This is a genomic window from Stenotrophomonas sp. STEN046 (genome assembly GCF_056759755.1).
Genome location: NZ_JBRRDR010000001.1, coordinates 229,888 through 282,747, shown reverse-complemented (window position 1 = coordinate 282,747; position 52,860 = coordinate 229,888). Strand labels below are relative to the sequence as shown.

General features: G+C 66.7%; 49 protein-coding genes. 13 read left to right on the top strand and 36 right to left on the bottom strand.

Translation table 11 applies throughout. The features are described 5' to 3' along the window. Nucleotides 1-201: 201 nt before the first annotated feature. From ACVOLJ_RS01280 to pip, 4 genes are all read right to left on the bottom strand, one after another. Nucleotides 202-939, bottom strand: a complete 738-nt coding sequence (locus tag ACVOLJ_RS01280; RefSeq protein WP_475278896.1) for an MgtC/SapB family protein — start codon at nucleotides 937-939, stop codon at nucleotides 202-204. Between the two features lie 24 nt (nucleotides 940-963). Then, nucleotides 964-3,723, bottom strand: coding sequence for a magnesium-translocating P-type ATPase (mgtA, locus tag ACVOLJ_RS01275; RefSeq protein ID WP_481563249.1), 2,760 nt, complete (start codon nucleotides 3,721-3,723; stop codon nucleotides 964-966). A gap of 62 nt (nucleotides 3,724-3,785) precedes the next feature. Then, on the bottom strand, nucleotides 3,786-4,085 hold the full coding sequence (locus tag ACVOLJ_RS01270; RefSeq protein ID WP_481563248.1) for a hypothetical protein: 300 nt from the start codon (nucleotides 4,083-4,085) through the stop codon (nucleotides 3,786-3,788). A 364-nt stretch (nucleotides 4,086-4,449) separates the two neighbouring features. Beyond that, nucleotides 4,450-5,397 carry a prolyl aminopeptidase gene (gene pip, locus ACVOLJ_RS01265; RefSeq protein WP_481563247.1) on the bottom strand — a complete coding sequence of 316 codons (948 nt, stop codon included), beginning with the start codon at nucleotides 5,395-5,397 and terminating at the stop codon, nucleotides 4,450-4,452. A gap of 179 nt (nucleotides 5,398-5,576) precedes the next feature. Here pip and ACVOLJ_RS01260 point away from each other — a divergent pair, with 179 nt between their 5' ends. Continuing rightward, complete coding sequence (locus ACVOLJ_RS01260; protein WP_481563257.1) at nucleotides 5,577-6,242, top strand: TraX family protein; 666 nt, start codon at nucleotides 5,577-5,579, stop codon at nucleotides 6,240-6,242. 10 nt (nucleotides 6,243-6,252) lie between these two features. On the opposite strand, the gene ACVOLJ_RS01255 is transcribed toward ACVOLJ_RS01260, so the two are convergent. The 6 genes from ACVOLJ_RS01255 to ACVOLJ_RS01230 are packed head-to-tail and all read right to left on the bottom strand — an operon-like array spanning nucleotide 6,253 to nucleotide 13,507. Beyond that, on the bottom strand, nucleotides 6,253-7,608 hold the full coding sequence (locus ACVOLJ_RS01255; RefSeq protein WP_481563246.1) for an AMP-binding protein: 1,356 nt from the start codon (nucleotides 7,606-7,608) through the stop codon (nucleotides 6,253-6,255). Further along, complete coding sequence (locus tag ACVOLJ_RS01250; RefSeq protein ID WP_481563245.1) at nucleotides 7,605-8,186, bottom strand: hypothetical protein; 582 nt, start codon at nucleotides 8,184-8,186, stop codon at nucleotides 7,605-7,607. The genes ACVOLJ_RS01255 and ACVOLJ_RS01250 overlap by 4 nt, the downstream gene beginning before the upstream one ends. A 2-nt stretch (nucleotides 8,187-8,188) precedes the next feature. Then, complete coding sequence (locus tag ACVOLJ_RS01245) at nucleotides 8,189-9,151, bottom strand: radical SAM protein (protein ID WP_481563244.1); 963 nt, start codon at nucleotides 9,149-9,151, stop codon at nucleotides 8,189-8,191. After that, on the bottom strand, nucleotides 9,148-10,947 hold the full coding sequence (locus ACVOLJ_RS01240; protein WP_481563243.1) for a hypothetical protein: 1,800 nt from the start codon (nucleotides 10,945-10,947) through the stop codon (nucleotides 9,148-9,150). The genes ACVOLJ_RS01245 and ACVOLJ_RS01240 overlap by 4 nt, the downstream gene beginning before the upstream one ends. Next, nucleotides 10,944-11,924 carry a hypothetical protein gene (locus ACVOLJ_RS01235; RefSeq protein WP_481563242.1) on the bottom strand — a complete coding sequence of 327 codons (981 nt, stop codon included), beginning with the start codon at nucleotides 11,922-11,924 and terminating at the stop codon, nucleotides 10,944-10,946. Before ACVOLJ_RS01235 ends, ACVOLJ_RS01240 begins: the two co-directional genes overlap by 4 nt. Before the next feature lie 2 nt (nucleotides 11,925-11,926). Next, nucleotides 11,927-13,507 carry an AAA family ATPase gene (locus ACVOLJ_RS01230; protein WP_481563241.1) on the bottom strand — a complete coding sequence of 527 codons (1,581 nt, stop codon included), beginning with the start codon at nucleotides 13,505-13,507 and terminating at the stop codon, nucleotides 11,927-11,929. 115 nt (nucleotides 13,508-13,622) lie between these two features. Between ACVOLJ_RS01230 and ACVOLJ_RS01225 the strand changes: the two genes are divergently transcribed. Then, nucleotides 13,623-14,744, top strand: coding sequence for a DNA glycosylase AlkZ-like family protein (locus ACVOLJ_RS01225; RefSeq protein WP_481563240.1), 1,122 nt, complete (start codon nucleotides 13,623-13,625; stop codon nucleotides 14,742-14,744). Here the strand turns inward: ACVOLJ_RS01225 and ACVOLJ_RS01220 are convergent. From ACVOLJ_RS01220 to ACVOLJ_RS01180, 9 genes are all read right to left on the bottom strand, one after another. Further along, nucleotides 14,741-16,468: a sensor domain-containing diguanylate cyclase gene (locus tag ACVOLJ_RS01220; RefSeq protein ID WP_481563239.1), complete on the bottom strand. Its 1,728-nt coding sequence runs from the start codon at nucleotides 16,466-16,468 to the stop codon at nucleotides 14,741-14,743. The genes ACVOLJ_RS01225 and ACVOLJ_RS01220 overlap by 4 nt on opposite strands. 116 nt (nucleotides 16,469-16,584) lie before the next feature. Further along, nucleotides 16,585-17,244, bottom strand: a complete 660-nt coding sequence (locus ACVOLJ_RS01215; protein WP_475278884.1) for a DNA-3-methyladenine glycosylase — start codon at nucleotides 17,242-17,244, stop codon at nucleotides 16,585-16,587. A 47-nt stretch (nucleotides 17,245-17,291) separates the two neighbouring features. Continuing rightward, nucleotides 17,292-18,239 (bottom strand): cation diffusion facilitator family transporter, encoded by a 948-nt coding sequence (locus ACVOLJ_RS01210; protein ID WP_475278883.1) that lies wholly within the window; start codon nucleotides 18,237-18,239, stop codon nucleotides 17,292-17,294. 96 nt (nucleotides 18,240-18,335) lie between these two features. Then, nucleotides 18,336-19,562 (bottom strand): hypothetical protein, encoded by a 1,227-nt coding sequence (locus ACVOLJ_RS01205; RefSeq protein WP_481563238.1) that lies wholly within the window; start codon nucleotides 19,560-19,562, stop codon nucleotides 18,336-18,338. 129 nt (nucleotides 19,563-19,691) lie between these two features. Further along, on the bottom strand, nucleotides 19,692-20,351 hold the full coding sequence (locus ACVOLJ_RS01200) for an AprI/Inh family metalloprotease inhibitor (protein WP_481563237.1): 660 nt from the start codon (nucleotides 20,349-20,351) through the stop codon (nucleotides 19,692-19,694). Between the two features lie 174 nt (nucleotides 20,352-20,525). Continuing rightward, a complete protein-coding gene (locus ACVOLJ_RS01195; protein WP_481563236.1) occupies nucleotides 20,526-22,190 on the bottom strand; it encodes a tyrosinase family protein in 1,665 nt (554 codons plus the stop codon). A gap of 220 nt (nucleotides 22,191-22,410) precedes the next feature. Further along, a complete protein-coding gene (locus ACVOLJ_RS01190) occupies nucleotides 22,411-22,671 on the bottom strand; it encodes a hypothetical protein (RefSeq protein WP_191078008.1) in 261 nt (86 codons plus the stop codon). Continuing rightward, nucleotides 22,668-24,020: a TFIIB-type zinc ribbon-containing protein gene (locus tag ACVOLJ_RS01185; protein ID WP_481563235.1), complete on the bottom strand. Its 1,353-nt coding sequence runs from the start codon at nucleotides 24,018-24,020 to the stop codon at nucleotides 22,668-22,670. The genes ACVOLJ_RS01190 and ACVOLJ_RS01185 overlap by 4 nt, the downstream gene beginning before the upstream one ends. 24 nt (nucleotides 24,021-24,044) lie before the next feature. Then, on the bottom strand, nucleotides 24,045-25,184 hold the full coding sequence (locus tag ACVOLJ_RS01180) for an SPFH domain-containing protein (protein ID WP_475278878.1): 1,140 nt from the start codon (nucleotides 25,182-25,184) through the stop codon (nucleotides 24,045-24,047). Nucleotides 25,185-25,370: 186 nt separating this feature from the next. Here ACVOLJ_RS01180 and ACVOLJ_RS01175 point away from each other — a divergent pair, with 186 nt between their 5' ends. Then, on the top strand, nucleotides 25,371-26,303 hold the full coding sequence (locus tag ACVOLJ_RS01175) for a hypothetical protein (RefSeq protein ID WP_481563234.1): 933 nt from the start codon (nucleotides 25,371-25,373) through the stop codon (nucleotides 26,301-26,303). A gap of 46 nt (nucleotides 26,304-26,349) precedes the next feature. Here ACVOLJ_RS01175 and ACVOLJ_RS01170 read toward each other — a convergent pair whose 3' ends face one another. The 9 genes from ACVOLJ_RS01170 to ACVOLJ_RS01130 all read right to left on the bottom strand — a co-directional run bounded on the left by ACVOLJ_RS01170 (nucleotide 26,350) and on the right by ACVOLJ_RS01130 (nucleotide 34,404). Next, a complete protein-coding gene (locus tag ACVOLJ_RS01170) occupies nucleotides 26,350-26,883 on the bottom strand; it encodes a lipocalin family protein (protein WP_481563233.1) in 534 nt (177 codons plus the stop codon). A 14-nt stretch (nucleotides 26,884-26,897) separates the two neighbouring features. After that, nucleotides 26,898-27,971: a cyclopropane-fatty-acyl-phospholipid synthase family protein gene (locus ACVOLJ_RS01165; RefSeq protein WP_481563232.1), complete on the bottom strand. Its 1,074-nt coding sequence runs from the start codon at nucleotides 27,969-27,971 to the stop codon at nucleotides 26,898-26,900. After that, on the bottom strand, nucleotides 27,968-28,753 hold the full coding sequence (locus tag ACVOLJ_RS01160) for a DUF1295 domain-containing protein (RefSeq protein ID WP_481563231.1): 786 nt from the start codon (nucleotides 28,751-28,753) through the stop codon (nucleotides 27,968-27,970). The genes ACVOLJ_RS01165 and ACVOLJ_RS01160 overlap by 4 nt, the downstream gene beginning before the upstream one ends. Then, the gene (locus ACVOLJ_RS01155) at nucleotides 28,753-29,295 is read right to left on the bottom strand and encodes a DUF2878 domain-containing protein (protein ID WP_475278873.1); all 543 of its coding nucleotides are present in this window, start codon (nucleotides 29,293-29,295) and stop codon (nucleotides 28,753-28,755) included. Before ACVOLJ_RS01155 ends, ACVOLJ_RS01160 begins: the two co-directional genes overlap by 1 nt. 1 nt (nucleotide 29,296) lies before the next feature. Then, nucleotides 29,297-30,556: a class I SAM-dependent methyltransferase gene (locus tag ACVOLJ_RS01150; RefSeq protein ID WP_475278872.1), complete on the bottom strand. Its 1,260-nt coding sequence runs from the start codon at nucleotides 30,554-30,556 to the stop codon at nucleotides 29,297-29,299. Next, on the bottom strand, nucleotides 30,553-31,320 hold the full coding sequence (locus tag ACVOLJ_RS01145) for a DUF1365 domain-containing protein (protein WP_481563230.1): 768 nt from the start codon (nucleotides 31,318-31,320) through the stop codon (nucleotides 30,553-30,555). The genes ACVOLJ_RS01150 and ACVOLJ_RS01145 overlap by 4 nt, the downstream gene beginning before the upstream one ends. Beyond that, entirely contained in the window at nucleotides 31,317-32,594 is a 1,278-nt protein-coding gene (locus ACVOLJ_RS01140; protein WP_475278870.1) for an NAD(P)/FAD-dependent oxidoreductase, read from the bottom strand. The genes ACVOLJ_RS01145 and ACVOLJ_RS01140 overlap by 4 nt, the downstream gene beginning before the upstream one ends. A 1-nt stretch (nucleotide 32,595) precedes the next feature. Beyond that, on the bottom strand, nucleotides 32,596-33,552 hold the full coding sequence (locus ACVOLJ_RS01135) for an acyl-CoA desaturase (RefSeq protein WP_481563229.1): 957 nt from the start codon (nucleotides 33,550-33,552) through the stop codon (nucleotides 32,596-32,598). Nucleotides 33,553-33,636: 84 nt separating this feature from the next. Further along, nucleotides 33,637-34,404 (bottom strand): hypothetical protein, encoded by a 768-nt coding sequence (locus ACVOLJ_RS01130; protein WP_481563228.1) that lies wholly within the window; start codon nucleotides 34,402-34,404, stop codon nucleotides 33,637-33,639. 144 nt (nucleotides 34,405-34,548) lie between these two features. On the opposite strand from ACVOLJ_RS01130, the gene ACVOLJ_RS01125 reads away from it, so the two are divergent. From ACVOLJ_RS01125 to ACVOLJ_RS01110, 4 genes are all read left to right on the top strand, one after another. Beyond that, on the top strand, nucleotides 34,549-35,172 hold the full coding sequence (locus tag ACVOLJ_RS01125; RefSeq protein WP_481563227.1) for a sigma-70 family RNA polymerase sigma factor: 624 nt from the start codon (nucleotides 34,549-34,551) through the stop codon (nucleotides 35,170-35,172). Continuing rightward, complete coding sequence (locus ACVOLJ_RS01120) at nucleotides 35,169-35,843, top strand: ChrR family anti-sigma-E factor (protein ID WP_481563226.1); 675 nt, start codon at nucleotides 35,169-35,171, stop codon at nucleotides 35,841-35,843. The genes ACVOLJ_RS01125 and ACVOLJ_RS01120 overlap by 4 nt, the downstream gene beginning before the upstream one ends. 19 nt (nucleotides 35,844-35,862) lie before the next feature. Continuing rightward, the gene (locus tag ACVOLJ_RS01115) at nucleotides 35,863-36,546 is read left to right on the top strand and encodes a Rossmann-fold NAD(P)-binding domain-containing protein (protein WP_481563225.1); all 684 of its coding nucleotides are present in this window, start codon (nucleotides 35,863-35,865) and stop codon (nucleotides 36,544-36,546) included. Nucleotides 36,547-36,617: 71 nt separating this feature from the next. Next, nucleotides 36,618-36,914, top strand: coding sequence for a hypothetical protein (locus ACVOLJ_RS01110; RefSeq protein ID WP_475278864.1), 297 nt, complete (start codon nucleotides 36,618-36,620; stop codon nucleotides 36,912-36,914). A 31-nt stretch (nucleotides 36,915-36,945) separates the two neighbouring features. On the opposite strand, the gene ACVOLJ_RS01105 is transcribed toward ACVOLJ_RS01110, so the two are convergent. Then, nucleotides 36,946-37,431 carry a TspO/MBR family protein gene (locus tag ACVOLJ_RS01105; RefSeq protein WP_481563224.1) on the bottom strand — a complete coding sequence of 162 codons (486 nt, stop codon included), beginning with the start codon at nucleotides 37,429-37,431 and terminating at the stop codon, nucleotides 36,946-36,948. Between the two features lie 79 nt (nucleotides 37,432-37,510). Beyond that, nucleotides 37,511-39,706, bottom strand: coding sequence for an AsmA family protein (locus tag ACVOLJ_RS01100; RefSeq protein WP_481563223.1), 2,196 nt, complete (start codon nucleotides 39,704-39,706; stop codon nucleotides 37,511-37,513). A gap of 119 nt (nucleotides 39,707-39,825) precedes the next feature. Between ACVOLJ_RS01100 and ACVOLJ_RS01095 the strand changes: the two genes are divergently transcribed. Continuing rightward, the gene (locus ACVOLJ_RS01095) at nucleotides 39,826-41,691 is read left to right on the top strand and encodes an XVIPCD domain-containing protein (RefSeq protein WP_481563222.1); all 1,866 of its coding nucleotides are present in this window, start codon (nucleotides 39,826-39,828) and stop codon (nucleotides 41,689-41,691) included. Between the two features lie 57 nt (nucleotides 41,692-41,748). Here the strand turns inward: ACVOLJ_RS01095 and ACVOLJ_RS01090 are convergent, their stop codons facing one another. Further along, nucleotides 41,749-42,771, bottom strand: coding sequence for a hypothetical protein (locus ACVOLJ_RS01090; protein WP_475278860.1), 1,023 nt, complete (start codon nucleotides 42,769-42,771; stop codon nucleotides 41,749-41,751). A 378-nt stretch (nucleotides 42,772-43,149) separates the two neighbouring features. On the opposite strand from ACVOLJ_RS01090, the gene ACVOLJ_RS01085 reads away from it, so the two are divergent. The 4 genes from ACVOLJ_RS01085 (at nucleotide 43,150) to ACVOLJ_RS01070 (ending at nucleotide 45,967) form a co-directional block, all read left to right on the top strand. Then, the gene (locus ACVOLJ_RS01085) at nucleotides 43,150-43,611 is read left to right on the top strand and encodes a helix-turn-helix domain-containing protein (RefSeq protein ID WP_481563221.1); all 462 of its coding nucleotides are present in this window, start codon (nucleotides 43,150-43,152) and stop codon (nucleotides 43,609-43,611) included. 11 nt (nucleotides 43,612-43,622) lie between these two features. Further along, nucleotides 43,623-44,054: a VOC family protein gene (locus ACVOLJ_RS01080; RefSeq protein WP_481563220.1), complete on the top strand. Its 432-nt coding sequence runs from the start codon at nucleotides 43,623-43,625 to the stop codon at nucleotides 44,052-44,054. Beyond that, a complete protein-coding gene (locus ACVOLJ_RS01075) occupies nucleotides 44,051-44,284 on the top strand; it encodes a hypothetical protein (protein WP_481563219.1) in 234 nt (77 codons plus the stop codon). Before ACVOLJ_RS01080 ends, ACVOLJ_RS01075 begins: the two co-directional genes overlap by 4 nt. A 108-nt stretch (nucleotides 44,285-44,392) precedes the next feature. Beyond that, nucleotides 44,393-45,967, top strand: a complete 1,575-nt coding sequence (locus tag ACVOLJ_RS01070; protein ID WP_481563218.1) for an alpha/beta fold hydrolase — start codon at nucleotides 44,393-44,395, stop codon at nucleotides 45,965-45,967. Between the two features lie 66 nt (nucleotides 45,968-46,033). Here the strand turns inward: ACVOLJ_RS01070 and ACVOLJ_RS01065 are convergent, their stop codons facing one another. Continuing rightward, complete coding sequence (locus ACVOLJ_RS01065) at nucleotides 46,034-46,774, bottom strand: DNA/RNA non-specific endonuclease (protein WP_481563217.1); 741 nt, start codon at nucleotides 46,772-46,774, stop codon at nucleotides 46,034-46,036. Between the two features lie 398 nt (nucleotides 46,775-47,172). Here ACVOLJ_RS01065 and ACVOLJ_RS01060 point away from each other — a divergent pair, with 398 nt between their 5' ends. After that, nucleotides 47,173-47,595 (top strand): GFA family protein, encoded by a 423-nt coding sequence (locus ACVOLJ_RS01060; RefSeq protein WP_475278854.1) that lies wholly within the window; start codon nucleotides 47,173-47,175, stop codon nucleotides 47,593-47,595. A gap of 93 nt (nucleotides 47,596-47,688) precedes the next feature. Here the strand turns inward: ACVOLJ_RS01060 and ACVOLJ_RS01055 are convergent, their stop codons facing one another. The 4 genes from ACVOLJ_RS01055 to ACVOLJ_RS01040 form a co-directional block, all read right to left on the bottom strand. After that, nucleotides 47,689-48,954, bottom strand: a complete 1,266-nt coding sequence (locus ACVOLJ_RS01055; protein ID WP_481563216.1) for a carbohydrate porin — start codon at nucleotides 48,952-48,954, stop codon at nucleotides 47,689-47,691. Then, nucleotides 48,951-50,339 carry a c-type cytochrome gene (locus ACVOLJ_RS01050; RefSeq protein ID WP_481563215.1) on the bottom strand — a complete coding sequence of 463 codons (1,389 nt, stop codon included), beginning with the start codon at nucleotides 50,337-50,339 and terminating at the stop codon, nucleotides 48,951-48,953. The genes ACVOLJ_RS01055 and ACVOLJ_RS01050 overlap by 4 nt, the downstream gene beginning before the upstream one ends. Further along, nucleotides 50,336-51,976: a GMC family oxidoreductase gene (locus ACVOLJ_RS01045; RefSeq protein ID WP_481563214.1), complete on the bottom strand. Its 1,641-nt coding sequence runs from the start codon at nucleotides 51,974-51,976 to the stop codon at nucleotides 50,336-50,338. The genes ACVOLJ_RS01050 and ACVOLJ_RS01045 overlap by 4 nt, the downstream gene beginning before the upstream one ends. 67 nt (nucleotides 51,977-52,043) lie before the next feature. Continuing rightward, entirely contained in the window at nucleotides 52,044-52,637 is a 594-nt protein-coding gene (locus tag ACVOLJ_RS01040) for a sugar dehydrogenase complex small subunit (protein WP_481563213.1), read from the bottom strand. Nucleotides 52,638-52,860: the final 223 nt, after the last annotated feature.

Sequence of the window (52,860 nt, the reverse complement as noted above, 5' to 3'; positions counted from 1 at the left end):
GCGGGGGTGTTGTTCTTTGGGTGTTGTGTTTTTCTGGGTTTGGTTTTGTTAATTTATGTGGGGGGGTTTTTTTTGTGTTTTTTCTGCTCATATTGGTGCGCCACCCACCAGAGCAATGCACGGGTTTAGCGGCGCACCTGCCGAAGTACAGGGTGCAGGCTCGTGGTAGGTGCCGACCGTTGGTCGGCACGGTGTCGGCCGCTACTCCTCCAGGCTGGCGTTCCAGAAGCCCTGCAGCACGCCCGGCGTCGCACTCACTGCGGCGAGCACGGCATCCAGTTCGACCGCATCCACGGTGGTGGCGTACAGCACCGCTTCAATCTCCACGTCGCGCTCGCCGAACGGGCGCTGGTCCACCCCACGCACGGGATACTGCGCCTGTTCCAATAACAGCAGCAGCCGGTCCAGCACCTCGGCCTGCTGCTCGCGCTGACAGACCACGTTGATCGCATAGGTGGCCTCGCTGAAGGACTCGCGCAGCGGTTGCCGCTGGATGCGGTTCACCACCGGGCGCAACAAGGTGTTGGCGGCCAGCACGAACACGGCCGCCAGCAGCGCTTCGGGCAGCAGCTTGATGCCGGCACAGGCGCCGACCGCTGCCGAACCCCACAGCGTGGCAGCGGTATTGAGCCCTGATACCTGCGCGCCGTCCTTCATGATCACGCCGGCGCCGAGGAAACCGACGCCGGAAATCACATAGGCCACCACATGCAGTGGCGAGGGCGGGCCGCCCTGCAGATCGTGGAAGCGTACCGCCAGATCGACGAATACCGCGGCGCCGACCGCCACCAGCGTGTTGGTGCGCAGGCCCGCCGTGCGTTGCCGCAGTTGCCGCTCCAGGCCGATCACCGCGCCCAGCACGAAGGCAACGCTCAGGCTGATGAGGGTGCTGAGGGTGGCGCCGGCGTTGAACGCCGGCAGGTTGGGATTGAGGTCCATCGTGGTTCTCCCTGCGCCGTGCGCTTACTGCCAGCCGTAGCGCCGGATGTAGAGCTTCTTCAGCGCGGTGGTCAGCACCGCATAGCCGAACAGGATCGCCACCAGGAACGGCCAGTAGCCGGCAGGCAGTGCCTGCAGTTTGAAGTAGCCGGCCAGCGGGCTCATCGGCAGGATCACGCCGATGGCCATGATCAGCCCGGTCATCAGCAGCAGGGGCGGAGCGGCGATGCTCTGCAGGAACGGCACCTTGGGCGTGCGGATCATGTGCACGATCAGGGTCTGGGTCAGCAGGCCGACCACGAACCAACCCGACTGGAACAGGCCCTGGTCGGCTGGCGTGCGGGCATCGAATACGTACCACATCAGCGCGAAGCAGCTGATGTCGAAGATCGAGCTGATCGGCCCGAAGAACACCATGAAGCGGCCGATGTCGGCCGGGTTCCACTTCAGCGGCCGGCGCACCAGCTCTTCATCGACGTTGTCGAAGGGAATGGCGATCTGCGAGATGTCGTACAGCAGGTTCTGCACCAGCAGCTGCAGCGGCAGCATCGGCAGGAACGGCAGGAAGGCCGAGGCCACCAGCACCGAGAACACGTTGCCGAAGTTGGAACTGGCGGTCATGCGGATGTACTTGAGCATGTTGCTGAAGGTGCGCCGCCCCTGGATGACGCCTTCCTCCAGCACCATCAGGTTCTTTTCCAGCAGGATGATGTCAGCGGCCTCCTTGGCGATGTCCACCGCGCTGTCCACGCTGATACCGATATCGGCCGCACGCAGGGCGGGGGCATCGTTGATGCCATCGCCGAGGAAGCCGACCACCTTGCCCTGGGCGCGAAGCTCGCGCACCAGGCGCTCCTTGTGCAGCGGCGTCAACCGGGCGAACACACGGTGCTGCTGCAGCGCCCTGGCCACGGCGGCATCGTCCATGCGCTCGATCTGCGGGCCGGTCAGGATGGTCTCTGCATCCAGCCCCACCTGGGCACAGACCCGGGCGGTCACCAGTTCGTTGTCACCGGTGAACACCTTCACCTCCACGCCGTGCGCGGCCAGTGCCTGCAGCGCCTGCGCAGCCGATTCCTTGGGCGGGTCGAGGAAGGCCACATAGCCGACCAGGGTCAGCCCGCACTCGTCGGCCTGGGAATACACCGTCTGGCTGGCGGCGGTCTCCTTCATCGCCACGGCCACCACGCGCAGGCCCTGCTCGTTGAGCTCCTCGGTGGTCTGCCGCACGCGCGCCAGGCGCTGCCCGTCCAGTGGCCGGTCCTGGCCGTTCTCGCGCACGGTGCTGCATACCGCCAGCATCTCCTCCACGGCTCCCTTGCAGATCAGCTCGTGGTGGTCTTCGCGTTCGGATACCACCACCGACATGCGCCGGCGTTCGAAGTCGAACGGGATCTCATCGACCTTGCGGTAGTCCTGCGACAGTCGCAGCGAGCTCTGCAGTTCGACATGCTCAAGCACGGCACGGTCGAGCAGGTTGATCAGCCCGGTCTGGAAGTGGCTGTTGAGATAGGCGAAGGTCAGCACCTCTTCCGAATCCTGGCCGAACACATCGGTGTGCCGTTCCAGTGCGATCTTGTCCTGGGTGAGGGTGCCGGTCTTGTCAGTGCACAGCACCTCCATCGCACCGAAGTTCTGGATGGCATCCAGGCGCTTGACGATCACCTTGCGCCGCGACAGCAGCACCGCGCCCTTGGCCAGGGTCGAGGTGACGATCATCGGCAGCATTTCCGGAGTCAGGCCCACCGCCACCGACAGCGCGAACAGGAAGGCCTCGGTCCAGTTGCCCTTTGTCCAGCCGTTGACCAGCAGCACGAAGGGCACCATCACCATGGCAAAGCGGATCAGCAGCCAGCTGACACTGTTCACGCCGGCCTGGAAGGCCGTAGGCGCGCGATCACTGGCGCTGCTGCGCTGGGCCAGCGTGCCGAAGTAGCTGGTGTTGCCCGTAGCCAACACCAGGGCGGTGGCGGTGCCGGACACCACGTTGGTACCCATGAACAACAGGTTGGCCTGCTCCATCAGGCCTGCATCAGCCGTGGATGGCTGCACGAACTTTTCCACCGGCAGCGACTCGCCGGTCATCGCCGCCTGTGCGACAAACAGGTCCTTTGCCGCAAGCACGCGGCAGTCGGCCGGAATCATGTCGCCGGCCGACAGCACGATGTGGTCGCCGGGCACCAGGTCGCGGATCGGCAGGTCCAGCAGGCGTGCCGGTCGACGGCTGTGCAGTTGCGCGCCGAAGTACTGGTCGGCCACTTCCGCCGCTTCGGTTCCTGGCGCACGGCGCAGGACGCGGGCGGTGTTGCCGACCAGTGCCTTCAGCCGCTCGGCGGCACGGTTGGAGCGCCCCTCCTGCACGAAGCGGATCAACGTGGACAGCACCACCATCGCGCCGATCACCACGGTGGCCTTGGCATCCTCGGTCAGCCAGGACACGGCCGCCAGCACGGTCAGCAGCAGGTTGAACGGGTTGCGATAGCACTGCCAGAGGTGACGCCACCACGGCAGCGGCTTTTCGTGATCCACCTCGTTGGGGCCGAAGCGCAGCAGGCGCTCGCCGGCTTCATGCGGGCTGAGGCCGTCCACGTGCGACTGCAGGGTGGCCAGCGCATCGGTGTCCGAGCCCTGCGCGAGCGCGAGCAGCCCGGACGTAAGCACGTCCGGCGGGGCCTGCGTGCTGCCACGGCCGTAGCCGGCTTCGGGCATCGCACGGCGGCCGAACAGGTTGCCCGCGCGGCGGCTGCGCAGGAAAGCATTGAACCAGGCGTTGAGCAGGCTCATGGGGAGGGTCCTCGGGGAACGGCGCCGGAAACGTTCGACGCGTGGAGCGGATGGGCAGGTGGTCAGGCGTGGCGCAGGGCCAGCACCGACGGTGACCACGGCTGCAGGCGCAGGCGTTGGCTGCCGCCGATGCACAGCGGCTTCATCGCATCGCGCAGCGGGTAGGGCAGGTGCCGCAGCACGCTGATGCGCTCGCTGATCGGCAACAGCGAGAGCGCATCGGCGATCACGCGCGGCGAACCGAGCGCGAGCGAGCGGGCGAACATGACGGGCCCGTGCTGCAGCAACTGGCTGCGCAGGCCGGAAACATCGCGCTCGCCGATCAGGCGGCGCAGGGTGATGTAGAGGATCTTGTAGGACATGGGCGTTCTCCGGGCAGGCGCTGCCCGGGGCTCCCATCACTCACACGGACAGGAACCGGCCGTCAGTCGCCAGCAAGATGACAAGGGGCAGGCAGGGGCGCGCGTCGCGCCCGGCAGGGTCGGGATCCATCAGGGTGTCCGCGTGGGGCGGCCCGCCAGGGGCCAGTGGCGCTATTGTCCGCGCTCGCATTCAGCAGGCCTAGAGGCCGCTGGGTTAGTGCGGCTATACCTTGGTATAGCCGATGGCGGAGGTACTGTTGGCCGGCGTGATCACCCCGATGGGGCGACCAGCATGAGCAATGGATGATGACCGATTGGCTCGCGCGCCGCGATGCCGGCCAGCGGCCGGCACTACCCGATGTCTTCAGACGCGGTCGGCGAACGCGTCCGTGGCGCGCACCAGCGCATCCACCGTTGCCGGTTCGTTGGCGCTGTGGCCGGAAGTCACCATCTCCAGCTTTGCTTCCGGCCAGGCCTTGGCCAGATCCCACGCGCTGCGCGGTGGGCAGATGATGTCGTAGCGGCCCTGCACGATCACGCACGGCAGATGGCGGATGCGATCGATATCGCGCAGCAGCTGGTCGTGCTCGAGGAAAATACTGTGGCGGAAGTAGTGCGCTTCGATGCGGGCCTTGGCCAGGGTGTCGTGCGGGTCGGCAGTCGATTCGGCGTCCACATCATGCTGCAGGGTGGCGGCATTGTCTTCCCAGCCCAGCCAGGCCTGCGCCGCTGCAATGCGGGTGGTCTCATCGGGGCTGTCCAGGCGCGCCCAGTAGGCCGCGAGCATGTCACCGCGCTCGGCTTCAGGAATATAGGCCTCGTAGCGGTCCCAACGTTCCGGGAAGATCCAGCGTGCACCGCCGTTGGTTTCCGCAAACCAGCGGTTCTCCATCTCGCGGCCAAGGAACACGCCACGGACGATCAGGCCGGTGGCACGCTCGGGATGGGCCTGCGCGTAGGCCAGCGAAAGGGTCGAACCCCATGAGCCGCCATAGACCAGCCAACGTTCGATGCCCAGCAGTTGGCGCACCTTCTCGATATCGGCCACCAGGTGCGCGGTGGTGTTGTCGCGCAGCTCGCCGAACGGCGTGGAGCGACCGCTGCCACGCTGGTCGATCAAGACGATGCGGTAGCGCGCCGGGTCGAAGAAGCGGCGATGGGTGGGCGAGATGCCCGCACCCGGGCCGCCATGCAGGTACACCACCGGGATGCCATCGGGCGTGCCGCACTCTTCGATGTGCAGGGTGTGCAGCTCGCTCACCGGCAGCGTGTGTTCGCGGTAGGGCTCGATGGAGGGATACAGCGTACGCATGGCGGATGCCTTACAGACGGGGCCTGCAAGAATACCCCTCGGGACAGGGTGAGAGCGGCACAGTGTGACGGCTGATGCACGTTGCGTGCTGGCAAAATGTGCACGCCTACGCATAAGCTCTGCTGCATAGGCCCGCGTGACGCCAGGGCAGACATCACAAGGAACGCCCTGGCATGCCCATGCAGGAAACCACCAAGACAGTCCCTCTGCGCGACCTGGCCCTCGGCAGCGGTGCACGCGAGCTGTTGAAGTGGTTGGCGTTGCTCACGATGACCGGCGACCACGTAGCCAAGGTCGTGTTCGGTGGCTACGTGCCGGTGGTCAGCGAGCTGGGTCGGATTGCGTTTCCGCTGTTTGCGCTGGTGATGGCCTGCAACCTGGCGCAGCCGGGCGCGGACCTGCGCAGATCCATCGGTCGCCTGGCCCTGTGGGGCGTGATCGCACAGCCGCTGCATGCGCTGGCCTTCGGCTATTGGCTGCCACTCAACATCCTGCTGACCTTCCTGCTGGCCGCCGTTGCGGTACATGCGATGGCCAACAACCGGCCTGTGCTGCTGCTTCTGGCCGCCGGCGTGCTGCCGATGCTGGTGGACTACCAGTGGGCCGGCGTGGGCTTCGTGCTGCTGGGATGGATCGCCTTTCGTCATCGCGCCGGGTGGCTGCTGCTGCTCGGGATCGCAGCGGTGTGCTGGGTCAACCACAACGGCTGGGCGCTGCTGGCCATCCCGCTGGTGCTGGCCGTTGCACGCGTGCGCTGGAGCGTGCCGCGCTGGCGCTGGGCGTTCTATGTCTACTACGTCGGGCACCTGGCGGTGCTGGCGGCATACGCGCAGTGGTGGCGCTGACGGGGCCGGATCACCGTGCCGGAAAACCACTTCCGGCCACAGCGCTGGTGTACTGCAGCACCTTGTCGTCGTGCTGCAGGTCGATCACATCCACCGGTTGCCCGCCCAGCGCTGCATGCAGGCAACGCGTCGCCTCCGCTGCGTACCCCGCCTCGGCAGCGGGCAGGGACAAGGTCACCCGGCCATCAGGGTGCTGATGCACGACGTAGCGTGACAGCGGCAATGCCGCCAGGGCATGGGTCAGGTCGATGTTGTTGACCCAGTGTCCGTCCGCAGTGAGGTAGCGGACCGGCTGGCGCCCCTGCAGGCCGATGATCATCGGGGTGTCGCCGGCCATGGCCAGGGCGCCCTGGTCGCCGGTGCGGTAGCGCAGCAGCGGCAGGCAGAAATTGAATCCGCCACTGAGGGTGATCTCACCGCTCTGGCCCGGCGGCACCGGGTGTCCATCCGGCCCCAGGATCTCCACGTACATGCGCGGCTGCAGCAGCACATGGCCGCCAGCAACCCCGTCGTACACCGCCAGCGGCCCGGCCTCATTCATCGAGTACAGATCGAGCACCGCGCAGCCGAAGCGCGCGGTCAGCGCCTGGCGCAGACCGGCAGAGAGCGCCATCGATACCGACAGCAGCGCCTGCGGACGGTGGGACACCGGCAGTTCCAGCAGTGCGGCGAACGAAATCGGGTCACCGGCAATCACCTCCGGCTGCATCTGGTCGATATAGCGTGCGCGGTCATCCGGATGGCGCCAGTCGTCGGGGTGCAGGTTGATCTTGGCCAACCCGGATTCGTCCATCGTCGGTGTCACCGATACGTAGGTGAAGCAACGTTGCTGCATGCCCAGCAGCATCACCCCCATCTGCCCACGGCCGTGGCTCAGGGTGATGCCGAAGCGCTGCAGGGCACGCTTGTGATGGGCCAGGTAACGCGCCGCCACCAGCGGGTGCGAGGGCAGCACCAATGGGTGGCCGGTGGTGCCGGTGGTGCGGAAATTGATCATCCGCTCCAGCGGTACCGGGTCCGGTACGAATGCGGCGATATCTGCTGACAGGTCGCCGCGGTGCACCGGTGCAATGTCGCCGAAGGTCGCTGGCAGCGCCTGCGCGCGGTAGTACGGCACCTGCGCGAACACCTCGGCGACATGCCCCTGCAGCCACGCCGGTGGTTGGCCGGGTAACCAGTCAAACCGGGCATGGACGATCTCCTGCTCGTACCCGCGCAGTGCGTCCACTTCCTCGGCCAGCAGGCGGTTGCCACTGGCGTTGCGGAAGATCGGTGCCGCCGGGTGCTCGCGCATCCGGCGCAGCATCGCCTGGCCGGCAGCACTCAGGGTCGGGTAGCGGTCACTGTCGGTGGGCTCACGGTTCACTCGCGGGTCCACTTGTCTGCCGATTCCTCGGCGGCCTTGCGGGCGAGTGCCTCGCGGATGGCACGCGCGCGTTCTTCGGTGGCCCGGCTCGCCTCGAGCAGGCGCTGCCGTTCCACGCCACTGACCCGGGCCAGGCGATCGGCCGCCTGCGCGGCAGTCTCGCCCTCGGGAAGCAGCCCGAGCCGTGCAATGACGGTGCGGACCAGTTCGTCGCGGCGCTCGGGATCGAACACGAAACGCTCGGCAGCCGCGCTTGCGGCGAGCGCCGGCACGGCCTCTGCGAACAGGACGGTCCATGCGCCGGGTTCAATGCGTTGTGCATCCCAGTGCGTGTCGGCCATCAACCACGCCGTGACTGCGGAAAGTGATAGCTGGTTCACGCCCACCCCGGTCAGCGTGCCTGACAGTGTGGAGCGCAAAGACGGCGGCAGGTGCAGGGAACGCGCGGCAAACACATCCCCGACCACGGCGGCGACGTGCAGCCGCCCGGCGCCGGCACGATGTGGCGCTTCAAGAAAGTCGGGCGGCATGTCCAGCAGGCGCCGCAGCAGAACATCGAGGGAGGGGCCGGTGGTCATGGTCAGGTTCCGAACTTGGCAAACACCTGGGTGGAAGGGCAATCCCCGCAGACCGCGGGCGGGGCGCTGCGGCGTGCCGCTGCCAACCGCCCACGCAATGCATCTACGTCGGCCAGGGTGCGCACATCGCGGGTGGCAACGGAATGCGCATCACTGGTGAAACTGCAGGCGCTGATGCGGGCGTGCTCGTCGATGAAAAGGGTCGGCCGACGCGCCTCGCAATCACTTACCGGCAGAGGCTGGCCCAATGCGCTGGCCTGGAAACGGGCCAGATAGGCATCGTCGGCATGCAGGCGGACATCGCGCTGGGCCAACCTGGCAACCAGCGACGGCAGCAGCAGGCGCAGTGCCCGCACGTCGCCTGCGGTAAGCGCATGCAGGCGATGGAACGCCGGCCGGTCGCGCCCGCCCAGCTGGTTCACGGTGATCTCATCCACGCCCCAGTCGGCCAGGCGCAGGCACAACGCTTCAAACGTCGCCAGCGTGTGGTGCATCAGCACCACGTTGGCTCGCAGGTGCGGGCGATGGCCATCCTGCAATGCAGCCAGTGCGCGGATGGCCTGTTGCAGCCGCACGGAACCGCCCGGCCAACCGCGCAGTGCGTCGTGGGCATCGTCCAGTGCATCGATGCTGAAGGTGATTTCATCGAATGCCGTCGCCAGTGCTGCCGTTGCCCCCGGTTGCCAGGCACGGGTGCCGTTGCTGGTCATGCTGATGCGCAGCCCGTGCTGCTGCCGCAGCCGCTGTGACAGCGCGAGCAGGCCAGGCCACAGCATCGGCTCGCCACCGAGCCAGCTCAGCAGCACCGGGCGTCCGCTCGCCTGTTGCCAGCGGGCAAGCAGCAGCGCCAGGCGTTCCACCTCGGCCGCTCCAGTGTGTACGCGGGGCTGGGGCAGGTGACGGTCGTAGGCGCAGAAGCCACACGCCAGGTTGCACAGGGTGGTCAGTCGCCAGAGCACGATCACCGGGTCGCCCCCACCGCACTGGTCGCATAGTGCTGCTGGCTGAAGGCGCGTGCGAACTGCAGCAGGTCGGCCATGTCGCGCACCACGTGGATGTTCCATCCTGCATCGCGGGCGCGCAGAAGATCGTGGGTCCATCCGGCATTGCCTGCCTCGGCGATGCTTGCCGGCAGCGGGCTGTACAGGTTCAGTGCCATCGTGCCGCCACCACGGGCCGTGCGCAGGGCATTGGCGGCTACATCCCAGCCGCTGTTGCCGCGCTCGTCCTTGTCGAACATCGTGGTGATGCCATCGTCGGAAATGTGCAGGATGTGCGCGGCACGTGCGTTGGGTGGCCGCGCCGCATAGGTGTCGCGCAGGCGATGGATCGGGAACGCGGTAGCACCACCGAAGTAGCCGGTGAGTACCTTCAGGATGTCGTCCTCCGAGCGTACGAAGCCTTCGGTGTGCAGGTGCTGCCGGGTGCCGCTCCACAGGGTGGCCTGCACGCGCGCGCCGACCCGCAGTGCCGACAGCGCGATGATCGCACCGGCAAGGGTAAGGAACGAGGTCCTGGCCTGCGGGTTGGGCATGGAACCGGAACTGTCCACGTACAGGTCCAGGTCGACCGGTTCAGCGGCCGGCTCACGGCCGGGGGCGAGCCCGTGCACGCGCTGCACCGTGGTCACTCCGGGAATCACGTGCGGCGATTGCAGTACCGACTGCAGCCAGTCCACCGCATCCAGCGCATCGCCGGGCTCCCACGGCTCAAGGCCCTCCGGCAATGGCTCAAGCGCCTGCGGCTGCGGCCTGGAGGGATAGCGGATGAGGTGTGGCAGAGCACGTTCGCGGTAGTAGCGCACGGCAATCTGATGATCGTCCAGGTCCAACCCGGCCGCGCGCAGGATCTGTCCGTATTCGAACGGCTCACGCATCTGTCCGCTGGACTGCGCCGGGTTCGCTGCGGGGAGCTCGCCGTGCGCGTCGGCGGTGGCCGGCACCTCGGCAGGTGGCGCGTCACCGGTGATGCGCGGGTCCGCGGCGGGATGCGTGGCCGGTGCCAGCTCGTCATCCTCCAGTTGTCCCAGACCGGCCGGTTGACTGCCCAGGCCGGCGTGCCGTGTGTCCATCAGTGCGTCGACCCGTGCATCCGGTTGCGATTCCAGCAGCCACGGCAACAGCAGCGTGGCGAAACGGCTGGCGCCGGTCATCCAGTCGTTGGCGTAGACACGCACCACGCGCGCGCCCAGCCAGGCATCGGCATGCAGTGCACTGTCGTCGGCCGAGCCGCCCAGTTCTCCCCGTGGCTGCTGCCAGAGCTCCTCGTAGATGCCCATGTACAGCTGCCAGACCGGCGAGGTGGCCTGTGCCGGCTGTTCGGCCAGGCGCCGATAGATTGCATCCATGTGCAGGCCGTTCTGGCGCTGCAGGCGATCGTTGATCAGCAGGTCGGTGTACAGGTTGGCCACCATCGGTGCGTGCGCTTCCAGCGTCGGCAGTGCGTGCCGGATGCGCGCCAGCAGCCGCGCATGGTCGCTGGCCGTGGCCGGTGCCAGCACGTGATGGCCGATCTCGTGTGCAAGGATTTCCAGTGCGTGCGGCTGCAAGCGCAGGCGCTGCACTTCCTGCACATCAATGACGATGCGCTGGTCAGCCAGGCGGATCGCCGCGAAGCTGCCGGTCAGGCCTTCGGCGGCGGCCTGCATGCGGGTATCGCACAGCTGCGGGTCCTGCAACCGGGTGAACCGGCTCCAGGTGGCCAGTGCCTGCGGCCAGGCCTCGCGCCAGGGCTGCAGTGGGTCGGTGGCCGAAGCATTCATTGCGGCGGCATCACGTGCACATGGTGCGACCAGGGCGAGAACAGGGCGATGCCCGCCGGACCGCTTACGGCGCGCAGATCGTCCTTGCTCAGCGCTGGGGACATCCACTGCACCCCCAGCCGTGCCACCGTGGCCGCCGCCGGGCTGTCGGTGCCCGCAGCGGCGTACTCGTTCGCCTCGGCGGGCAGCAGCACGGCACCGAAGGCATCGGCCAGCAGCAGGAAATACTGGCCCGCGCTTTCAAGTACGAAACCTTCAGCCATGGCGCGCACCTGCGGTGGTGCCGGGAACGGTCCATCCAACCCGGTGAAGCCGCCGACGCGATGGCCGCGCAGGTCGACCGTGGCGCGCTGCGGGTGCCACCACCGATCCTGTTGCAGCTGCGTGCGCACCGCACTGATGTTCCCGGCACCCTGCAGCCCCAGCACGGCTGCCACAGCAGCTTCCGGCAAGGCATCAAGGCAGGCGAGGGCGGGCGTACGCAGCTGCACCATGCCGGCCTGCCAGGCACACAGCGCACCCATGTCACGCAATGCGGCCAGTGATGCACAGGCGCCGGCGTGGGCAGCCATCGCATCGATCCACTGCGCGACCCGCACCCCGGGGATGCTGCCCAGGCGCACTACAGCGTTGCTGATCGTGCCGAGGGTCTCGCGCGGCGCCCGGGCCAGCAACGGCGCGACGGATGGGGCGATGGACTGCCAGGCCTGGTCCAGCCACGGAAGCCTTGCCCTGGGCCCGGCATGGCCCTGCGCCACCAGCTCCAGGCCCAGTTCGAAGGCGGCTTCGCAGGCGCCCGTCGTTGCCGCCGGGTCATGCTGCTGCACCGCGTGGCACAACGGGTCCAGGGTCAGGCTGACGAACGTGCTGAAGGCGGCCATGTCCAGGCTCGGCCAGCGGTGACGCGCATCGGCAACGGCCTGGTTCAGCAGCGGGCGACGGGCGCCCAGCATTCCGGCAAGAAGAGCGGAAACCACGCTCAGCGCGCCCGCAGCCAGTGCAGGTAGTTGGTGTAGCGCTGGTGCAGGTACTTCAGCTTCAGCAGGTCGTCGTACAGATGGCCATACAGCTTGCGTCCCTTCACCCGTTCCTCGACCAGGCGCTCGATGCGGGTCAGGCGCTTGCGGGTTTCGGCTTCGGTGATACCGTCCAGCCCGCGCTGGAACTGGGCCGAAAGCTCACCCACCGGATCGTCGCGGTCCAGGTCAAGGCGGTCATATTCGGCATTGGAGGCATCCAGCAACCAGCGCAGCCAGCTGAGGCGGTCGGTACGGTACGGCGCGTTCTCGGGCAGCGCGAAGAACGGCGCGTCCAGATCCGGTTGCAGCTTGTCGTTCAGCACGAACGGCAGCACCTGGCGCACGTCCTCCAGCGCCACCGACGGGCTGCCGCGGAAATAGGCCATGGCCTTGGCGAACATCAGCAGCGTCATCAGGTTGCGCACCGACAGGCCGTTGCGGGTCTGGCAGCCCAGATCCTTCATGCGGTCGCGGCCACTGTCGGCGGCGGTCACCTGGGCCCAGTCCACGCCGGCCAGGCGCGCGGTGTCCTTGGTCAGGTATTCGAACTGGGTACCGGCTGTTTCCATCAGCTCGAACTGGCTGCTGAAGAACTCGATGCGGCGGCGCACGTCCTGCGGCACCTCGATGGCGCGGATTTCCTGCAACAGCTGATCGCTCTCGGCCTCGCTGAAGATGATGTCGCGCGGCACCACCTCTTCGGGGCGGATGTCCTGCTCGATACGCAGCAGCATCTCTTCCAGGAACCGTGGATTGAACGCCAGTGCCTGCACCACCACGTCGATGCGGTCACGCAGTGCCTCGATCACCTGGTAGGTACCACCGCCGCGATCATCGTTGGCGGTCAGGTACCACGCCGATTCGGGGCACTCGTAAACATGGTTGAGCACTTCGGCGTAGTTGTCGCCCATCACCGTCAGCAGGGCGCTCTGGGTGCGGGTCGGGATGCGGTTGTATTCATCGATGATCTTCACCCGCATGCCCAGCCACGAACGCCACGCAATGCGGATATCGCCCATGTCCTGCGCAGCGATCAGATCGGCGGGCAGGGGGTTGCCAAGCAGATCGGCGATGGTCATCTGCGGGTGGCCGTGCTGCATCGCCCGCCGGACCTCGCGTACCGGGTAGCCTGCCAGCACGCCCATCAGGATGGCGCTGGCGGTCTTGCCGCGGCCCGGCCCGCCCACGAGCAGGCACTTGCGCCGGGTGGCAAAGGTCAGCAGCGGCAGCAGCACATAGCTGGAATAGCTTTGCGCCGAGGGCAGGGTCAGTGGCCGCCGGGTATCGCCCACCGCGAACGAGGCGGATGGGCCTTCGTGGTACTCGATATCGTAGTGCGGGCTGATGATGGCGTTGTTGACGATCCAGAAGTAGGCCTGGCGCAGCTTCTCGTCCAGCCGCAGGGGTGCATCTGCCGCATCGTCCTGCAGGCGCACCGGGCCTTCATACAGTTCGGCCACATCGAAGGTGCGTGGCGCGGCATCGGCGCGCGGGTTGGTCGGCGCCTGCGACAGGCGCTGGAACAGATTGAACGGTGGCACTCGATTCCCCTGGCGGTAGCCGGCTGGTGCGATTGTAAGCGGCGGGCTGGCAGATGCGACGCACGCCGCGCGACCCACGCCTGCAGCCGGGGCCTGGCCGCTCTACAATCGGCGCATGCCTGCGACGCCCACCCTCGACGATCTGCGCCGCTACGCGGTGGCGCGCACGCTGTTCACCCCGACCACGCTGCTCACCGCGATCCGTCGCCTGGGCTTCGTGCAGGCCGACCCCATCCGCGCACCGGCGCGTGCGCAGGACCTGACCCTGCGGCACCGGGTGAAGGGCTATCGCGCCGGGGATCTGGAGCGCCGTTACCGCACGCTGCCGATCGAGGAGGACTGCCTGGTCAACTACGGGTTCCTGCCGCGCGAGCACCTGGCGCTGATGCACCCGCGCGTTTCGGCGCGGCGGCCGTGGGACGCCGCCACCCGGCGCAGGGCCGCCGACGTGCTGGCGTTCGTGCAGGAACGCGGCGCGGTCCACCCGCGCGAGGTGGAGCAGGCGTTCAATCATGGACGGGTGACCAATTACTGGGGTGGCACCAGCAATGCCAGCACCCACCTGCTGGATGGCATGCACTACCGCGGCATGCTGCGTATCCAGCGCCGCGACAGTGGCACGCGCATCTATGCCGTTGCCGGGCATGCGCCCGCCGATGCCAGCAAGGCGGCCCGCCAGCAACGCGCGGCGGCGCTGATCGACCTGGTGGTACGCAAGTACGCGCCGCTGCCCGCAGCCAGCCTGACCTACCTGGCGCGCCTGCTGGGCTATGGCGCGCCGCATCTGGGCGTGGAGATCCAGCTGGCGCTGCGGCAGGCACGCGAGCAGCTGGGCAGCTGCACCATCGAGGGCACCACCTGGTACTGGCCGGCCGACGAGAACCCGCGCTCGCGGCGCTACCAGCCCGACGAACAGGTGCGACTGCTGGCGCCGTTCGACCCGGTGGCCTGGGACCGTCGCCGTTTCGAGCTGTTGTGGGGCTGGGTCTATAAATTCGAGGCCTATACCCCGGCGGCCAAGCGCCGCTTCGGCTACTACGCGCTGCCGTTGCTGTGGCGTGACCAGGTGATCGGCTGGGGCAACGTGAGCACGAGCGAAGGGCAGTTGCAGCCCAGCTTCGGCTATGTCGATGGCAAGGCACCCGGCGAGGCGCTGTTCCGCACCGCGCTGGATGACGAACTGCAGCGCATGACGTTGTTCCTGGCGGGTACCGCAGACGCACGGACATCGGCCTAGTCGGCAGACTGATGCTCGTCGCGCGGACGTACTTCGCGCCGCACACGCTCGCGAGCGCGGTACAGGCGGCTGTCGGCCTTGTGGATGGTTTCGGCCACTGGTTCACCGGGCGTGTTGATTGCCGCCCCCAGCGAGAATGCGGTTGGCGAAAGCCCGGCGTTGCCGGTGTACCAGGTTTCAAGCGCACTCAATCGCCCTGGCACCGGAGCGACCAGTACCACCAGGAATTCATCGCCGCCCAGGCGTACCACCGTCTCCTGCGGGCCCAGCGGCGAGCGCAGGAACGCAGCGAATTCAACCAGGATCGCGTCGCCGCGGCGATGGCCCTGGGTATCGTTGACCTGCTTGAAGTGGTCAAGATCGAATACCAGGCAGGCCCAGGAATCGGTCGCCAGTTCGTCCAGCCGGTGCAGGTAGCGCCGATTGTGGCACTGCGTCAGCGGATCCTTCAGTGACAGCTCGCGCAGGCGCTCTTCCTGCTGGCGCAGTGCAGTCACATCCTGGGCATGGCCGAGCACGAACGGCGGCTGCGCCTCGCTGTCCAGCACGTTGTTGTAGGCCCAGTAGCGACGGCTGCCATCGACAGCCAGCAGCTCGATCACCCCTGTGTCGGTATGGTTGGCTTCAATGCGCTTGAGGTAGGCGTTGAAGGCGTTGCGCTTGTCCGGTGGCATCAGGTCGCACAGGCTGCGACCGACCATCTGGCTTTCGGTGTAGCCCAGCGATTGCACCGCTGCCGGGTTCACCGAAGTGACCGTTCCATCCAGCGTGTGCGTGCAGATCAGCCCCAGGCTGTAGTGGAACAGGCGCCGGTAGCGGACCTCGCTGGCTTCCAGTGCATCCAGTACCGCGCGCTCCTCGGTCACGTCCTGGATGGCGCCGACCAGGCGCGGATGCCCGTCCACCAGTTGCCGCCCACCGACTACCCGGGTCCAGATGCCGCGACCGTCTGCAGTGGTCATCGGCAGCTGCACCTCCCACGAGGTGCCTTCATCCACGCAGCGTTGAACCGCTGCCTTGATGATGGTGCGGCTGTCTTCGCGATAGAACGACAGCGCGCCCTCCAGGCTTGGCTGGTAGGTCGAACGCACGCCGTGGATCTGCTTGGTCTCGCGGGTCCAGCGCACTTCGTTGGTTTCCAGGTCCAGCTCCCAGCCTCCCACCTTGGCCGCCGAGTTGGTGCGCTGCAGGAAATCCTCGCTGCGTTTGAGCTCGGCGTGCAGGGCGCTCGCCTGATCGACCTGGTGCAGCAGGGCGCTGCGCTGTTCCAGTACCTGCGTGGTGACCCGCCCGAGATGGACCATCAGTTCCCGCTGCGATGGCGACAGCACTCCGGGCATCGGATCGAGCAGGCACAGCGTGCCGATGCGCGCACCGTGGGCGGTGAACAGCGGAATGCCCGCATAGTGGCGCACGCGCAGCCCGTCGGTTACCAGCGGGTTGCTGCGGAAGCGCGGGTCCTGGCGCGCATCGGGAATCTCCAGCAGCGCATCCTGCTCGATGGCGTGGGTGCAGAAGGAGATTTCACGGGGCGTTTCGGTTGCGCCCTCAAGGCCGATGTTCGACTTGAACCATTGCCGGTGCGCGGCAACGATGGAAATGAGTCCGACCGGCATGCCAGTGGCGGTGCGCGCCGCCGCAACGATGGCGTCGAAGACCGGTTCGGGTGGAGTGTCCAGCACGCCGAGACGTTCGATTTCACAGAGACGGAAGGCTTCGTCCATGACCAGCGCAGGGCTCGAAAGGGAAGGAGGGTGCCGACCACGCTAGAGCGCGGTTTGTTATCGATGCGCGTTCTGCGGTGATGCTGTTGTGATGCGCGGCGCGGACCGCCAGCGGCTCAAGGGCTTCCCGTCTTCGTGCCCCTGCCGGCAGCGCGCACCGAAACGTGACGGTTGTCGCGGACGTGCCAGCGCCAGGGAAAATCCACCGCACGCGAGATGCCGATGCGTGGCCCCACCACAGGGTCGTGCGGTGGCGGCATGCCGTCATCGATAATCGTGATGCCCAGCTGCGCAGTGACCAGGTCGGCACCGTCGAAGCGCCGGTCCAGGCCGAAGGCCTGCGACAGCTTGCCGGGGCCGCTGGCGAGGTCGTGGTCACGGCGAGCGGCCGGCCGCAGTTGATACATCTGATCCAACCCGGCCAGGGGTTCGGCGGCGCGCAGCAGCACCGCAATGCCTTCATCCACCTCGCCGCACACCACGTTGCTGCCCCAGTGCATGCCATAGGTGAAGTAGACATAGAGGTGGCCGGCCTCGCCGAACATGCTGGCGTTGCGCGCGGTCCTGCCACGCCAGGAATGTGCGGCCGGGTCCTCGCTGCCTGCATAGGCTTCCACTTCCACAATGCGCGCAGCACGGCCATCCTCGCGCAGCAGCACCTTGTTGAGGAGCTCGGGTGCGACCACGGTCGAAGGGCGCTGGTAGAACGCCCGTGGCAGTGGCGCGCCGTCGCGCAGGGCGTCAAACAGCGGCGGGTGGTCGGTTTGCCTGCGCATTGCCGCCAGTGTCGCCTGCCTGCGGTGAAGCCGCCGCCAGCATCGTGTCAGTCCGCACCGAGGGCGGCCCGTCGTGCAGCGAACACCTCCGGTGTCTGCGGCTTGATGAACAACGCGACCAGTTCCGGAAACTCGCCCTTCACCGCTTTCTCGATGCGGGTGATGCAGGCTTCGATCTGTGGCGTGGTGCGGTCGTCCTCGAATTCGGCACTGAGCATGGCCACAACCTGCGCCGGGCCCATTTGCAGGGTGGTCACCCCGTTGGCGCGTCGCAGGTCAGGATCGGCCCCGGCCACCGCCATGATCCGTTGCGCCACGGCAGGGTGCGCCGGCTCACCGATCAGCAGCCCCTTGGTTTCGCGTGCCAGCAGGAAGGCGGTCAGCGCCAGCACGCCGGCGATGCACAGTGAGGCCACCCCATCCAGTACCGGCATCTGCAGCCACTGCGCAGCCAGCAGGCCCAGCAGCGCAAAGCCCAGACCGAGCAGCGCGGCGCTGTCTTCAAGCAGCACGGTGAAGGTGGTCGGATCCTTGCTGCGGCGGAACGCTTCGAAGTACCCCATTGCGCCCTTGCTGCGCCGGAACTCCCGCAACGCGACCCACCACGAGGCGCCCTCGAACAGGATCGAGATGCCCAGCACGGTGTAGCTGACCGCATGATGGGTGGCCGGCTGCGGATTGCGGATGTGCTGGATGCCCTCGTAGGCCGACACGCCGGCACCGGCAGCGAACACCAGCAGGGCGACGATGAAACTCCAGAAGTACAGTTCGCGGCCGTAGCCGAACGGATGCAGGGTATCGGGCGCTTTCTCGGCACGCCGCAGGCCATGCAGCAACAGCACTTCGTTGAGTGTATCGACCAGCGAGTGCACGCCCTCGCTGAGCATCGCCGAGCTGCCGGACACGGCGGCCGCGATGAACTTGGCGACGGCGATGGCGAGATTGCCGGCCAGGGCGGCGTAGATGACGAGACGGGAGCCGGTGGGCGAGGACATGGCAGAGAGAAGGCAGCACGGATGACTGATGATCGCGTCCGCCTTGTCCGCGGCGTGTGCAGGGCGAACGCCATCCATATCGCTGCCCCGCCTGGGTCAGCAGGCAGGAGCCCGTTGCCGTGGCTTTGGCTTGCGCACCGTACCGGAGGTCGCCTTCATCGGTGGTGGCGGCGTGACGGAGGCCGGCGCGGGAGGTGCCGCAGGCGGCGGGGCGGGCGCTGGAGTTTCGGGAGTGACGTACCAGGTGAACACTTCGCTGCTGGGCAGGGGAATCGACCGGGTTCGCGTCTTCGGCGTCCAGCCGGGCTCTGCGATGACGGTGTGGCTGCCAAGGCGATTGAGCAGGAAGACATCGCGGATCTCGTACATGTCCTTGCCGGGGCCATCGATTCTGCGGCAGTTGGCCGACACCCCGGATGCCCGGACCATCCTGCAGCCCTCGCTCGAGACCACCACGCTCTGGTGCGGCAGCATGCCCAGCTGGAACGTGCTGGCAGCGCGGTCGAGTGACTCGAAGAGGGTGCCGGCAAAGAGCAGGATCTGGGCGACTACCAAGGCGAGTGCGGCCACCCGGGGCCAGAGCGGTAGTGTCCTGATGCTCAGGATGAACAAGTGAAGGAGCGGCAGCCCGAGCGAGACCAGGAGCACCTCCCAGCCGCTCATCGTGGCGGCTGCGGCGTGGGTGCCGAAGACCACGACTGCGATCAGGGGAAGGGTGAACAGGTAGAGGCAAGCGGAAAGCGCAGTCAGCGTCAGTGCCCACCTGAACTTCTTTCTCCGCGGGACGTTGCCGACGGGCTCATCAATGGGCTTGAATTTCAAACCCATCGGCGCGAATGTGCCGGCAGCGCCGATCAGGATGGCGGCCGCGAACACGACGGGGGCGGCGTCGCCGAGCTCACTGAACAGCCAGACATACATCCAGCCTGTTGCCAGAGCTGCTCCCAGCATGACCATACCCATGCTGAGCGGAGCGGACGCCAGCCATTGCGTCTCAGATACGCGGACACTGCTTCTATCGGTGATGAACCCCGACCTCTGCCACTCGATCAGCACGGCGGCTGGCAGCAGCAGCGTAAGGATGACCACGATGACCATCACGACCGAAAAGAAGACGATGGCCGCCGCCACCAGACCGATATCGGTCACGGTAAGGCTGGGCAGATAGCGGATCCGCCAGAAGAAGACCACCATCGCAAGGGTGCCGGCCAGCGCGAACAACGCCTTGTGGGCGTAGAGGTTGGTCAGGACGTTGGACACCGCCGGCCACGGTGAGCCGGAAGGAGGCGGGAGGGTGTCGGGTTGGGTCTGCTGCAACGGCATCGCGCATCGTCCATGAATCGGGATCCACCTGCTGGTATCGACCGTTCGTGGAAGCGCTTGAATCGAAATCAAGATCCACGCATATCCCTGCGTGGACAAAAGCATGCTCCTTCAGGGCAGCACCAGGCCTCAGCGCCCGTCTGGATTCAGATACAGCCGCGCGCCATCCGATTCGCGCCGCCCCGACCAGCGCCCGCCACCACTCTGCCGGAACCTCCCGATCACCTTGTTGTCGCCATTGGTGATCAGCAGCTGGTTGCCCGACAGCAACCAGCGGTTGGCCGAGAAGAAATCGTCCGGGCACCCGGCCGGCACCCACGCACCATAACCACCGAACCAGGGGCTGTCCTTCAGTTCGATGGTGCAGCTGTTGCCGTTCTCCTGGCCGAGCGTCCAGTGGCCAAACATGTCGCTGTCGCGCACCGCGCTGCCGCCGCGATGGCGGTCGTTGCCCCAGTCATCGTTGCTGCTGTCATGGAAGCCGATATCGATCCCGGCGCCCTTGCTCTCGCTGCGTGTCTCGGAATGTGAGCTGCCACTGCTGTTCGACTGCGTGGTCATCGACCCCAGATTGCCGAAAGCCGAATCGCCATTGTCCTTCGCGGTGGCGTCGTCACTGCTGGAGCCCGTTGTCGAACGGATCGTTTCCGTAGTCTGCGAGGAACTGGACGACTGCGTGCTGCTGGACTGCTGGCCGAAGCCGATGGACGCGTCCTGGGCAAGGGTGGGGGCAGGGACGGCGAGGCTGCACAGTGCCAGCAGCCCGAAGCAGGGGAACACGGTTGCCATCGTCGAATCCTCGTTGGGAACAACGGAAACAGCGGGTGCGTGGGCGCGAGCATAGGGCGGGTGGGGCGGGGGCGGTGTGACGACCCGGCGCAACCGTCCCGGTGCCTGCCCATTCCGCGCCCGCCGCACAACCCAAGGCAGCGCCGCCCCGTGCGACGCCACCCGGAGCGGATGCTAGTGCGGCGCCACCAGGATCGCAGCGTCCAGCACCGGGAACGACTGCGGTGCCTGGCCGGAAGACGCCACCAGCCGGATCTCCAGCGTGGTCGAGCCCCCGCTGCCCGCGGCGTCAGCACGCAACGCGGCCAGCTTCTGCGGCAACGGCACGGCGAACGTGGTGGGATGGTCATGGCCCATCGCCGCCATGCTCGGCCCGAAGAACGACACCGTGCCCACGTAGTACGGGCTGTCCGCGCTTACCGAGGTAACGTCGGCCGGCGCGTTGACCAGCACGTCGAACTCCCGCGTGTTGTGCAACCCGCGCGGACGCTCAAGCGTGACCTCGGCAATCAGCACGCGCGGCTCGGTGGCCGCCAGGTGGGCGCGCACCGCTTCGTTGGGGATGGCCACGCGCACGGCACCGTCAGCCCGCGTGCCGCGCAGCAGCCGTGCGGGCCCGGTTGCCTGCGGTGCTGCGCTGGTAGCCTGCTGCGTCGCGCTGGCACCCCGTGCATAGACGTAGTCGTAGTCAAAGGCGGCGGTGGAGAAGTACGCGCTCGCCGGGCGCGTGCCGACGTAGCGGCCCTGGGCATCGACGAAGAAGCGGAACGGCTCGTCCATGAACTGCTTCCGCGCCGCTTCATCGGTGGGCATGATCGGGCGGCCGAAGGCCTGCTGCCTGCGGGTCCACACATCCCACAGCCGGTCCATGTTGGCGTGGTGCAGGTAGAAAATCGGATCCAGCGGTGACAGGAAGTTGGTCATGTTGCCGTAGGGGCCCGGGTCAACCGCTCCGACCCCGCCAATGCAGTTGTGCACCTTGTTGTGCGGGAAGCCTTCAAGCACCGAGAACCTGGTCGCGCCATCGGGTTGCAGCACATGCGAAGTGGTGCGCGAGCTGGTGAAGCTGCGGCTGATATCGGGATTGTTGAACTCCAGCGGTGACAATCCGGCGCGGATGGTATCGGCCGACACCGCAGAGGCGGTCTTTTCATCGAAGCCGGGATGCTCCCGCCAGAGATAGCGCGCGCCACAGGTAACCGCATACGCCGCATTGCCGGAAATGCCGGTCTGTTCCTTGGCGTTGTAGCCGGTGACATCGTTCCACACGTCCTCGGCGCTGTTGTAGCCCCGCAGCGAAAGCTGCTGGCGCTGGCCGCCATCCAGTGTCTTCCAGTGGCGCTGCAGTGCGGGCTTCATGAACTGGGTGAACACCGCCAGGTTGCGGGTATAGGGCGTGTAGGCGGTGTGGGTCGGGGTCAGCAGGCCATCGAACATGGCCGACGGAATCCTCGGGAGCTCGGTCCAGTCCCAGTACGGCATGGCGAACTGGCGGTCGCCGCTGAGCTCGCGGATGGTCTGCTCGAAGTAACCGACGTAGCCGCGGTGCCATACGTAGAACCACCAGTTGCCGTGCGGGCAGTCCATCAGGTGCACGAACGCATTGCGGAACCAGTTGCGCGGGTCGTCTGCCGGCAGCGCCAGCATGGCCTGGATGCCGCGCGCATAGCTGGCCAGCATGTCCTGGCCTTCACGGCTGGTCACGTTGTAACGGTGGAATTTTGCCGTTGCCGTGCCATCGGCAGGGGTGCTGCTGCCGGCAAGCGCACTGGGCGCAAGCAGCGATGCCAATGAGGCGGTGGCGGTGCTGGCAAGGAAATCACGTCGTGTGTAGCGCATAGCGTCCTCCCTGGTGATTGGTTCAACCGCATAGGGTTACGAATCACTGCAAGGACCCATGGCTGCTGCCATGGGTCGGACGGGGACATCCCGCCCCGCCGCCCTGACCGGCGGGCGCGCGGGGGCTGCCGGACGGGGCGGCAGCAGTATAGGCATGGCAACGCGCATGGATCTGGGCAGTAGGCCACACTCGTGACCAGTGCCCGGCGAGCCGGATCGACTATTCGGGGTCGGTCTTCACCCGCGCAACCCGCTTTCGATACTCGTACACGTTGTCACCGCGGATCCGCTTTTCCTGCGTTCCGCTGATGCTGTCCACACGACGGTCCGAGCCGGTCACCGGCTGCGCCTCGACGGCGGTCTCATGTTCGAACGAATGCGATTTGTCGGTGTTGCGGTAGAAACGGTACAGGGCCCAGTACAGCGCCGTTGCGCCGGCCGGGCCTGCAGCCAACAACCAAAGACCACTGTCATCACTCATGTGCTGGCCACCAGGAAGGCAATTGCGAGGGCTTCGATGATCGTGCCGGCGGTGAGCGCGGCCAGCAGCATCTTCCACTGCTGGATGGGTACGCTGCCCATGGTTTCACCGGTACGGCCGTTCACCGCGATGTAGTGCAGCATGCCGCCGTTCTTGCCGGGTTGGTGGTACGAATACAGCCACACCGGCAGGTACATGGACACCCACCGGGTGCCGTGCACGTCCAGCTGCTCCTGTTCCCAACGCACGCCACGGTCGTAGCGGCGTACGGTGCCTTCCACCTGCGCGCGGGCGATCGACAGCAGCTGGTCTTCCAGCCGCGGCCGCAGCTTTTCCACGTCCAGGTTGCGCTTTTCCGAGGTGAAGCCGGCCAGGTAGGAAGCATTCCACTTCACTGCGTTCTTGGTATCGAACGGCAGGATGGTGTTGATGATGTTGTTGGTGTTGGCACGGGTGTCCAGATTGCCGCGTTCGGCAGAGGACTCCAGCGGCAGGTCATCGACGGTGAAGTCCACCTGGCGTTCGACCTGGTAGATATCGGCGTCGTAGTAGGTCTGCTTGTTCTTCTCGCTGCCACGGGTGTACTCGCGGGTCTTGATCTCGCCCTTGCCGGCCACGGCCGCGCTGACATTGCTGTCGACGATCATGTAGGGCAGGTACACGCCCACCACGTTTTCCGGGGTGAACTGTTCCTTGAAGGCTTTCAGCGCGAACATGCGGCGCTTGTCCACGAACTGGCGGATGCGTGCGACCGCATCGTCCTTCCGGATATGGAACGGGAGGACTGCATCGGGCACCGCGCCGTTGGCCACCTGTTCGTTGACGCCGAACACGTGCCGGCACCAGTGGCAGCGTGCGGTCATGGTGCTTTCGGTGTTGACCGTGACCTCGGCGCCGCAACCGGTGCACTTGAAGGTCATCAGTGCCGAGGTGTCGGCATCGATGTCGCGTGCGCCGGAGGCGATGACCGTGCCGCGCAGCTGGTCGATGGCTTCACCCAGGCCGAATTCTTCTTCGACCCGCGCGCCATGCCATTCGTGACGGCAGTACAGGCACACCAGGATGTCGGTGCCGAGCTTGGGCCGGATATCGGTGGCGCCACACTTGGGGCAGCGATTGAGGCCATCCTTCAGCTCGGCCGCCGAGGTATCGATGGCGACCGGGTCCGGTGCCTCGACCTCGTTGCGGATTGCGTCGGGCAGCGTCGAGGTGTCCAGCGGGAAACTGCCGGGCAGGGGAGGGACATCGCGCGGCGAACCCGGGCCATCCAGCGACGCCGCCGGCATGGGCGGCGGCGTCGAGGAAGCGGGCTGGGGCAGCGGCGGGGGCGTGTTTCGGGGATCGGACATGGTGGTTGCGCGTCCTGCGTCGTCTTACAGCCCCAGCGCCTTGGCTTTCAGCGCGTCGTAGTCGCTCTGGGTGATCAGCCCCAGGTCCAGCATTTCCTTGGCCTTCTTCAGCTTGGCCACCGGATCATCCGCGGCGGGCGTGGTCGGCTGCTGCATGCCGCCGACACCGAACATGCCCGACGCCATGCCCACCCCGACCAGGCCGGCTGCACCGCCGTTCTCGCCCGCCGACTGGATGCCCTGGGCCACGCTGGCCTGCAGGTTGGAGTTGCCGCGCGAGCCGGAAAGCGCATCGGCGCGCTGCACGGTCTTCAGCAGTTCACGGGTGTTGGCGTCGTACTCGATCGAAACAATGGCGGTCTTGACGATGGCCAGGCCGCGATCGGACTTCCACTGGTAACCCTGCTCGACCGCTGCCGACAGGCTCTGGGCAAAGCCCAGCGAATCCTGCTGCAGCTTGGTGATGCGGTTGCCCTTGCCGGGGTCGTTGGTGTACAGGCTGAAGGCCGGTGCCAGTGAACCCACCACTTCATTGAAGAGCTGGCTGGCGGCGGCATTGTCCAGATCGGTGAAGTCGAACACCTGGCCGGGCTGCAGGTAGCTGGCCGGCACGAAATTCTTCACGAACAGGATCGGGTCGACGATCTTCAGCGTGTACGAGCCACGGGTAACCGCGCCGACCTGGGTATTGAGGAAGCCATCGTCCCAGTAAATTTCCGACTGGGTGCCGAAACGGTTGTCCGGCAGTTCCTTCAACGAGACGAAGAAGGCCGCCTGCTGCGAGCCCGGCTGGCCGCCGAACTTGAAGCGCTCCCAGCTCTGCTTGATGAAGGTGCTGACCAGGCCGTCGCCGGCGAAGATCGACTGCGAGTTCAGATCATCCGAACGCCACTCGTAGCCACCGGGTTCGGCGACGAAGGCGGTGATGGCGCCGTCCTGGAACAGCAGCAGGCCGTAGCCCTCGGGCACGACGATCTTCGAGCCGTTGCTGATGATGTTGGAGGAGCCGCTGGTATTCGAGCCGCGCCCGGCGTTGGTGCCCTGTGGCACTGCCGCGAACAGCGCTGCCGTGGACGGCAGCCCGGTTGGCACGGTGTAGAAGTCCTTCCACTGGTCAGCCAGAACACCGCCGACTGCACCCTTCACCGCTTGTACCAGACCCATGACCTGCTCCCTGTGGTTTACCGGACAGGCACCGCGCCTGTCGTGCTCGGCTGACTATAGAGGAGGCAGGCTACACCCCGCCAGCGGCAGCGCTGGCCCGCATTCAGACTTTCGGGATGCGCCCCGTTTTGCGGGTGCACGGATGCCGTGCGATGCTCCGGCGTACCTCAGCATGGACGCGACCTGATGATCCTGGACCTCGATTCGAGCTACCCGGCAATGGTGAAGCACTACGGGGGAGACAGCGTCATGTCGCCGGAGGCGTTGCGGCGTGACAGTGTGCTCGGTGGATCGGTAGCCATCCTCGATCAATTGTGTGAGCACGTGTTCTCGCCACGGTTCGACGATATGACGGTGCACTGGGGCGTGAGAGAATCCGAGCAGATTGGCGCATGGGTCGAAAGCGGCAAGGGCAAGGGCTACGTGCTCGTGGACAGCGGAGCACTGCTGCGGATTCGTGCCTGTCGGGACGATCCTGCATTCCGGTCATGGCTGGAGCGTGAACTCTGCCCTCAGCTGCTGAGTAGCCCGGATCAGCGGCTGCTGGCGGAAGGCATAGTGCCGGCCACCCTGCAGATGCTGGGCTTGGCAATGCTGTTTGGCCACGAACTGGGGCATATCCTGGACGGGAGCTGCGACGACAGCGCCGCGACCAGGAGCCAGAATGCCTGGCTGGCCGAGGAGATATCCGCCGATGGCCACGCCATGCAGATGGGACTGCGGCTGGCGCGCGTATGGGCAGCTGACCTGGCAGAGCAGGGGCTCGGTGCGGAAACCGAGTTGTTCCATCTTGCCACCGTGCTGCTCCTGATCGCGCATTCCATGCTGGGCGAAATCGAGCCCGCAGCGCCATGGAAAGGCGAGCCCCGTGACTCCCATCCACCGCCGTCGCAGCGCTTCATCGGCACCTGCGTGGTCGTGGCCGAGCACACCCGTGCCGAGGACGCGGAATTCCGCGGTGAGGCCTTCCTGTTCGCTGGCCAAGGCCTTGCCGTACTCGGCGTGCTGCCCCAGCTGACCAGCAATGCCGCGCTCGAAGCGATGCTTGATGCCTATGACGAAAAGCTGGTGAAGCAGCAGTACGGCGCCCTCAGGCGCGTACTGGCGAAGCGGCGTTGATGGGCCGGGTGGGTCGCAGTCGGTACGCCAGAGCGGTCCCCCCCCCTTACCGCACCGACTGCGGCACCCGGCGCAGCTTGCCGGTGTCATAGCCCATCGCCTTGATGCGCTCGACCGCCTGCTGGTACTCGGCCTCGCTCACCTGCGGGGTGCGTGCCATGTACCAGACGTAGTCGCGCTTGCTGCGGGCGACGATGGTCTGCGTATAGCCCTCGTCCAGCCAGGCGATGAGGTACTCGGCCTGGATGGGCCATATGAACTGCATGCCCCAGGTCGCACCATTGCCGTGTTCTTCCACCCGGCCCACCGGGTGCATCGATTTCTGCGGCGCCTGGAAACTGCCCTTGCGGTAGGTAAAGGTGGTCTGGATGCGCCCGTCAGCCTGCAGCGCGTAGCTTTCCACCGCATCGAAGGCCTCGCGCTCGGGCCAGGATGGAATATGGGCGATCACGTACCAGTCGCCCATGAAGCGCGGCACATCCACCTTGGCCGGTTGCGGGATGGGCCGGGTATCGTGGCTGCTGCAGCCTGCGCCGAACAGCGCCACGGCCAGCAACGAGAACAACGGAGCGATACGCATGGCGGCGTTCTCCTTCAGCGGGGGCGGAACAGGTAGTGGGCCACCAGCCATTGCTGGCCCTCGTCATAGCCGAACAGCTCGGCGCAGGCCATCCAGAACATGCGCCAGCGTTGCCACCAGACGCGCGCAGCGGCGTCGTCGCCATAGGTGCGTGCCAGCAGCGGCAGCAGCTGCTCGCGTGCTGCATCCTGGTTGGCCAGCCAGTGGTTGGCGGTACGCTGGTAGTGGGTGCCATCCAGCAGCCAGCGCTGGTCCAGCACCAGGTCGCGCTGGAAATGCAGCAGGGTATCGGCGGCCGGCATCAGCCCGCCGGTGAAGAAATGGCGGCCCATCCAGTTGTCATCGCCCTCGGTCTCGAAGGGATACATCAGCGTGCGGTGCGCGAAGATGTGCACGAACAGCGCGCCGTCCGGCTTCAGCCAATGCGCGATGCGGCCCAGCAGCCGTTCGTAGTTGCGCACGTGCTCGAACATTTCCACCGACACGCAGCGGTCGTAAGCGGCGGCCGGCAGATCCAGCTGGTTGACGTCACGGGTGAGCACCTGCACGTTGTTCAGGCCCCGCGCCTGGCACTGCGCCAGGATGTGCTCGCGCTGGCTGTGCGAGTTGGACACGCCGGTGATGCGCGCGTTCGGGAAACGCTCGGCCATCCACAACGTCAGCGAGCCCCAGCCGCAGCCCAGTTCCAGGATGTCCTGGCCGTCGGCCAGGCCGGCGCGCTGGCCGTACAGTTCCAGCATCGCTTCTTCGGCCTGGTCCAGCGTTTCCTGCCCGGTGGCGTAGTAGCAGCTGCTGTACTTCAGGCGATGGCCCAGGCAGGCCTGGAAGAATGCGGCGGGCACCTCGTAGTGCTGGCGGTTGGCCGCGTCCACATGCAGGGCCAGCGCGCTGCCGGACAGCTCGGTCAGTCGCTGCTGGAAGCGCTGCGACTGTGCCTGCATGCCACCGGCAGACTCATCGTGCAGGCGCTGCGCGCACAGGCGGCGGATGCCGGCGCGCAGGGCGGCATCCGGCAGCCAGCCGCGTTCGGCCCAGCCGGTCATTCCGGTTTCCGCAGCGGCAGCGGTCAGTGGTGTTGCAACAGTCATGGGGCTTGCTCCTTGGAAGCGCGCGGAAGCCAGGGGAAGAACATCGGGGTGCTGCGCTGGTACTGGCGATAGTCGTCGCCGCGACTGCGCAGTGCCTGCTTCTCGGTGAAGGGAACGCCACTGAGGTAGCGCAGGAACAGGTACATCAGCACGGGCCCGGCCCAGGCCAGCCACCACAGCGGCGAGCCGACGGCCAGCAGCACGTAGGTGAACCAGTGCAGCCATTCGAAGAAGTAGTTGGGGTGGCGGGTATACCGCCACAGCCCCTGGCGGCAGGTGCGGCCCTTGTTGGCGGGGTCGCTGCGGAAGCGTGCCAGTTGCCGGTCGGCCAGCGCTTCACCCCCCACGCTGAGCAGCCAGACCACCACTGCGGCGGCCACCCAGCCGGTCATGCCGGTGCCGGGGTTGTGGGCCACGGCCACGAACGGCAGCGCGAACAGCAGCACCAGCACGGCCTGCGCCATGAAAAAGCCGAAGATCTTGCCCTGGTGGCCACCCCAGTGCCCGCGCAGGTAGTGGTAGCGGCCATCCTCCGGCTCGCTGCGCACCCGGTGCCACAGGTGCAGCGCCAGCCGGCTGCCCCACAGCCCCCCCAGAACCGCCAGTGCGATGCGCGGTTGCAACCCGCCATCTCCCAGCCAGGCCAGCAGCAGTGCAGCGGCGGCCACACCCTTGGCCCACAGCACATCGACGATGCCGATGTTCCGGTGCCGCCGCTGCCAGGCCCAGCCCCAGCTCATCACCAGCACTGCGTACAGCAGTACCCACCATAGATTGCGCATCACGATGCTCCCATCAACGAGGTGTCGCGCCTGCTGCGTGCACCCCGCAGGGCCACGATGCGCAGCAACGACAAGGCCAGGCACCAGCCCAGCGCCAGTGTCGCCACGCCCTGCCAGCTGGGCGGAGTGAAGTGCACGGCCTGGAAGCCGCGTGCTGCGGACAGGTAGGCCAGCGGTGCCAGCAGGCCCAATGCCAGCGGCAGCAGCCAGTGCCGCTGCAGGAATGCCATCGACGCGGTCAGCGTCATCGCAAACGCTGCCCACAAGGCCATGATCCAGGGCGGCGGCGCCAGCCCCAGGGGGGCGGCCGCGTAGCGCACGCCGCCACTGACTGCGGCGCTGCCATCCACCAGCCAGGCACAGGCAATGGCGAGCAGCAGCAGCCGCAGGTCCAGCCGCGGGTTGGGTGAGGCCATCAGCTGACTGCCGACGTAAAGGGCGGCCGACAGCAACGCCGGCCATTGCCAGCCGCGGCCGGCGCCGGCTACGGCGCACAGCCACACCAGCTGGTTGCCAAGTACATTCACCCAGGTGCGGCGCATGTCAGCCGGCCTGTTCTGCATCGGCGGCCGGGCGGTGCCCCGGCCGGGCCAGCAACAGGTGCGATACACCGATCGAACGCTCCAGGAAGCCGCCCTCGCAGTAGGCCAGGTAGAACTCCCACAGCCTGCAGAAGCGCGCATCGAAGCCCTGCGCATGCACGGCAGGCAGCTGTGCCAGGAAGCGCTGCCGCCACGCGCGCAGGGTCAGCGCGTAGGAGTGGCCGAAGTCGTGCTGTGCAATCAACTGCAGATCACTGGCCCGGGTCTTTGCGGCAACGATCGCGTTGATCGACGGGATGAAACTGCCCGGAAACACGAAGCGCTTGATGTAGTCCACGCTGCGACGTGCCTGTTCGTAACGATGGTCCTCGATGGTGATGGCCTGCAGCAGCGCCACGCCGTCCGGCTTCAGCAGCCGCTGCAGGGTAGCCATGTAGGTGTCCAGGTACTCCGCGCCAATGGCCTCGATCATCTCGATGGACACCAGCTTGTCGAACTGCCCCTGCAGGTCACGGTAGTCCTGCATCAGCAGCGTGACGCTGTCCTGCAGGCCGGCCTGCTGCACGCGCTGGCTGGCCAGGGCGTGCTGTTCGGCGGAAATGGTGGTGGTGGTGACATGGCAGCCGTAGTGCTGTGCTGCATGCAGCGCAAAACCGCCCCAGCCAGTGCCGATCTCGACCACCCGGTCGCCCGGTCGCAGCTGCAGCTGCTGGCAGATGCGGTCGAGCTTGCGTCGTGATGCGCTCTGCAGCGATTCGCCTGCGTCGGTATACAGCGCCGAGGAGTACATCAGGTCAGGCGACAGGAACAGCGCGAAGAAGTCGTTGCCCAGGTCATAGTGGGCGGCAATGTTGCGGCGGCTGCCCTCGCGGCTGTTGCGGCGCAGTCGGTTCCAGCCGCGCAGCAGCCATCCGCCCACGCGCGCCGGTCCGCGTTCCATGCCGTCCAGCAGATCGCGGTTGCGTACCAGCAGCCGCACCAGCGCCACCAGGTCATCGCAACGCCAGTCACCGTGGATGTAGCTCTCACCGGCACCGACGCTGCCGTTCGCGGCCACCTTTCGATAGAAGGCGGGGTCATCGATGGTGACGGTGACCTGCAAGGCGCCTGCCGTCGCACCCAGCAGTACCTCGCCGAAGGCATCGCGCACGCGCAGGCGGCCGTCGCGCAGCGGCGCAAGCTGGGCCAGCAGGCGGCGGCGCAGGAACGCATCCAGCGCACCCGGGTGGGGCAGGGCGGCCGAGGGAGTCATTTCGTTCATCGCGGTTTCTCGGCAAGGGAGGGGTGGTCATGCACGGGGTTGCGTTTGAGCCACAGGCGCAGTGCCTGCCAGTGGATGGCCGCGACCACCTGCGCGCTCATCAGCGGGTAGCAGGCCAGTACCCGGGCCAGGCCCGGGCCATCAAGCGGGCGGCGATGCATGCGCTGGGTCGCATCGAATTGGCGCTGGCCATCGCGCCACACCTGCATGTGCACATGCAGGTCGTCTGCGGGCGGGGTGAAGCGCCAGTCATACGCACAATCCATCTGCATGAACGGCGAGACATGGAAGGCCTTGTCGAACTGCCAGCGCAGGGCACGCCCTTGGCGCTGCGCGCTGGCGGCCGGCAGCACATAGGCGTGGCGTTCCTTCCAGGGCGTGTTGGTGATCTCGGCCACGATGCAGTCCAGGGTTTCCCCATCGGCGCAGTAGCAGTAGTAGAAGCTGACCGGATTGAACACATGGCCGCCGAAGCGCAGATGGGTCAGCAGCCGCACCGGGCCGTCGGGGCGGCGCCCCAGCACGGTGGCGGCGTGGTCGCGCACCGCCTCGGCCAGCGCGACGGCGGGATCGCCCAGGTAGTCGCTGCGGCGGAATTCAGCCACGTTGCGGCGGCCAACCGACCACAGCCAGCGACCGGCAAAGAGGCTGTCCAGCTCGTCCAGATCCAGCAGCAGCTGGGCGACGGGGTAGCTGAACGCATGCGCGTGCGGCTGATGGCGCCGATGCTCGACACGCCCGAAGTAGATGGCGCTTGCGCTCATGCCGGTACCTGCGCGGGCTGGAGCGTACGGTCACGCGCGATGTTTCCGGCCAGCGCGTCCACCACGCGGCGGGCGCTGGCAATGCCATCTTCATGGAAGCCCCAGCCCCAGTAGGCCCCGGCAAACCAGGTATGCCTATGCCCCTGGATCTCGGCCCAGCGTTGCTGCGCACGCACCGCGGCGTGATCGTGCACGGGGTGGGCATACTGCAGGCGGCGCAGCACGCGTGCCGGATCAATCGCATCGCTGCGGTTGAGCGTCACCACCAGCGGCGTATCGCCGGGAAGGCCCTGCAGCAGGTTCATGCAGTAGCTGACCGTGCAGGGGGCGGTGGGGTCTGCCGGCACGTGCGCATTCCATGCCGCCCAGGCTTTGCGGTTGCGCGGCAGCAGCGAGGCATCGGTATGCAGCACCACCTCATTGGGCTGGTAACGGATCGCCCCCAGCACCGCACGCTCGCCGGCATCGGCGTCGGGCAGCAATGCCAGTGCCTGGTCGCTATGGCAGGCCAGCACCACTTCATCGAAGCCTTCCACCCCGGCTGTACTGTGCACCTGCACCCCCCACGGCATGCGTTCGATGGCGTGCACGGGGCATTCCAGCCGCTCGCGCACCTGCCAGCGGGCCCGCAGCGCAGCCACGTAGCGTGCCGACCCGCCCTGCACCACGCGCCAGGCGGGGCGGCCTGTCATCTGCAGCATCTGGTGGTTGGCCATGAACTGCACCAGGTAGCGCGCGGGAAAGTCGAGCACGCTCGCCGAGGGCGATGACCACAGGGCCGAGGCCATCGGCAGCAGATGCTCATCGATGAAGGCCTGCCCATAGCGTCCGTGCTGCAGGTACTGGCCCAGGGTAGGGCCTTCCTGCTGCGCCAGCAGTGCCGGTGCATCACGGTAGAAGCGGCGCAGGTCGGCCAGCATCCCCCAGAATCGGGGCGAGAGCAGGTTGCGGCGCTGGCAGAACAAGCCATCCAGCGAGGTTGCGTTGTACTCCACGCCGCTGCGCTCGCTGTGCATGGAGAAGCTCATCGTGGTCGGCTGCGATGCCACTCCCAGCTCATCGAACAGCGCGCTCAACAACGGGTAGTGCGCGGGGTTGAAGACGATGAAGCCGGTGTCCACGGCCAGATCGCGGCCATCAACCTGTACGTTGTGGGTGTGGGTATGCCCGCCGAGGTAGTCGTTGGCCTCGAATAGGGTGACTTCGTGTTCGCCATCCAGCCACCAGGCCGTGGCCATGCCGGCAATGCCCGAACCGATGATCGCGATGCGCATGTCAGTGCCCCGCCTTGGCCAGTACCCAGGCCGGAATCGGCTTGAGTCCCCTCACCAGGCCCAGCGCGGCCATCGCGCGCAGTCCATACCAGCTGATGTCGATTTCCCACCAGCGGAACCCCTGGCGAGCGGTGCCCGGGAAGAAATGATGGTTGTTGTGCCAGCCCTCGCCGAAGGTCAGCAGCGCCAGCCACAGGTTGTTACGGCTGTCATCGCGGGTATCGAACCGGCGCCGGCCGAAGCGGTGCGCCAGCGAATTGATGGTGACCGTGGCATGGAACAGCACCACGGTGGAAATGAAGAAGCCCCAGACCAGCAGTTGCGGGCCGGAGGTCTGCAGGGCAGGGGCGAACCGCTCCAGCAGCGCGCCGAGCGCATACAGCGCCACGGCCAGCAGCACCGGAACCACGGTGTCGAAGCGGTCCAGCCAGCGCAGCTCTGGATACCGTGCCAGGTCTGGAATGCGCTGCAGGTCGGTAGCGAAGGCGCCGCGGGTAAGGAACCATCCCATGTGGCTGCGCCAGAATCCGCGCTGGCGTGGCGAGTGCGGGTCCTGCGGCTGGTCGGCATGGCGATGATGATGCCGATGGTGCGCGGCCCACCACAACGGACCCCGCTGCACGCTGGCGGCGCCAATTGCAGCGAACACGAACTGCACCGTACGCGAAGCCTCGAAGGTGCGATGCGAGAAGTAGCGGTGATAGAACGCGGTGATGGCGAACATCCGGATCGCATACAGGAAGGCCGCCACCGCCACCGCCGTCCAGGACACCCCGACCCATATCACCCCAAGGCACGCCACGTGCAGCAAGGCAAAGGGCACGGCGCGCAGCCAGTCGATGCGATCTTCCTGGCCGGCATCGGCCGCTGCCGCAGCGCCTGCATCGGTATCGAACCAGCGCTGCACCGTGCGCAGCAGGCGCGTACGTCTACGAAGCGGAGGCGCGGCGGTGGCCATGGGCGGAAGCCTGTGTGGTTCGATTGCCTACCTCTACGGGTAACGATGAACATTGGATGCACCTGCGAGCATGCACTGTTCAATTCACCGGGCCGTAACATTGCACGCAGCCACCAGCGGCCGCCCCAGTTCATCGCGCATGCGCTGTTCGGGCAGCGCTGCCGGTGCCGCCGCAAAGCGCACCGTCACCTGCGGGTAGTCGCCGCGTGCATCACGCAGGTTGCTGGTGCCACGGAATTCCAGCAGGCGGCGATCGGCGTCGGCGTAGACCAGTGCAAGACGCGGGGCGACCGCACCGAACCAGGTATCGAGCTTGACCTCGATGGCCTGGGCGGCCTTGCCCTGCCAGCGCACCGGTCCGCGGTACCTCACCTGCACCGGATAGAAGCGTTGGCGCCCGGGCACCAGGAACGGCAGGCTGACCGGGGTGCCGGCCAGCACGGTCTGCCAGTGGGCGCGCACGGCGGCATCGAAGCCGGCATCGATCACCGCGTTCGCCGGCAGCGGCAATGAGCGAATCTGCGATGAGGCAGCGGCATCCTCCTTCCAGTTGACCTGCACCTGGCTGCCGTCCACCCGCACCTGGGCGGCCTGGCCGCTGCGGGTGTCCTGCAGCACGTAGCCTCGCGCCTGTGGGTCTGCCGCGGCCGGCATCTGCTTGCGGGCGAAAGGCTGGCCGCCCGCGCACTGGTACTCCACCCAGCGTTCGCCGCCATCCGCGCTGCCGCGCTGCCAATGCACCTCGCGGTAGGCTACGGCACCGTCGGCAAGGGTTGCCACGCCTTCTGAACGCAGCAGGGGCGCGGCATCGAGGGTGCAGGGCAGGCACAGCAACAACCAGGCAGGGCGCATCGGGGCGTTCCGTGGGAAGCTCGCCGGGTTGTACGCAGCGCGACGGCGGCTGGATGCACACCGGCAGTTGCCGCCGGCCTGCATCCAATCCGCCCCTGCCTGCGTAGAGAGCAAGCCCCCTTCACTCAACGGCTGCCCCCGCCGATGTACCGTCCTCCCGCCAGCCCCTTCCTTTCCTTCCACGCCGCGCGGATCGTGTCCAGTTCACAGCAGCCCAGCAACGAGCCGATGAACTGGACAGGCGAGATGGATGGTGTCGCCAGGCTGCGCGACCGTGACTGTTTCATGCGCATCTATGATCATTTCATGCCGCGCTTGTGCCTGTACCTGCGAGGGCTGGGCGCACCCGATGCCGTGGCCGAAGAGCTTGCCCAGGAAAGCCTGCTGCGCCTGTGGCTGCGCGCAACCGAGTTCGACCCCGCACAGGGGGCAGTGAGCACATGGCTGTACCGCATCGGGCGCAACCTGCACATCGACCGGGTGCGCCGCGAGCGCAGCTGGATGCAGGTACAGGACGCGGTGGAAGACGCGGCCGCCGGCGACAGCAGTGAGCGCAGCAGTGCCGAGCAGTACGCCGACCACGCGCGTCTGCGCCAGCGCATCAACGAACTGCCGGTAACCCAGGCCCGGCTTGTGCGCATGTCCTACTTCGAAGCCAAGAGCCACAGCGAGATTGCCCAGGCCCTGGGCATGCCGCTGGGCACGGTCAAATCACACCTGCGCCGGGCGTTCCTGCAACTGCAGTCGAAAGTGGGGGGCGCGCTGTGAACCCGAACCACCACCTGCACGAGTCGACCGTGATGAGCTACGCCGCGGGTGCGCTGCCGGCGCCGCTGAGCATCGTTGCCGGTGCGCATCTTGAACAGTGCCCGCATTGCCGCCAGCGCCTGCGCGAAGCGGAGGCCATCGGTGCGGCCCTGCTGGAACAGACCCAGCCGGCTGCCGCCGACGGCCGCCGGCCCGGACTGCGCGAAGCGATGCTGGCCCAGCTGGGCGATGAGGCGCCCGGCGTGGCAGCGCAGCCGCTGCGTCCGCTGCGGCCTGAGCGCCCCGAGGCCGATCCGGATCATCTGCCAGCGTCGTTGCATCCCTTCTTCGGCGATTCGCTCGGCCGCCTGCGCTGGCGCTGGATGGCACCGGGGGTGCACTGCATCCGTGCCGAGCAGATGCCGTCGCTGATCATGCTGAAGATCGCGCCGGGGAAATGCCTGCCGATGCACAGCCATGGCCGCAGCGAACTGACCCAGATCCTGCGTGGCTCCTACAATGACGCGCTGGGGTTGTTCTCGCCGGGCGATGTGGCCGATCTTGACGAGGACGTCGAGCACCAGCCCGTGACGGCGCCGGGCGTACCCTGCATCTGTGTTTCGGCACTGGATGCGCCACTGGTGTTCAGCGGTTGGCTGGCGCGCAGGATCCAGCGTTTCGTGAATCTCTAGGTATGTTCGAGGCTTCTGCATGCATGAAAGACGGCCCCTGAGGGTACTGCTGACCGGTGCCACCGGACTGGTCGGGCAGGGCGTCGCCCGTGCCTGCCTGCTTTCGCCGGCGGTTGGCCGCACCACAGCCCTTGTGCGCAGCAGTGGCCAGCTCGATACCCGCATCGAACCGGTCGTGCTGGCCGATTTCCAGCGCGCCGACAGCGTGCGCCCGCACCTGCGCGGCTTTGATGCCTGCTTCTACTGTGCCGGCGCGCCACCGGTCGGTACCCCCGAAGATGCGTACCGCAAGGTCACCCTCGACGCCACCCTGGCGGTGGCGCGGGCGTGGGCGGCAGAGAATCCAGAGGGCTGCTTCCTGTACGTTTCCGGTGCCCACGCCGATCCCGGCAGCCGCATCATGCCGCTGCGCATCAAGGGCGAGACCGAGGCCGCACTGGCGCAGCTTGCCGTGCGCAGCGTGATGCTGCGCCCTGCCGGTGTGCGTCCGGTAGCGGGAACCGGCACGCGGCATGCGGCGCTCAAGCCGCTGTATCGGTTGGGCGGCCCGTTGATGGCCGCGGCGGCACGTGTCATGCCTGCGCTGGTCACCAGCAATGAAGTGATCGGCCGCGCGATGATTGCATTGGCGCTGATGCCGGAGCCACCCGCAGTGGTCGAGTGTGCGCGGATCAATCAACTGGGTGCTGTCACCGCTGGATGATCGACCGTTGCACATGCGCTGCACATCGCGCTGCTTACAGTCGGTGTTCATCCCCTTTGCGATGCATCGACGTGAACCTGCAGCCCTCGGTTTCCCTGCCACCTCTCCGCCAGCCCACGCCTGACAGTTGCCGCTTCGACCTGCTGGATATCCATGCACTGCAGGATCCGTGCAGCGGCCGCATCGTGCATCTGTACTCACTGGTAGCGCGCTGCCTGTCCTGCGAGCTGGTGTTCAAGGCGGCGGAGGGCGAGGGCATGGTCAGCACCTCGGCCGCGCGCGTACTGCGTTGCCCCACCGGCTGTGGCGAGCAGGCTTTCACCGGCGGCGCGCTGCGCCAGTGGCAGCACGCAGCGCACGCGCGTTGAAGGGCTGGGTAGGGCCGGGCTGCGGCCCAGCCTAGAGCTGCCCGGGGTTGGCCTGCCATACCGCGAAGTTGAGCGCACTGGCGAAGCTCACCCATACCAGATAGGGCAGCAGCAACCAGGCCGCCAGCGGGCGGGCGCGATGGAAAGCGATGATCACCGCCACGATCAATACCAGCAACAGCACAATATCGGCGAAGGCCAGTGCACCCTGCTTCCAGCCGAAGAACAGCCAGCTCCACAGCACATTGACCACCAGCTGCAGCAGATACAGCCCCAATGCCGGCGCGGCCGCACGCCAGCCGCCCTGGCGCCAGACCAGCCACGCCGCCACTGCCATCAACGCGTACAGCACGGTCCACACCGGGCCGAACACACCTGCCGGCGGCGCCCATGCCGGCAACGCCAGGCCTGCATAGAAGCTCGCCGCCGAGATTGATGCGCGTGCGCCCAGTGCAGCGGCCAGAAACGTGACGGCCCCCCAACCGAAAAGACCGACAACCTGCCTGCTGGTTTTCATTGCGTGACTCCTTCAGTCATTGGCACTGCTGCGATATCGCGTTCTACGCAGGTGCGCCGCAGCCAGATGCAGCGCGCACTCAGTCGGCGCTGGCATCGGCGGCCGATTGCGCAGCGCCGGGAAGCAGCGCCGGCCGGCCGTCGAACCACTCGCGCGCGCCGGCCAGGTGCCATTGACGGCGCTGTCCATCCAGCTCGATGCCTGCGCCGAGGATTCCCCAGCGCAGGTACAGGTCACCCTTCTTGTGCTGATCGAGCAGATCCAGCCGTGCACGCAGCGAAAGACGCTCGTTCTCGGCCCGCAATCCATCCAGCACCAGGTGCCCGGGCCGCCAGCGCAGACCCGTGTGCGCATCCAGCTGGCCCGAATCAAGCAATGACAGTGCCCAGCGCGGGTAGTCGCCGCGTTCGGCGAACACCGCCAGCAACGGGCCGGCATCGCGCATGGCGAGGTCTGCCTGGGCGTCCACCTGGAACGGTGATTGCGCATCGATATCGCCACGGGCAATGGTGACCCGGCCCCACCAGGGATGTTGCCGCGGCGTATCGCCGACCTGCACATTGCGCAGCTCGACCACGCTGCCGCCCAGATCGAAACGACGCTGGCTGAAGTCGGCTCGCTGCAGCCGGGCATCAACGCGGGCGTCGCCCTGCAGGTCCAGCCCGGCAACCTGGAGGCGGGCGCGCTGGCCACGCAGACGGGCGCTGCCATTGCCGATGCGGCCCTGGGTATCGAGCTGGACATCGCCACTGACCTGGCCGGCGCCGCCCAGCAGGCGCACCTGACCGTTGCCCAGGTAGCGGTTGTAGGCGGTCAGATCCGGAATGGTCGCGTTGTTGAAACGCAGGTGCGCGCGCACGCCCTTGCGCAGTTCACGCAGGCGACCATCGCCGGTAAGCGTCAGCGCCAGGTCGCGTCCATCGAACAGCGTTGCGCCCTTGTCGTTGCCGGCGCGGGCACGGAAGGTCGGCAGCTTTACATCCAGCACCGCGCGCGTGGGGGTACCGGGCTGCAACTGCCCATGCGCGCTGGCCGTGCCCTGCATGTGTACCCCCGCCACGTCGGCCACCGCACGTGCCGAAGGAATGTCGACGCTGCTGCCGGCAGCCAGTTCCCCACGCTGTACGCGCAGGTCTGCCCGCAGCAGGCCGCCACCCTGCAGCTGGAACCACGGCTTCTGTACGAACAGCGCAGGAATCCAGTTGAGCGAAGTGAACATCCACTCGCCCTTGACCGTGCCGGACATGCGCCCGAGCACCTGGCCAGGATCGGTGAAGGGGACATGCCGCCCGGCGATGCTGAGATCCGCATCCAGCGCTGCGCCGGTACCCTCGCGTTGCGGCAGGCGCGCCTGCAGGCGGATATCGCGCGCGGCATCCAGCTGTATCGCCAGCGTTCCGCGGTCCGGTGCACCGGCGCCCATCTGCAGCGGAACCCGCCAGACTGCATGGCTGCCTGGCTGTAGCGCGCCCTGGTCCAGTGCCAGCGACGCCTGCAGCTGCCCCGGCACCGCCGCGCTGGCGATGGAAGGCTGTTGGGTGTCGGTGTCCAGGCGCAGGCCCTGGCTGCGTGCCTGAACCTCCACTGCGGCGTGCAGCAGGCCCAGCTTGGCCAGCCCGGGTGCCTGGTCGCGGTAATGCCGCGGATAGGAGAAGTCCGCCTTCAAGTGCATGTCACCGAGCAGCTGGGTACCGGCCAGGCTCACATCGGCATCGTCGAAGGCCACCTCCGATTCCAGCAGCTCCGATGGACCGCCGCGCAGCTGCTTGACAAAGCCCACCGTGCCGCTGCCCTTGCCGACGATCAGCAGCTTGGCAATACGCACGCTGCGGATGCTCTGGCTCTGGATCGCATCGAAGCGCAGCGTCCAGCCGCGATCGCCGCGCGGCGGCGAGGGCACGGCCTCGTCCACACGGGCGATTTCGGCGGCAACACCGGTGGCATGCAGCGACGGCACCCGTACTTCGCGCTGGAACAACGGCAGCAGCGCAAGCCGTGCACTGGCACGCTCGGCGCGCAGCACATACACGGTGTGGTTGACGTGGCCACGCATCTGCACGTTCCAGGCAATGACGTGACCCGGCAGCAGGGTGATCGCCGGCCCGGTGGACATCACGAACTTGTGCGGCTTGCGATTGGTGACCAGATCGAACAGCGGCGTGTTGAGGAATACGTTGCCTGCAAGCAGGTACAGCAGGTAGGCGCCCAACAGGTACGGGAGCAGTCTGCGGATGCGGCGACGCCACGGTTGCGCACGGGCGAGGGGATGCGGCATGGACCCTCGTCGAAGAGTGGGATGGCGATCACTATCGTGGATGCCGCGACGGTGCGATGTGAACGTGCGGCGCACGGCGCGTCCTATAATCGGCGGTCTCTGTTCAAGGAGGTCACGGCATGAATGCCCGGACCAGCAACGAAGGCGCAACCCAGGATGCGCCGCGCGATGCCGCCACCGCGGCATTCGACCCCACCTACACCTCGGCCAACAGCGAGGCGCGTGCAGCTGCAGGTGGCTACTCGGTCACCCTGAATGCTGGTGATGGTGCACTGAAAGTGGGCGCTGAACAGAAGCGCTCCGCATCCAGCCTGGCGTCACAGTTCCAGGGCACGTCGTTGAACATGGCCGGCATCGCCACGGCAGACGGTGGCCGCGAATACCTGTTGACGATGGAATCGGTGGTGGCTGCCAGCGTCAAGGGCGGCGGCTTCCAGGACACCAGCAGCACCGGCGTGCGTGGACGCTACCGGGTCACCCTGCCCAGCGACGCGGTGGACGTCGATCCGACCCGCATCAACCCGTTCGATCCGCACACCATTCCCAAGGGCGGCAGCGTCGCGCTGGATGGCCAGCAGTTCAACGGCACGGCGCTGGAGGGCAGCTTCCGCAACATCGCCGTGCAGAGCCAGACCACCGAGGCAGCCGGCGCCAGCTACCGGGTGGATCGCCTGGACGATGGCCGGGTACGCGTCACCACCGGTCCCAACGAGGCGGTTGAAGCATTCAATGGCCTGGGGTTCAGTGCCGGCCGTTTCAGCGCGGTTGCGGGTCGCCAGGATGCGCTTGGGCATTCGGCCGTGCGCACTGCCACCTTCAATCTTGACCAGCCCGAAGGCCGCCAGGCCTATGAACAGTTCATCGACAACGGAACCCTGGATGGCCGCACGCCCGGCGTGCAGGACCTGGCGACGGTGGAACGGCTTGGCATGAGTTCGCAGACGCGGCTGAAGGTCGGGCAGGGCGATACCTTCGGCATCGATCTGGCTGGCGCACGCAACAGCGGCGAGGTGGTGCGGGTGGGTCGCGAAGATGGCAGCGTTACCGAAACACGCAACGTGCAGTACAACGGCAACCTGCCGGCCAGCCGGGTCAGTGCCTATGCTGCCGATGGCCAGGAGGACCTGGCACAGCGCCGCTATGAATTCACCTTTGATCTGCGCGACCATGCGCAGGGCGAGCAGATTGCCAGCATGGTCAATGCGGCCTTGTTTGGCGATGCCGCTGGCGATCGCGGCCCGATGAAGGCCGGCGAGCTCAACACCCTCAGCTTCAGCCAGGCGCAGATGCGCACGCTGATGGAGCGCACCCAGTCGATGGTGCAGGACAACCCGATGCTGGGGCCGTCCTGGCAGGTGCTGGCCAATGATGGCAGTGGAAAGCCGCAGCAGGATGTGGATGCCTTCGCCACCGGCCTGGCGCGCAACCAGGGCCAGTCTGCGCAGGGCATGGCCGAGCGCATGTTCCATATTGCCGCTGCCGGTGGCAGGGATCTGCAGAAGATCGACGCCAGCGTGCAGGGCGACCACCTGCAGCAGCTGCCGGCGCCGTCACCGTTGCTGCCACAGCAGGACCCACGCAACAGTGCCAGCGCGGACCACCCCCTGTGGCTGCAGAGCCAGGGCGCGGTGGGCAGCCTGGACCGCGCGATGGGGCGCCAGCCCGATGAGATGAGCGAGCGCCTGGGCATGGCGCTGCTGGTGGCCGCCAAGGGCAAGGGCATGCAACGGATTGACCAGGCCGTGCTCAGCGACGATGGACGCTATGCGTTTGCCGTGCAGGGTGAACCGCACGCAGCTGACCGGCAGATTGCGCGCGCCGACACTGCACAGGCGGTGGCGACGCCGGTCAGCGATCAGGTGCGCGAACTGCAGCAGGCGCCGGCGCCGGTGGAAACCACGCCGCCCGCGCAGGCCAGCCAGCAGCAGGACCAGGAGCGCGAGCAACAGGTGCAGGAACAGGCAGCGCGCAGCATGGCGCGCTGATGGGAATCGACCAGTGCCGGGGGCAAGCTCACTGCACTGGCATGCGGCGCCCTCGAATCAGCCCTGGAAGCTGCCCAGCGCGGGGCAGGTCCTGCGCAGGGTTTCATCGGGCACCGTGAGGTAGCGCTGGATGGCCGTCTCTTCAATGCCGCGGCTGAGCAGGTGCCCGTGACTCCACTTGCGCAGCATGGGAATGTCGCTGGCCAGACAGGCATAGCGCGTCGCTGCCAACAGGTTCCAGTCGGTCGGGTACTGGCTGGTGATGTCCTCCAGGCCACGCCGCATCAACGGCCAGTCGACCTGCGAATGCTGGAATACTTCCTGCCCCGGAAGTGAATCGGTGGCCGACCAGTACATGCGGGCGTACAGCGCGGCACGCTGCTTCTTCGGGGCCCGCAACAGGGCGCGCTGCGCAAAGTCTTCCATCTGCTGCACGTCGCCATGCCAGTGCGGGGTGAAGTTGGCCATGACCATCAGGTACAACGGATCGTACGCTGGAAAGGCCTGGGTCCCCTCGTCGAACACCGCCATGATCCGGGAGGGTTCGCCATCCTCGCGCAGTGCGATCAGTGCCGCCATCTCGTACCAGTAGGGATCGCGCTTGGCCACGGCCTTGTTGGCCTGCAGGTAGTCCGATGCAACTGCGGTGTACTCCCGGAACGGCGCCCAGTCCTGCGCGCCCACTTCAGCGGAATAGCCGCCACCTCGATAGCTCCACGCCAGATTGAGTGGTACACGTGCCGACATGATGTGTGCCGCCGGGGAACGCGGCGACTGCTTCACCCAGCGTGCTGCCCACTCGGTCCAGGTATTCCAGTGCTGCACGTCCTGGCGCTCGGTGCCGATATGGCGCGACATGCAGATATAGAAACGCGCGATCTTGAGCGCGCCGCTGCGGTTGCGTGCGCCATCGCGAAGCTGCTCGGCCATGGCATCCAAGGCCTTGAAATCCTCACCATCCATCAGCGGCGCGATCTGCTCGCACTGGGCCTCCGAATCGGGATCTTCATCTGCACGCGCGTTCGCGCAAAGCAGTACGGACGCGCTCAACAGCGTCATGGCGAAGTGCATCCTGCGCATCGAAATCATCCTTGGTGGTGTGGAAAGCCAGGCATTACCCCGGCCGTGCCCGAACGATACAAGACCAACCGCCCCCACGCACCCATCGGTCTCGCCGGCCGCTGCCCGGCAATCCTGCCCTCGCCGGTGCGGCAGGCGGAGGAGGTGGCCAGGCGACGGTTGCACAAGGGATTGACCACGCCAGTATCCGGGCTCAGGCTGACGCCCACGTATGGCCGCCCAACGCCTCCCACCGACGTGCACTGCCATGCCGTTGCCCGGTCGTCCGCGCAGCGGGGCAGGCCGGTTCGATGCCTTCGACCACGCCTGCAGCGTCTGGTTCGCAGGCACCGCGACCCTGCACGCCGCACGCCGGTACCTGCGCGCCATGGCCGCGGCATGAGCCAGAGCCCCGAACTCCTGCGCCGCCTGCTGCGCGCGAAGGACCACATGGACCGTGCCAGCCACGAGGACTGGCCGGTAGCCCGGCTTGCACAGGTCAGCGCGGTTTCCCCGGCCCACTTCGCACGCTCCTTCAAGGAGGCGTTCGGCGTGCCGCCGCACCGCTACCTGCTCAGCCGACGCATCGAGCGTGCCGTTGCCCTGCTGCGCGACACCGATCTGGCCATTACCGAAATCGCACTGCAGACCGGCTGGACCAGCCTGGGCACCTTCGGCCGCATCTTCCGTGACATCACCGGCGACAGCCCCGGCGCCGTGCGCGAGCACGCGCGGGTCCATACGCCGCCGCCTGGGCCCGTGCCCGAATGCCACGCCCGTGCCGCCCAGCGCCCGGACCTGAAGATCGCAGTTTTGGAGAAGCGCCGCCGTGCCGGCCTTGCTAGCGTAGATTCCACCTGAGGGAGAACCGTATGACTGGCATGGTGAATGTGGTTGGCCTGTATGTGCACGACCAGGACGAGGCACTCGATTTCTACGTGGGCAAACTGGGGTTCCAGGTGCATACCGATGTCGGCAGCGGTGATTACCGCTGGCTGACCGTGCAATCGGGTGGCGCAGGCGGGTTCCAGCTGGGGCTGTTCAAGCCGGGTCCGCCGGTACACGACGCTGCCACCGCGCTGACGCTGCAGCAGATGGTGGCCAAGGGCGCGATGCCGCCGCTGGTGCTGGCCGTGCAGAACTGCCGCGCAAGCTACGCCCAGATGCTGGCCAAGGGCGTGGAATTCACCCAGGAACCGGTGGAGCGCTATGGCGCGGTGGATGCCGGATTCCGTGATCCCTCCGGCAACGGCTGGAAGATGATCGAGCGGCTGGCCCAGGACGCATCGGGGAAGGTGCAATGAAGGCGGGCGGCTGGGCGCGGCCGGTGCATCGCTGGACCTCGATCGTGTTCACGCTGGCGGTGGTCGCCAACTTCATCGCCAGGGGCGTTGGGCAGGGCGAGCCCGCAGCCTGGCTGACCTACTCGCCGCTGCCACCCTTGTTCCTGCAGTTGTTCACCGGGCTGTATCTGTTCGCACTGCATTTCCGCCGCGCGCGCTCACCGGCAATCCAGGGCGGCGCGGCGGGCTGAAAGGCGCGCGCGAGCGGGCGGGCGCCCATGCTGCGACGCAAGGTGTCAGCCACCATTCGCACTGGTACGGTCCACCCGTTGCACCACCTGCAACGGGGAGAGACCACGATGCGCAAGGTATTGCTGCTGTTGATCCTGTTGACCGGCCTGACGCCCGTTGCCTGGGCCGCCACGGTCAAGACCACCCACCGCACCGTTCCCAGCTGGGATGGAACGCCGCTCGGGGTGTTTGTCATCGAACCGCAAGGGCAGGGCACCGGCAGCTTTCCGCTGCTGGTGATGCCCAGCAGCTGGGCGGTCCCCAGCGTGGAATACGTGGGCGTGGCGCAGGCGCTGGCCAAGCGCGGTTACGTGGTCATCAGCTACAGCTCACGTGGCTTCTGGGAATCGGGTGGGGCCATCGATATTGCCGGGCCGGCCACCGTTGAAGATGTCAGTGCCCTGATCGACTGGGCGCTGGCCAACACCCAGGCCGACCCCGGTCGCATCGGCGTTTCGGGCATTTCCTATGGCGCCGGTACCAGCCTGCTGGCGGCTGCCCGCGACCCCCGCATCAAGGCGGTTGCTGCCCTGAGCGGATGGGCCGATCTGCAGGCGTCGCTGTACGCCAACGATACCCCCAGTGCCCAGGGCATCGCCTTGCTGGTCGCGGCGGGCCTGGTTACCGGACGCCCGGGGCAGGAGCTGGCCACGATCAACCGCAACGTACTGGTCGGCAACTATCAGGGCGCGGTGGAATCCTTGCTGCCGGTGGCATCGATCCGCAGCCCGGCGGCGAGCATCGATGAGATCAACGCCAACCGTCCGGCCGTGTTCCTGGCCAACGCGTTCAACGACAGCCTGTTTCCGCCGGGCCAGCTGGTGGACTTCTTCAACCAGCTGCAGGGGCCCAAGCAGTTGCAGCTGCGGCATGGCGACCATGCGCTCAACGAGGCGTTGGGTGCGCTGGGTATTCCCAACGAGGTCTACGACTCGGTGGGTGATTGGTTCGACCACTATCTGAAAGGTGCCGCCAACGGCATCGATCGCGCGCCGAGCGTGCAGCTGAAATCACAGAAGGGCAACTGGCGCCGCTACGCAGACTGGCCGGCCACCAACGAGGGTGCCACCCGCTATGCGCTGACCGCACCGGGTGGCCTGCTGCTGCCCACCGGCGGCCTGGTGGAGAACGGACGCAGCAACGGCTGGAGCTATCGCATCGGCAGTGGCCTGGCGACAGCCGCCAATTCCGGCGTGGCGCTGGTGTCGGGCTCATTGCAGATGGTCAACGTGGCACCGGGCGCGTACGTGCCCTTCATCGGTCGCACCGCCGCCGGCGTCTGGCAGGGGCCGGTCTACTGGAACGCCCGCCGCCTGGATGGGGCACCGGAATTACGCGTGACCGTGACCCCCAGCCGTGCCAACACCACGCTGTATGCCTACCTGTATGCCGAGGATGTACTGGGCAACGCCCAGTTGATCAGCCATAAGCCCTACACCCTGCGCGGTGTCGCGGCGGGGCAGGCAACGACGCTGGACCTGCGCATGGAAGCCAGCAGCTGGAACCTGCCTGCCGGCAGCCGCCTGACCTTGGTGGTGGATACCGTGGACCTGCGCTATGCCGGCATCAGCCAGCTGGGCGGGTCGGTCACCTTCACTTCGCCGGCCTCGGCACCGTCGGTGCTGAAGGTGCCGTTGCACTGAAGGGCAGGCAGCGTACCCGCCGGGACGGGTGCGCTGCCGACCACCGGGCTGCGAGCTGCGCTGCCCTCAGCTCAGGTCGCAACCGCTGGGCAGCGGCCAGCTCGCAGTGGGCAGCATGTTCTTCAGCGGCGCCGGTGCGTTGATGGCCACATAGCCTGCGCCGAGCAGCTCTTCCAGATCGGCGATGGTCACCAGGTAGTTGTCCAGGCTGCCCAGGCCGGCCTCATTGGGAATGATCCAGCTGATTGCCTTTGCCGTGCCGGTGGCCGGGTCGGTGGTGATGATCGTCTTCCAGAAGAATTCCGGGGTTGGAATGCCGTGGCTGGCCAGGAAGTAGTCATTGGCTGCATCCCCGTACACCACTCCGCCGTAGACATCGACCGGGGCGATATCGCGGTAACACTCGGCCACGTTCTCGGCCTTCACCCAGATGCCCTGGTTGAAGCCGGACACCTGCGGAACGATGTTGCTCATGTAGTTGGCGCGACGGATGTAGGTCGCGCTGTAGTCCATGTGATTGGAGGTGACCAGATGGCCACGGTCGTAGCCTGATCGCACGCTGGCATAGGACGCCGTGCTGCCCTGGCCCACGCAGCCGGCGGGCAGGTCCGGGTCCTTGTAGAAGCTCGACGGCCGGGCCGCCGAGCCGGTGTCGGCCAACAGGGTGTACTCGTAGCGGGTGGCGCTGTGGAGGCTGCAATCATAGGTGAGCACAAAGCCACCCTTGTTGAGGGTGACCACCTGCGCCTGTGCGGCGCCGGCCACGGTGCTGAGGGCGAGGACAAGAAGGAACGTTGCAAGGCGCATTGCGCTTTCTCCAGTGATTTCTTCAGGGCGCAGCCGGCCGCCGCACAGGCAGGGCCTGCGTCGTGGATGAGACTGCGGTGAGGGGTATCTGCAAGCGATGCTGCGAAGTGCGACTGCGCTTGCCTGCCACGGGGTGGCGCGCAGTGCAGCAAGCGTCATGTGCAGACGCGTTTGGCGTCAACGACGAATGTCTGAAGATGTGACTGGGCGCATGCACTGCATGCGTGTCAGGCCGTCATGCCCGCAGCTGACATCGCCGCATGCTAGGTGCTGGCGGGGGCGCGGCAGCGCTTCCAGCGTGAGGCGCCACGCGCATTGAACGGGGCCGTGTGGCCCCTTGTGGCAGCGAGGCCGTAGCAGCACACTGCGCGGCACGCTTCCAGTCAGGACATTGCCGCATGAACCTACGCATCACCTGCCAATGCGGTGAAAACGCTGTTGAACTGCATGGAGCGCCCGTTGCACGGGCCAATTGTCACTGCACCACCTGCAGGGATTTCTACGGGGCTGCCATGCTGTCTGCCACCGCGTGGGACCGCGCATCCGTAGTGCCTGCAGCCACGAACACCACGCATTTCCAGCATCCCGCCAAGCAGCTTTCCAAGACTTTCTGCCGGCAGTGCGGCGATGTGCTGTTCGGCACCAATCGCCTGGGCCTGTATGTGGTGCCGAATGCAGTCGTTGCCCGGGCCGCAGGCGGCGTGCTGGACGCGGCCCTTGTGCCCACGATGCACTTGTTCTATCGCGAGCGCGTGATCGATGTGTCCGATGCGCTGCCCAAGTATCTCGATGGCTGGGATGGCCCGGTGCACGTGGCCTGACCCGCAGCCAATACCCGCGCTGCGGATGAACTGGACCGGCAGTTCCGCGAGAGCGACCACTGAAGCGGGGCCGGGTGCCGCACAGGTCGTGCTCTACAGCGTAGCCTGTGCCTGCAGCGTATATACCCACGCATCCGGGCGCTCGGACAAGCCGGAAGGGCGGGTTACATACTGTACCGACGGCCGCAGCACCAACCACGGCAGTACCTGCATGCCGTAGTTCAGTTCGATCATCTGTTCGCGGGTCTGCACCGGCGCCCCGGTCAGGCGCTGGTAGTCACCCAGCCGACGCGAGAAGTCCAGGCGGGTCCAGGCGATGCTGAGTGCATCGTCTTCGCGGGCGCGCAGCGGGCCACGCCAGCTCAGGCCCAGTTCCCACGAACGGCGCAGCGGGCCGGTACGCACATCGGCCTGGGTGGCGATGGCGAATGCGGAGATGCCACGCACCGTTTCTGCTTCCGGCTTCCAGACGCGCTGTGCCAGCTGGATGTATTCCCCGCTGCGATGCGAGGCCTGGCGTGCATCCGGGTTGCCCAGCACGTTGGCGTTGGAGGTGTCCCAGTAGTAGCCGATCTTGTAGGTGCCGCCGTAGTCGCGCTGGCTGTGGCCGTGCACGTAGCCAAGCTCCACCGGGAAAAACAGCCCTGTGTTGCCGTCCAGTGCGACCTTGAAACCGTTGTTGGACTGCTTGCGGCTGGGGTTCACATCGAAGATGCCGGTCTGCGCATACCAGCCGGAGGGGGCGCTCCACTTCACCCGCAGGCCCCACTGGCCGGTCGGGTTGTCCAGCCAGCCCGAACTGTAGATCGGGCCCAATGGATGGCCGCACTGGCCGTTGTTGTTGAAATTGCAGGTGTAGGGCAGGCCGCCGAAGTCATTGCCCATCGAGAAGAAGCCACCCTTCAGGCTCAACCGCGCGGCCATGAACGACCGCTCGTAGGAGACCTCGTTGAGCCGGAAGTTCTGGCCCTGGCCCCAGAACGCCTGGTTCTGTATGTAGCTGCCGGTGTAGCGATCGTTGGCGGCCTGGCCGAAACGGTCCGACAGCACCACGCGCAGCGTGCCGTCAAAACCCAGCGCTTTGCCGGTGTCGATCACCGCGCCCAGATCGATGTGGGTGGCGGTGGCGGCACCGGAACCCCGATAGCCGCCATCGGCGTAACTGGAACCGATCACCACGCGTGCATTGGGAGTGATGCCGCGATCCTGCAACCAGTGGCGCAGTGCGAGATCCTGGCTGAGCGGAATCTGCTTGACCGATTCGACCGGCTTGGAGGCCGTGCTTTCGCCGGCCATTGCCGGCAGGCTCGCGCCCGCCACGCCGATGGCCAATGCAAGGGGTACAACACGTACTGTCATGCCTGCTTCCTCCGGGCTGCCCTGCGGCGCCAGATCCAGATCGCCACCAGCAGCGCCAACAGGCCCGCCAATGGCAGGCCTATGCTGGTCAGTGTCATCAACAACGGACGCGGGCCACCGGCACGTGCCACTTTTACATCGGCCACCCCCACCGAGTCGCCCGGACCGAACTGCTGCCGTACGTAAGTGGCCAGGCTGGCCACTTCTTCGTCGGTGAGCGGCTGCACGTACGAGCCGGTCGAGAAGTGCGGCATCAGCACATGCTGGCCGTCCACTTCGCGGTCCACGCCGGTCAGGATGGTGGCCACCAGGTTCTGCGGCGTCGGCGCGCCCACCGTGGTGTTGTGCACCAGCGAGGGGTAGTACTGGTCGCGACTGCCTTCACCGCGGGTGCCGTGGCAGCTGGCACACACGTTGTCGTACAGCACCTGGCCATTGCCCAGCGGCGCAGCCACGCCGCGGATGGCCGTCTCGCCCTGGGTCGCAGCGGACGCAGCGCGCAAGGGCCAACTGTATGCAGGCTGCTTCGCGGCGGGGTCGGCCACCGCCGGCACCGTGCGCAGGTAGACCACGATGGCCGAGATGTCCGCATCGGTCAGTTTGGACAGGCTGTGGGTGATCGCTTCGGCCATGCCGCCGCCGGCCTGCGCCTTGCTCGCCACCTTGCCGGTCTTCAGGTACTGCGCGATTTCCTGGTCGGTCCAGCTGCCGATGCCGCTTACCTTGTGGGAGGTGATGTTGGGCGCATACCACATGCCCAGCGAACCGCCGGACAACGCCTTGCTGCTGTCCTCCTGCATCAGCAGGCCACGCGGACTATGGCAGCTGGAGCAGTGTTCCAGCGCTTCGACCAGATAGGCGCCGCGGTTCCATTGTTCGCCGCGGCCGGCGTTTGCCGCGAGCGGCGTCTTGTCCAGGAACAGCGTGTTCCAGCCAGCCATCGACAAGCGTACGTTGAACGGGAACGGCAGATCGGTGGACGGTGACAACTGCTCCACCGGCGCCACGTCCTGCATGAAATAGGCGTACATGTCGCTGATATCGCGATCGGTCAGCTTCGCGTAGGCGGTATAGGGCATGGCCGGATACAGGTGTGCGCCATCCTTGCGGATACCCTCGCGCACGGCACGGGCGAAGTCGGCTTCGGTGTAGGTGCCGATGCCGAACTTCTTCGAGGGCGTGATGTTGCTGGCCCAGATCGCGCCCATCGGCGATTCGATGGCATAACCGCCGGCAAAGGGCTTTCCATCGCCGGGCTTGGTATGGCAGGCCATGCAGTCGGCCGCCGTGGACAGGTAACGGCCACGTTCGGCGGCTTCATCGGCACGCACCTGCGGCGCATGCGCGGCGGCTGCGATAAGTACGGCGACCAGCAGCGCCCTCACAGTGCACGCTCGATGGCATCGGCGGCCTTGATGCCCAGTGCGGCCATGGTCAGCGTGCTGTTCACCACGCTGGCCGACACCATCGCGCTGCCGCCCGGCAGCCACAGGTTCGGATGGTCATGCGCGCGGCAATCGGCATTGACCACCGAATCGCGCGGATCACTGCCCATGATGGTCGAACCCATGATGTGGTTGTTGGCATTCAGCGCGGTGGTGATTTCGAATTCTTCGGCGTTGAACAGCGTGCCGATATGCCGCAGCTGATCGCAGGCCTTGTCGTATCCCTTGCGGGCATAGTCACCCAGCGAATAGTGGATGTCCGGGCAGGCCAGGCCCAGGCCGTCCGTGCGGGTAGCCGACAGGGTGAGGCGGTTGCTCGGGTCCGGCAGCGGCTCCAGGCTGATGGAGAGGTCGACGCCGTACACCGCGCGACGGCGGATCTCTGCATCCAGTGCATCGCCCACTAGGCCCATCTTCAGCGCCTGCTGGGTTGCGACCGGCACGCGGCTGATGTTGTTGAGGATGATCTTGTTGGCCGAGTATTCGCTGCGGAAGGCGCCGTCACGCGGGCCGACCATGCAGCTGGACTGTGCCGGGCCACGCCCCAGCCAGATCGGCCGGTCGGCCAGGAACGAACAATGGAAGCCGGAGTGATCCATCATGTTCCGGCCCACCTGATCGGAACTGTTGGCGATGCCGCCGGGGTTCTGTTCGTTGGCGGCCAGCAACAGCAGTCGTGGCGTTTCCAGTGCATTGCACGCGATCACGAACTGCTTGCCGGTGGCGATGTGGCTGCCGCGGTTACGGTCATACCAGTGCACGGCGGTGACCCTGTTGCCTGCATCGGTGTCGATGCGGTAGACCACCGCTTCGTCCAGCACCACCGCGCCCACTTTCTCGGCCGCTTCCACCGTGTGGATGCCGTTGTACATTGCCCCGATCGGGCAGATCGGCTGGCAGTTGTTGTTGCCGCAGCAGGCGGGGCGCTCGTTCCAGGGCTGGATCATGCGGCCCTGCGGGATCGGCACCAGGTTGTAGCCGTGCGGGTTGACCACTTCGGCAAACGTGGCATCGCCATGCCCCCACGGGATCATGTCGGCCAGGTAAGGCCTGGAACGTTCCTGCGGGCTCTGCCGGGCCGCATCGTTGGGGCCGGACACACCCATGGCTTCCTCGGCACGGCAGTAGTACGACTCGATCTCGTCATAGCTGATCGGCCAGTCACGGCCTACGCCGTAGGCGGTCTGCATCTTGAAATCCACCGGCAGGTGGCGCCAGCACGATGCGGCCCAGTGCCAGGTGGTGCCGCCAACGGCCTTGATGAAGCCTTGGCGGAAGCTGCTGGCATCGGGGCCACTGAGGGCCACGTAATCGTTGGGCGGAAAGTACAGGGGGGCCGTTGCCAGCGGCGACTGCCGGTACGGACCCTGGAAGTCGCTGCCGATGCGCCGCTCGAAGCTCGCATCGCGCCAGTTCTGCACGACCTCGGCGCGGTCCAGCCGCGGCCCGGCCTCGAGCACGACAACCGAGCGGCCAGCCGCAGCCAGTTGCTGGGCGACCAGGGCGCCAACCACGCCGGAACCAACGACGATGACATCAGCATCGACGTTGCCGTCGGTGAAAGTGGGTTCTTTCATGAGGATCGCTCAATGAGCGCGATGCCGCAGCACCACGCGGAATTCAGGGCATACCGGTACGAAGCAATCAGCCGGCGACAACGGCCGGCGGTGGCGATGCCACCCACCAGCCTGGGCCGCCCATTGCATAGGTCTGCGGGAACAGTCCATCGGCAACCGGACGCTGCATCAGTGCATCGCGATAGGCCACGGTCACCGCAGAGACGCCCTTGCCGACGGTGCCGGTGTACCAGGCCGCGGTGATGGCGAGCATCGCATCACGCCCGGATTCAGTGGCAGCGGCAAGAATCGCCTGTGGCGAGGCGTTGGCCTTGGCCAGACGGGTCAACTCGGGCAGTGCGGCCACGGTGGCCGGCTGCTGTTGCGCCAGTGCATCAAGGATGCGGCTGGAAACATGCCGGTCCAGGTCCTGCTTGCCGGTCAGCGCCGTGCTGAGCTGCAGGAACGCCTCCTGTTCGGGGCTGTAGCGCTGGAGTGGTGCATTGAACGTTGGCTGGGTTGCGGCAGCACTTGAGTCGCTGCGGCGGCAGGCCGCGAGCAACGCCATCGACGCAGACGCCATCAAGAAGCCACGGCGGGAGAGAAAAGGGCGTTGCTGGGCGCCTGCCTGACCGTTGCTGTTGTCCACGGATCGATTCCAAGGCGGTAGGGGCAGCAGCATGGTTGCAGTACATGAACGCGCAATCAATTGCGCAGGCTAATAGTTGCAATTCGGAGGTATTTCCATGGATCGCACGAATGCTTTGCAATCAACGGCTTGGGTGCTCGTGCCGGATGCTGCGGTGGCGCACTGCATAAATGAAACAGGCCGTTTGCAGAGTGGGATGGTGGAGCGCATGTGAAGAGAAGGGCCGCCTGCTGCCAGCGAGGACATTGGACCACTG

What these genes read in the sequence shown, in the direction of transcription:
- ACVOLJ_RS01135 (WP_481563229.1), bottom strand. Translation starts at nt 33,552, where the DNA reads ATGGCCACCGCCGCGCCTCCGCTTCGTAGACGTACGCGCCTGCTGCGC.
- ACVOLJ_RS01160 (WP_481563231.1), bottom strand. Translation starts at nt 28,753, where the DNA reads ATGCGCAATCTATGGTGGGTACTGCTGTACGCAGTGCTGGTGATGAGC.
- ACVOLJ_RS01180 (WP_475278878.1), bottom strand. Translation starts at nt 25,184, where the DNA reads ATGGGTCTGGTACAAGCGGTGAAGGGTGCAGTCGGCGGTGTTCTGGCT.
- ACVOLJ_RS01170 (WP_481563233.1), bottom strand. Translation starts at nt 26,883, where the DNA reads ATGCGTATCGCTCCGTTGTTCTCGTTGCTGGCCGTGGCGCTGTTCGGC.
- ACVOLJ_RS01045 (WP_481563214.1), bottom strand. Translation starts at nt 51,976, where the DNA reads ATGAAAGAACCCACTTTCACCGACGGCAACGTCGATGCTGATGTCATC.
- ACVOLJ_RS01225 (WP_481563240.1), top strand. Translation starts at nt 13,623, where the DNA reads ATGCCTGCGACGCCCACCCTCGACGATCTGCGCCGCTACGCGGTGGCG.
- ACVOLJ_RS01240 (WP_481563243.1), bottom strand. Translation starts at nt 10,947, where the DNA reads ATGAATGCTTCGGCCACCGACCCACTGCAGCCCTGGCGCGAGGCCTGG.
- mgtA (WP_481563249.1), bottom strand. Translation starts at nt 3,723, where the DNA reads ATGAGCCTGCTCAACGCCTGGTTCAATGCTTTCCTGCGCAGCCGCCGC.
- ACVOLJ_RS01280 (WP_475278896.1), bottom strand. Translation starts at nt 939, where the DNA reads ATGGACCTCAATCCCAACCTGCCGGCGTTCAACGCCGGCGCCACCCTC.
- ACVOLJ_RS01090 (WP_475278860.1), bottom strand. Translation starts at nt 42,771, where the DNA reads ATGCGCAGGATGCACTTCGCCATGACGCTGTTGAGCGCGTCCGTACTG.
- ACVOLJ_RS01165 (WP_481563232.1), bottom strand. Translation starts at nt 27,971, where the DNA reads ATGACTGTTGCAACACCACTGACCGCTGCCGCTGCGGAAACCGGAATG.
- ACVOLJ_RS01055 (WP_481563216.1), bottom strand. Translation starts at nt 48,954, where the DNA reads ATGACAGTACGTGTTGTACCCCTTGCATTGGCCATCGGCGTGGCGGGC.
- ACVOLJ_RS01190 (WP_191078008.1), bottom strand. Translation starts at nt 22,671, where the DNA reads ATGAGTGATGACAGTGGTCTTTGGTTGTTGGCTGCAGGCCCGGCCGGC.
- ACVOLJ_RS01040 (WP_481563213.1), bottom strand. Translation starts at nt 52,637, where the DNA reads ATGCTGCTGCCCCTACCGCCTTGGAATCGATCCGTGGACAACAGCAAC.
- ACVOLJ_RS01215 (WP_475278884.1), bottom strand. Translation starts at nt 17,244, where the DNA reads ATGCGCAGGCAAACCGACCACCCGCCGCTGTTTGACGCCCTGCGCGAC.
- ACVOLJ_RS01205 (WP_481563238.1), bottom strand. Translation starts at nt 19,562, where the DNA reads ATGCCGTTGCAGCAGACCCAACCCGACACCCTCCCGCCTCCTTCCGGC.
- ACVOLJ_RS01105 (WP_481563224.1), bottom strand. Translation starts at nt 37,431, where the DNA reads ATGAAAACCAGCAGGCAGGTTGTCGGTCTTTTCGGTTGGGGGGCCGTC.
- ACVOLJ_RS01155 (WP_475278873.1), bottom strand. Translation starts at nt 29,295, where the DNA reads ATGCGCCGCACCTGGGTGAATGTACTTGGCAACCAGCTGGTGTGGCTG.
- ACVOLJ_RS01150 (WP_475278872.1), bottom strand. Translation starts at nt 30,556, where the DNA reads ATGAACGAAATGACTCCCTCGGCCGCCCTGCCCCACCCGGGTGCGCTG.
- pip (WP_481563247.1), bottom strand. Translation starts at nt 5,397, where the DNA reads ATGCGTACGCTGTATCCCTCCATCGAGCCCTACCGCGAACACACGCTG.
- ACVOLJ_RS01270 (WP_481563248.1), bottom strand. Translation starts at nt 4,085, where the DNA reads ATGTCCTACAAGATCCTCTACATCACCCTGCGCCGCCTGATCGGCGAG.
- ACVOLJ_RS01060 (WP_475278854.1), top strand. Translation starts at nt 47,173, where the DNA reads ATGAACCTACGCATCACCTGCCAATGCGGTGAAAACGCTGTTGAACTG.
- ACVOLJ_RS01080 (WP_481563220.1), top strand. Translation starts at nt 43,623, where the DNA reads ATGACTGGCATGGTGAATGTGGTTGGCCTGTATGTGCACGACCAGGAC.
- ACVOLJ_RS01185 (WP_481563235.1), bottom strand. Translation starts at nt 24,020, where the DNA reads ATGTCCGATCCCCGAAACACGCCCCCGCCGCTGCCCCAGCCCGCTTCC.
- ACVOLJ_RS01145 (WP_481563230.1), bottom strand. Translation starts at nt 31,320, where the DNA reads ATGAGCGCAAGCGCCATCTACTTCGGGCGTGTCGAGCATCGGCGCCAT.
- ACVOLJ_RS01085 (WP_481563221.1), top strand. Translation starts at nt 43,150, where the DNA reads ATGAGCCAGAGCCCCGAACTCCTGCGCCGCCTGCTGCGCGCGAAGGAC.
- ACVOLJ_RS01220 (WP_481563239.1), bottom strand. Translation starts at nt 16,468, where the DNA reads ATGGACGAAGCCTTCCGTCTCTGTGAAATCGAACGTCTCGGCGTGCTG.
- ACVOLJ_RS01065 (WP_481563217.1), bottom strand. Translation starts at nt 46,774, where the DNA reads ATGCGCCTTGCAACGTTCCTTCTTGTCCTCGCCCTCAGCACCGTGGCC.
- ACVOLJ_RS01210 (WP_475278883.1), bottom strand. Translation starts at nt 18,239, where the DNA reads ATGTCCTCGCCCACCGGCTCCCGTCTCGTCATCTACGCCGCCCTGGCC.
- ACVOLJ_RS01095 (WP_481563222.1), top strand. Translation starts at nt 39,826, where the DNA reads ATGAATGCCCGGACCAGCAACGAAGGCGCAACCCAGGATGCGCCGCGC.
- ACVOLJ_RS01260 (WP_481563257.1), top strand. Translation starts at nt 5,577, where the DNA reads ATGCAGGAAACCACCAAGACAGTCCCTCTGCGCGACCTGGCCCTCGGC.
- ACVOLJ_RS01175 (WP_481563234.1), top strand. Translation starts at nt 25,371, where the DNA reads ATGATCCTGGACCTCGATTCGAGCTACCCGGCAATGGTGAAGCACTAC.
- ACVOLJ_RS01250 (WP_481563245.1), bottom strand. Translation starts at nt 8,186, where the DNA reads ATGACCACCGGCCCCTCCCTCGATGTTCTGCTGCGGCGCCTGCTGGAC.
- ACVOLJ_RS01070 (WP_481563218.1), top strand. Translation starts at nt 44,393, where the DNA reads ATGCGCAAGGTATTGCTGCTGTTGATCCTGTTGACCGGCCTGACGCCC.
- ACVOLJ_RS01200 (WP_481563237.1), bottom strand. Translation starts at nt 20,351, where the DNA reads ATGGCAACCGTGTTCCCCTGCTTCGGGCTGCTGGCACTGTGCAGCCTC.
- ACVOLJ_RS01130 (WP_481563228.1), bottom strand. Translation starts at nt 34,404, where the DNA reads ATGCGCCCTGCCTGGTTGTTGCTGTGCCTGCCCTGCACCCTCGATGCC.
- ACVOLJ_RS01100 (WP_481563223.1), bottom strand. Translation starts at nt 39,706, where the DNA reads ATGCCGCATCCCCTCGCCCGTGCGCAACCGTGGCGTCGCCGCATCCGC.
- ACVOLJ_RS01125 (WP_481563227.1), top strand. Translation starts at nt 34,549, where the DNA reads ATGTACCGTCCTCCCGCCAGCCCCTTCCTTTCCTTCCACGCCGCGCGG.
- ACVOLJ_RS01195 (WP_481563236.1), bottom strand. Translation starts at nt 22,190, where the DNA reads ATGCGCTACACACGACGTGATTTCCTTGCCAGCACCGCCACCGCCTCA.
- ACVOLJ_RS01140 (WP_475278870.1), bottom strand. Translation starts at nt 32,594, where the DNA reads ATGCGCATCGCGATCATCGGTTCGGGCATTGCCGGCATGGCCACGGCC.
- ACVOLJ_RS01075 (WP_481563219.1), top strand. Translation starts at nt 44,051, where the DNA reads ATGAAGGCGGGCGGCTGGGCGCGGCCGGTGCATCGCTGGACCTCGATC.
- ACVOLJ_RS01115 (WP_481563225.1), top strand. Translation starts at nt 35,863, where the DNA reads ATGCATGAAAGACGGCCCCTGAGGGTACTGCTGACCGGTGCCACCGGA.